Source organism: Phytoactinopolyspora alkaliphila (assembly GCF_010550695.1).
GTDB lineage: Bacteria > Actinomycetota > Actinomycetes > Jiangellales > Jiangellaceae > Phytoactinopolyspora > Phytoactinopolyspora alkaliphila.
The window spans coordinates 1-42,577 of record NZ_JAAGOB010000021.1; the positions used below are offsets into that span (position 1 = coordinate 1).

The following is a 42,577-nucleotide window of genomic DNA, read 5'->3' on the forward strand; positions in this document are numbered from 1 at the left end:
CAGAAATCGTGCTCCCACCGCGAATCAACCGCCAAAACTCACGCCGCACCTGCACCGGAATCCGCGGACGCCCCATCCTGCAACACCTCCGAAACACAGGGTGTTGCGTTCACCACATGAACCCGAGATGCCTGCAGGCCTAGTGAAGCACGGACAAGCATAGTTAACATGATCATTTGGGGTCGGCGCAGGGGAGCCACGGCTGAGCGCACTCACTCGTAGAGGACGTACTCGGGCAGCGGTCGCAGGGCGAGTACCTGCTCCGGGGTCATCAGCTCGCCGTGCCGCGCGTCCTCGTCGAAGAACAGTTTGAAACCTGCGGCGACATGTTCCGGCTTGGTGGGCATGAGGCGTTCCCACGTCTGCTCCTTGTCGCGCTGCGCGCCGATCCCGTCGACGCTCTTCACGAGCGCCACCCCGGGATGCTCGCCGAGGTCCGACTCGTCGTCGACGACGGACTCGTGCACCTGGTGGAAGACGACCACCTTCTCCGGCAGGTCGTGCTCGGCGACCAGATCGGAGACGTAGGCCGCCACCGCGTCGAGCTCCTCCCCCGTGGTGCTGCCATACGTCTGGCCCGGCACCTCGTCGTCGTTCACCGCCCACTCGGGATCCAGGGCGAGCCCGACGTCCGGCTCGAGCAGCCAGCGCTCCAGGTCCTTCACGTCGTCGAGGAAGCCCGATCGCCCGGGCTGAATGTTGAGGAGGAGCAGCGCGTCGTGCTTACGGGCAGCAGCCAGGTACTGCTCGATGACCTCGTACGGCTCGACAGTGCGGTACAGGCCGCTGTCCGTGGGCGAGTCGTGTGCGATCACAGTGATCAGCTCATATACGGGCAAGGCCGTGCGCCCATCCGACTCGAAGGCCGGGATCAGCTCGTCGAGCTCCGTCGCCGCGGCGTCCAGGTCCGAGGCGTCGAGCCGGCCGAAAGCCGGTGAGCGGCCACCGGAGAAACCCACCAGCCGGTGATCCGGGAACACAGAGGTCCCTCCACCGGGCAGCGTGGGCTCCGGGTCGGATGGCTCCGGTTCCGGTTCAGCTTCCCCCATCCCGTCCGGCTGCGCGTCGTCCGGCGCGGGCGCACTCGCCGCCGGATCGTCCGGTGCGCCGACGGGCGTGTCGGCGTCCTCGGAGGCGCCACCTGCGGAACAGGCCACGGTGGACATGGCGATCACGGTGATAGAGGACAGAAGAGTACGAAGACGCATTCGGTCACGAATGCCCACAACGGCCGACGTTGAAACCGCTGACCGCGGGCCGCCAAACTCAGGCGGCCCGCGCGCCACGTCACACGGTATGGCGGAGGGCATGGGATTCGAACCCATGAGGACGGAGAGGGCCCCGCCCTAGAACTTTTCAAGAGTTCCCCGTTCGGCCACTCCGGCAGCCCTCCCGGCACAGTAAGTGTGCCACGAACCAGCGGTCAGGATCGACCGTGCCCGGTCTCCACGGGCCGGTCAGGGTCCGACGACCACTGTGACCACGAGCCCGGGTACAGCGCAGCCTCGATGCCGGCGATCGCGAGCGCGGCGACCTCGTGAGCGGCGGTGACACTCGAACCGCAGTAGACACCCACCGGCTGGCGACCGTCGGCGCCGAGCTCGGCGAATCGCGCCCGAAGCTCCTCCACCGGGCGAAACGATCCATCGGCGGCGAGGTTCTGCGTGGTGGGCGCCGAGCGTGCCCCAGGAATGTGACCGGCTCGGGGATCGACCGGCTCCACCTCACCGCGGTACCGCTCCGCAGCCCGCGCATCGAGGAGCACTGCGTTCCCGGCGTACTGCGCAGCACCGTCGGCGTCGATCACCGGCAGTCGCCCCTCGGAGAGCCGGACGTTTCCAGGCCCTGGACGCACCTCCCCGGCCCGCAGCGGTAAGCCGGCCCGTTTCCACGAGCCCAGGCCTCCGTCGAGCAGCCGGACATGGAAGAAGCCCGCCCAGCGCAACAGCCACCACACGCGTGCCGCCGACGTACCGCCGACGTCGTCGTACGCGACGACGCCAACTCCTTCGCGCACCCCCCACCCACGCGCGGCACGCTCCAGATCTGCGACCACGGGCAGCGGGTGACGGCCATGCGCGGGCGACGGTGGGCCGGCCAGCTCCCGTTCCAGGTCGGCGTAAACCGCTCCCGGAATGTGCTCGCGGAGGTAGTGACGGTACCCGTCCGGGTCGCCCAGCTTCCACCGCACGTCAAGCAGGACCGGAGCGTCTGGTGTGGCCAGCGACGACGCCAGCTCGTCCGCCTCGATCAAGACGTCCACGAACGCTTGCCCCCTGCCCTGAGCTCAACCCGCGATTCACACTCCACCACGTTGACACGCTACCGTCTCGGGTGTGATGACAACCGCAGGCAGCGGTCCGCGCACTCTGGCCGTCGACTGCGGCGGTACAGGTCTGAAAGCGACCGTTCTCGATGCCGCCGGTGCTCCGTTGCATGAACGGGTACGGCTGCGCACGCCCTACCCCTGCCCGCCGGACGTCCTCGTCGACGCAGTGGTCTCGCTGGCGCGGATGACAGGGGAAGACTTCGACCGGGTATCGGTCGGGTTCCCGGGCATGGTCCGGCTCGGTGTCGTGCACGCCACGCCGCATTACGTGACCGAGGCCGGCCCGTTCACGGAAGTCCGCCCGGACCTTCTGCAGCTGTGGTCCGGGTTCGACATCCAGCTTGCCCTCGAGTCGGCGCTCGGCCGGCCGACGCGGGTGCTGAACGACGCCGAGATCGCCGGGCTCGCCGTCATCGAGAGCAAGGGCTTCGAAGTGGTTCTCACCCTGGGGACCGGGCTCGGCTGTGCGTTGTTCGACGACGGCCGCCTCCTGCCCAAGGTGGAGCTGTCCCAAGCGCCGTTCCGCAAAGGACAGTCCTACGACGAGCAGCTCGGCCACCACGCGCGCAAGCGCCTCGGCGACAAGCGCTGGTCGGCCAGAGTGGCGAAGGCGGTCAACGGCTTGCGGCCGGTCCTCGGCTGGGATCACTTGTACATGGGCGGTGGGGGTGCCAAGCACGTCAAGGCCGACCTCGGGCCCGACGTCACCATCGTCGGCAACGAGAACGGCCTCCTGGGCGGCATCCGCCTCTGGAACGACCGGGCAGCGCGCGGCCGCCGCGTGGAAGAGATCTAACCACCGTAGAGCCACGGTAGGTGACGTGCGGGGATGGTTCTGCGGGCGGCTGTGGTGAGGGCATCAAGAACGCTCTCCGGGCGTCGCGCTCCATGACGGTGAAGCATGCCATGGAGGGCTCTTAAAGTGCCCGGACAGCGTTCTTAACGCCCCTCACCACGCTCCACTATTCGCGTGTCCAGGTCTCGTGGGTGGCGATGAAAGCGGTGGAGGACGGCTTTTCACCATGTTCGTCGACGGAGACCCGGCCCAGGACGCGTGCCTCGTCGATCTCCACGGTGGCCTCGGTGCAGAAGCTCAGCAGGTTCGACAGCGTCCACGTCGCCGATCCCAGCTCCCAGCCGGTGACGTGGCCGGGCCGTGTGGTGAAGGGCTGGCTGATGGTGACGCCCACGCGGGTGCCGTCCTCCCCGGTCACCTTCGCACGTACGTGGTCGGCGGAGATCCGCCATTCCCGCACCTCGCACTCGATGGGCTCGGCGATCTCCGGCAACTCCGAGAGCTCCGGAAAGTACCTGCTGAATGTACCGGTCAGCCAGGTACCCAGGCTGGGCTCCGGTGTCAGCAGCCGAACTCGCGTGTCTCCTTCGGCCCACGCCAGGACAGCGACGCCCGGACCGCGCACACTCCAGTCGGCTTCCCACAGGGAGACGAAGCCAGCTATCGCCTCACCGCGGCGCAGGGTCACGTTCGGATTCGCCCCGATGAATTCGACCGGCATCGGATCAGCTTAGAGGTCTGGCGGGCTGAGCGCCGGACAACCGCGCCCCGCACGGCTCACCTCACCGCAATGCGGTACGCGTGCCGCGACGACGACGCATCCCGTCGTGAGGAAAGCGTGACCGATCCGCAATACGCACCGGCCTCTGTTTACGTGTTGGACACGTTCGTCACATCGCGACACGCTCTCGTAACCGATTCGTACGTGTTCACGAAACGTCGTCCCTCCACGCTCGTGGTGTCCGGTTGCCGCAACGTCGCGGCTTGAAGATGGCAGGACACGGGCGCGGCCGCCGGAGCAGAAGGCGCGCCTGGTCCAGCTGCTCGCGTTGGAGGGACGGCAGATGGATACGGGCGATACCGCCTGGATACTTGTATCCACGGCACTGGTCATGCTGATGACCCCGGGACTCGCGTTGTTCTACGGCGGCATGGTGCGCGCCAAGAGCGTCATCAACATGATGATGATGTGTTTCGGTGCGCTCGGGGTCGTGAGTATCTTGTGGATCCTGTACGGATACTCGATCGCCTACGGCGAAAGCCAGGGGGGCCTTCTGGGCAACCCCGGCGACTACTTCGGCCTCTCGGGCAACATGTCCGAGATCATGGACAACATCCCGTTGATGGCCGACGTCGGCTTCCAGGGCATGTTCGCCGTCATCACGGTCGCCCTGATCGCCGGCTCGATCGCAGACCGCGCCAACTTCTGGACCTGGCTGGTTTTCGCCGCGGTCTGGATGACGGTCGTGTACTCGCCGGTCGCCCACTGGGTGTGGGGCGAGGGCGGCTGGATCGGTGAACTCGGCGCCATCGACTTCGCCGGCGGCACGGCGGTCCACATCAATGCCGGTGCGGCGGGATTGGCACTGGCGCTGGTGCTCGGCCGTCGCCGGGACTTCGGCAAGGGTTCCCACCGGCCGCACAACCTTCCGCTGGTGATGATCGGCGCGGGTCTGCTGTGGTTCGGTTGGTTCGGCTTCAACGGCGGCTCCGCATACGCGGCCGACGCCGTCGCCGGCGTCGCCATCGTCAACACCATCGGTGCCACCGCCGCGGCCCTTCTCGCCTGGATCATCGTCGAGAAGCTGCGTGACGGTCACGCGACCTCACTCGGTGCGGCGTCCGGCGTCGTCGCCGGCCTGGTCGCGATCACTCCGGCGGCAGGCGCGGTCAACCCGGTGGGCTCGATCCTCATCGGCGCGGTCGCGGGTGTGCTCTGCTCGCTCACCGTCAGCCTGAAGTTCCGGCTTCGCTACGACGACTCGCTCGACGTCGTCGGTGTGCACCTCGTGGGCGGCCTGGTCGGTACGGTGGCGATCGGCTTCCTGGCCACCGAGACCGCTCCGGATGGAGCGCAGGGGCTCTTCTTCGGCGGCGGTGTCGACCTGCTCTGGCGGCAGGTGGTCAGCGTGGTGGCCGTCATGGCCTTCTCGTTCGTCCTCACCTACATCATCGGGGCGATTCTGCAGAAGACCATCGGGTTCCGCATCGACGACGACCACGAGGTGGTCGGCATCGACAAGGTCCACCACGGTGAGTCCAGCTACGAGATCGGGCCGGAGGACATCCCCCATGACGTGATGGCTCGCGTCGCGCAGGGCCCCGCCAAGCCCGTGAGCACGGCCACCCCGGCTGCGGCCCCGGCCAGCACCAAACGGCGCATCAGCACCGGCGAGGGAGAGGCCAGCCCGGCCACCGGCTGAACACGCTTCACCACCACTGGGTAGGCACAAGCAGCCGCGCCCCGGGATGCCTTCGAGGCCCGGGGCGCGGCTTTCGTTGTGACTGGCTGGTCACCGTGACCCGCTCGTCGTCATGACCTGCTCGTCGCCGGCGCCTCTCGGCAGTCGCCAATCATTCCAGCAGCGACGACGACGGCCAGCGCGAAGCCGTCGTAACCCTTGCTCCCCACGGTCTGGACCACGGTGGCGTCGACGCGCTCCTCCTGGGCCAGGTCGTCGAGGAAACGCCGCATTCCCTGCACCTGCGGGCTGGTGGACGATTCGTCGGCGAGCGCGCCCGCTCGTACGACGTTGTCCACGATGATCACGCTCCCCACCTGACTCAATCTGAGCGCCCAGGCGAAGTACTCCGGGGTGTCCTCCTTGTTGGCGTCGATGAAGACGAGGTCGAAGGGGCCCGCGTTCTCATCCGCCAGCTCGGGCAAGGTCCGCAGCGCCGGGCCGACGCGGACATCGACCATCGCCGCGAAGCCCGCCCGGGCCAGATTCTGCCGCGCCACCTCGGCATTCCGCTCGTCGTACTCCAGGGTTACCAGCCTGCCCTCCGGCGGCAACGCACGCGCGAGCCAGATGGTGCTGTATCCGCCTAACGTGCCGAGCTCCAGAATGTTGCGCGCACCCTGCATTTGCGCGAACAGTTGCAGCATCTTGCCCTGGTTCGGTGCCACGTTGATGGCCGGGAGGCCCGCGTCGTCGCTCGCCCGCAACGTGCTTTCCAGCACGTCGTCGGAGAGCTGAAGCCGCTGTGCCACATAGCGATCCACGTCGTCCCACTGCGTCGCCTGGTTCATCCGCCGTCCTCGGTCTGGCCCGATACGTTTCGCCATGCACGTTACCGGCCCCGGCGAGGCGTTCCGCGGAGCACACCGGCGAGGCTGAGCTGCCGCCTTGAAGCGGCGTGCAGAATGGGACCATGCGTGTTGCCCTGGTGCAGATGGCCGCCGGCGTCGATCCGGACGAGAATGTGGCGACGATGCGGCGGCTCACCTCCGGGGTACGGGCCGATTTGATCGTCTTCCCCGAGGCCGCGATGCACGATTTCGGCAAGCCGGACATGCCCCTCGGGCCGGTTGCGCAGCCACTCGACGGACCGTTCGTCGACGCGGCGTCGAGGATCGCGGCGAGCGCCTCGGCCACGGTCATTGCCGGGATGTTCGAACGCTCCACAGATCCCGACCGGCCCTTCAACACCCTTGTGGCGGTCGCGCCCGACGGCTCGATCGCCGCCACGTACCGCAAGGCACACCTCTACGACTCGTTCGGTTACCGGGAATCCGACCGGCTGCTCGCCGGTGACGCGGTCCCGGCCACGGTGGACCTCGGCGGGCTCCGCTTCGGCCTGCTGACCTGTTACGACCTGCGCTTCCCTGAGCATTCGCGAGCCCTGGTCCAGGCCGGAGCGGACGCCCTAGTGATGCCCGCGGCCTGGGTCCGTGGCCCGTTGAAGGAAGACCACTGGGTCACGCTGGCACGGGCACGGGCCATCGAGAACACCGTCTACGTAGCGGCGGCCGCCCAATGCGGGCGGGCATACTGCGGGCGCAGCATGCTGGTCGACCCCCTGGGCGTCGCTGTGGCCGCCAGCGGCGACGAGGAGGGCGTGATTCACGGCCGGATCGAGCCGGCGGGCATCGCCGCGGCCCGGGAACGGAATCCGGCGCTTCAGCACCAGCGCGTCTGGCCCGGGTTCGGCCACCATGGTTGAGCCGGTCCACGGGCCGGTCCACGGGGCCGTGGTCCTGGCCGGCGGAGCCGGGCGTCGTCTGGGCGGCGTGGACAAGGCAGCGCTCGTGATCGGCGGACGGGCTCTCCTGGACACGGTGCTCGACGCATGCGGGGACGCGGAGCTCGTCGTCGTCGGGCCTCCACGTCCCACAGCAAGACCGGTGCGCTGGACGCTCGAGGATCCGCCCGGTGGCGGACCGCTGGCCGGCCTCGCTGCTGGCGTAGCTGTGTTATCCGACGCCGTGTCCACGGTAGCCGTGCTGGCTGTGGACCTGCCGTCGGTGACCCCCCAGACCGTCACTCGTCTGCGGCATGCGCTGGTGTCCGGAGTAGACGACGCCGTCCTCCTCACCGACGCCGGCGGCCACCCGCAGCCGCTGCTTGCCGTCTACCGCGCGCCGGTCCTCCGGGAAGCCCTGCGGGCCGTGGGCGAGCCCCGCGACCAGCCGATGAAGGCACTGCTGGCCCGGTTGCGGATGTCGACGCTCCCCGGCGCGCAGGCGGCCAAGGACATCGACACCGCCGAAGACCTGCGACAGATCAGCTCCAACTAACCTCGAGGAAGGACCACTGGATGACCATGGACGCATTCGTCGCCGCCCTGTGCGAGCGGCTGAACGTGCCGATCGACGACGTCGATGTCAACGCCATCCTCGACCTGGCCAAGGATGCCGCACACAACGTCGAACGCCCGGCAGCGCCAGTCACCACGTTCATCGCGGGCTACGCGGCCGCACTCCAGGGTGGTGGGTCGGCCGCCGTCGACGCCGCGGCCGACGCCGCGGCCGAGCTCGCGGCACAGTGGCCGGACATGGCCGGCGTACCGGACCCGGCGGCCACCACCCCCACTCTCGACAGCGCGGCCGTGGACACCGGGGAGGCGGCCGGCCCGTCTCCGACCTCCGGGGCGGCTGGCACACCGGACACCTCGGAGAGCTGATGCACGCCGTCGTGATCACTGAGCCGGGTGGCCCAGACGTGCTGCGGTGGAGCGTGGTTCCGGACCCGGAGTGCGGTCCTGACGAGGTGGTCCTCGATGTCGCCGCCGCAGCCGTCAACCGCGCGGATCTGCTCCAGCGGCAAGGGCACTACCCGCCGCCACCCGGCACTCCGGCGTGGCCCGGCTTGGAATGCAGCGGCACCGTGCGCGCGGTCGGGGCAGCGGTCTCCGGCTGGTCGGTAGGCGATCGAGTGTGCGCGCTGCTGTCCGGCGGCGGCTACGCCGAACAGGTAGCGGTGCCCGCGGGACAGGTGCTGCCGGTTCCGGCCGGCGTCGACCTGGAGACCGCAGCCGGCCTGCCCGAGGTGATGTGCACGGTCTGGTCCAACGTGGTCATGGCCGGACGGCTGTCCCGCGGCGACGTGCTTTTGGTGCACGGCGGCGGCAGCGGCATCGGCACCGCCGCGATCCAGATCGGGGTGGCACTGGACGCCACCGTCGCCGTGACCGCCGGATCGCAGGCCAAGCTCGACCGGTGCCGGGATCTGGGAGCGTCGATCCTGGTGAACTATCGCGAAGAGGACTTCGCCGAGGTGGTGCGCACGGCCACGGACGGCCACGGCGCCGACGTCGTCCTGGACATCATCGGCGCGAAGTACCTCTCGGCGAATCTGGATGTGCTGGCCACCGCGGGCCGCCTGATCGTGATCGGGCTCCAAGGCGGCCGCAAGGCCGAGCTGGATCTGCGCACCTTGATGGGCAAGCGCGCTTCGCTCATCGGCACGACGCTGCGTGCCCGGCCGGTTGAGGAGAAGGCTGAGATCGTCGCCGATGTCTGTGAGCATCTGTGGCCGCTGATCTCGTCCGGTGCGGTCAAGCCGATCATCGACCGGGTGATCCCGATGCGTGACGCCGCGGAAGCGCATCGCGTCGTCGAGCACGGCGACCACGTCGGCAAGGTCCTCTTGACGCGCTGACTCGCGCGCATGCCAGGGGTTGTGGTCGTAGATCCGGGCGATTTGTCCGATTTCAACGACCACAAACCCTGGCATGCGCCGAACAGGGGGCGAGAAAGGGCGCGGAGACACGCGATGAGGCAGCCGAAAGCGGCACGTGGGCACGCCAGGCTCACGTCAGCCGCCGCCCCACCGTGAGCATCTCACGTACATCTACGTCAAGATGGGGGGATGACGGAGTCGAATGAGAACGCCGAACAGGGCGATGTCCAGGGCGAGGAGAGCCCTCGGGTGGTTGTTGTCGGGCCGGGCGGCATGGCCGTCGAAGCCGGGCAAGACGAGGATCAGAACGAGCCGAGCTCGCTGACCGACCTCGTCGAACAACCGGCGAAGGTGATGCGGATCGGTAGCATGATCAAGCAGCTGCTGGATGAGGTCAAAGCCGCGCCCCTCGACGAGGCGAGCCGACGCCGGCTCGGTGACATCCATCGGAAGTCGCTGGACGAGCTCGAGGACGGCCTGGCGCCGGAACTCGTGGCCGAACTCGAACGGCTGGCCCTGCCCTTCGGCGACGACACCCCCTCGGAGTCCGAGCTCAGGGTCGCCCAGGCTCAGCTGGTCGGCTGGCTGGAGGGACTCTTCCACGGCATCCAGACCACCCTGTTCGCCCAGCAGATGGCCGCTCGCGCACAGCTTGAGCAGATGCGCCGGGCGCTTCCGCCAGGTGCGCAGCTCGGCCAGGCTCCGGGAGCCGGTCCGCCTGGTGAAGGAGAACAGCGCAGCGGCATGTACCTGTGACGCCAAAGCCGCGCCCTCCCCAGGGAGGACGCGGCTTTGCCGTGCTGCGTCGCCGAATGCTCAGCCGGTGTTGACCGCGGCGGCGTGCTCCTCAACGAGGGCGCCGAGCCGTGGGAGCGCCTCTTCGACATGCTTCTTCGCTTGCGGGCGCAGCTTCGCGTAGACCTTCTTCACGCTGTCCCGCCTCGATCCGGCAGCGCGGTCGTCGGTCACACCGAGCAACGCGTCCGCGACATCGGAGGAGTTGGCCGTCAGGTGCTCGGTGAACGAGCCCGTGCCCGAGGCCTTATAACTCGCGTAGTACGGCTCCATGCGGCCGACGAAGTTGTCGAGCATACTGTCCACGGCGTCGGAGACGAAGCTCGAGTTGATCTTCTTGATCAGAGCGTAACCGCTCTTCACCGCGAGGCCCGAGACGCCGCTCTTGTCGGACACCTCAGAGTCGACGAGCTTCGTGACGTCCTCAACCACCTTCGGCCGACGATTCGGAGCGAGCAGGATCTCCTGCAGGGTTTGTGCCATTGGGTATGCGTCCTTCGCACTTGAAAGTATGTTGTGACCACGTCGCCCCCGTGCGAGAGCAACTGTAGAACACTGCCGCGGCCACGTGCCCGGTCGGGTGCACCCACACATACGGGACTTACGGGCGGAAATACAAATCGAGCAGCGTGGCTACACCGTCCTCGTCGACGTCATCGCACACGGTATCGGCCGCCGCTTTGACGTCGTCGGGCGACTGTCCCATCGCCACTCCGAGGCCGGCCCACGCCAGCATCTCCACGTCGTTGTGCCCGTCGCCAACGGCGAGCGTCTCGTTCGCTGTGAAGCCGAGCAGCCCAGCGACGGTCATTAGGCCGGATGCCTTGGACACGCCTACCGGCATGATGTCCAACCAGGCCGTGAACCCGATCGCATAGTCCACGCTGGGCAGCCCGGACGTGCGGGCCAGTTCACGCAGTCTCTCTCGGTCACCGTTCGGCCAGCGAACGACGAGCCTGGTGACCGGGCCCTCCAGTAGTTCGTCGTGGCTGACGACGGTCATCCTGCCGTCGAGCTCTCCGACAGGGAACTCACCGGTTACCCGGTACCCGGCCCCCAATTCTTCCACCGCGAGCACGGCATCGGGGATCTCCTCGGCGAAGTAGCGCACAGGATCACTGGCGTCGAACGTGGTGATCTCGACAGGCCGACGGCTCGCCGCATCCACGACCACGGCCCCGTTCGAGCACACCGCGTAGCCGTCCGAGATCCCGAGCCAATCGAGAATCTTCGAGGTGGAATGCAGCGAACGCCCCGTCGCGACCACCACATGGGCGCCGGAGGCACGCACCCGGCCCACAGCGTCGACCACGGCCGGCCTCGGCGAGGTGTAGGCGTCCTCGTAAGTGACCAGGGTGCCGTCCACATCAAGCGCGACGGCGCGGGGCCGCCACCCGCTCCCTGGCGTCATCGCACCCTCTGCCACCACCAGACTCCCCTGTGTCAGACCGGTTCGAGGACGTCGCGACCGCCCACATACGGCCGCAGCGCCTGTGGGACCGCAACGGAACCATCCGGCCGCTGGTGGTTCTCCAGGATGGCCACCAGCCAGCGGGTGGTGCCGAGGGTGCCGTTGAGCGTGGCGACCTGCCGGGTGCCCGTCTCGGTGCGCTCACGCACGTTGAGTCGGCGCGCCTGGAACGTGGTGCAGTTGGACGTCGACGTCAGCTCCAGCCAGCGCGACTGGGACGGCAGCCAAGCCTCGCAGTCGAACTTGCGGGCAGCGCTAGAGCCGAGGTCACCTGCCGCCACGTCGATCACCCGGTACGGGAGCTCGACAGCGGCCAGCATCCGCTCCTCCCAGCCGAGCAACCGCTCGTGCTCATCCGCCGCATCCTCCTCACGGCAGTAGGAGAACATCTCCACCTTGTGGAACTGGTGCACCCGGATGATGCCGCGGGTGTCCTTGCCATGGGAGCCGGCCTCGCGGCGATAACAGGCCGACCAGCCCGCGTAGCGGAGTGGGCCACGGGAGAGGTCCAGGATCTCGTCGGCGTGATAGCCGGCCAGCGGCACCTCGCTGGTGCCCACGAGGTACAGGTCGTCCCGCTCCAGGCGATAGATCTCGTCGGCGTGGGCGCCGAGGAAGCCGGTGCCGGCCATCACCTCGGGCCGGACCAGCGTCGGCGTGATCATCGGGGTGAAGCCCGCCTCGACGGCAGTGTTCATCGCCAGGTTCAGCAGGCCCAGCTCCAGCTGCGCGCCGACGCCGGTCAGGAAGTAGAACCGCGAGCCGGAGACCTTCGCGCCGCGCTCGGTGTCGATAGCGCCCAGACCTTCCCCGAGCTCCAGATGGTCGCGGACCTTCTCCAGCGCCGGGATCTCGCCAACCTCCCGCAGCACGGTGTAGTCCTCTTCACCACCGACTGGGACACCGTCCAGCACGATGTTGGAGGGCACCGCGGCAAGCTGATCGAGGCGTTGTTGCGCGTCGTCGGCGGCGGCTTCTGCCGCCTTCACCGCGGCGGCGAGCTCTTTCGCCCTGGCCAGCAGCGCCTGTTTCTCCTCACCCGCGGCAGGAGGGATCTCCTTGCCGAGACTCTTCTGCTCCGCCCGCAGCCGCTCGAACTCGCTCAGGGACGCCCGGCGCGACCGGTCGGCGGCGAGCAGCTCGTCGACGACCTCCTCGCTCTCACCACGAGCCCGCTGCGAAGCGCGGAGGCGTTCGGGGTCTTCTCGGATCACACGGAGATCAAGCACGATACAGAGCGTATCCGGCCCGCCGGCGCTCCCGACAACCGATTACCGCTCGCCTCCGTCAGGCGTGGCGGAGCGAGTCCAGCCAGGCGGCGGCGTCCCGGAAGTCGTCGTTGCTCATGCCGCGGCCCACGGGTGGGCGGATACCGTCCGCGCGGGGATACGAGCCGAGGAAGCGGACGTCCCCGCAGACCCGGCGCAGGCCCATCAGGGCCTCGCCCACTCGCTCGTCGGTCAGGTGCCCCTCAGCGTCCATGACGAAGCAATACCTGCCCATGCCGTTGCCGGTGGGCCGGGACTCGATCCGGGTGAGGTTGACCCCCCGGGTGGAGAACTGCTCCAGGATCTCCAGCAAAGCGCCAGGGTGATCGTCTCGGATGTAGGCCACCAGGCTGGTCTTGTCCGAACCGGTTCCGCGCGGCGGCCTGCCCGGCTGCGTGACGAGGACAAACCTGGTAACGGCGTCCTTGTCGTCGCCGATGTCACCGGCCAACGGAGTAAGGCCGTAGTGATCAGCCGCGATGGGGGCGGCGATCGCGGCGTCGTAGACCTCACCGGCGGGGCCGGTCACGCCGCGTGCCACAGCCTCCGCGGCAGCAGCGGTGGATGATCCCAGAGATACCGTCGCCTCGGGCAGGGTCTTGTTCATCCAGGTGCGGCACTGTGCCTCGGCGACCGGATGGGTGATCACCCGCCGGATGCTCGCAAGCTCGACACCAGGTCGGGCCATCAGGGTGAACGTGACGGGGAGCAGCAGCTCAGCGGTGATCGTCACCGGCTCGCCACGGATCAGCTCGTCGAGAGTGGCGTTGACCGATCCTTCGACGGAGTTCTCCAGCGGCACGACGGATCCCGCCACTTCACCGGCCCGGACCGCGTCGATGGCGGCGTGAACCGTGGCGAAGGGTTCCAGCTCAGCGCCGAGCAGCAGGGGGAGGCGACGCGCGGCGGCCTCCGTGAAGGTCGCCTCGGGTCCGAGATAGCCGTAACGGCCGCTGGTGACAGGCACGGGGGAAACTCTAGTCCGATCCGGCGCGAGTGATGGCTACAACCACTAAGGCTGCGGGTCCCGGGCATCGTATCGCCAGAACCTGGGCTGGCGCCGGACCAGCAGCACGACGACGATCGCGCAGGACAGTCCACCGATGACTGCGGCCCAGCCTTCTCCGAACCACGCTGCCTCCGCGCCGACGGTCAGCTCACCCAGCCGCGGGCCGCCAGCGACGACGACGATGAACACACCCTGCAAGCGCCCGCGCATCTCATCCGGGGTGGCCGTCTGCAGGATCGTCTGCCGGAACACCGCGCTGACCGCGTCCGACGCACCGGCGAGCGCCAGCATCACCATGGCCGCGACGAGGGCGGGCAGCACCAGGGAACCAGGCTCGGCGCGACCGACGACGACGAGCACCACACCGAATCCCGCGATCGACAGACCCCAGGCGACAATCGCCCACACGATCATCCGGCCCTGCCATCGCGCCCGGGAGAACCCGCCGGAGAGGACGCCGGCCAGGACCGCACCGACGGCGAACGCGGCGGCCAGCGCGCCGGTGGTCGCCTCGCCTCCGCCGAGGTAGAGCACGCCGACGGCCGGGTACAGCACACGTGGGAACGCGAGGATCATGGCCACCAGGTCCAGCACGAAGGTCATCCGCACGTTCGGCCGGGTGGCGAGGTAACGCAGGCCTTCCAGCACCGAGGAAATGCCGACGACGCGGGAACGGCGGGTGCTCGGTGTCCCGGCTGCCGCGTCACCGCCGGTCTCGTCCGCCGCGACCGGCGGTATCGACGGCAGTCGTTTCAGAGCCCAGAGGGCCACCGTGAACAGCAGGGCGTCGATCGAGTAGGCGATCGCGTAACCGAAGACCGCCACCAGCGCCGCACCGGCGAGCGGACCGACTGTCAGGGCGATGTTCCAGGCGATGGTCTGCAACGCGTTCGCGGCCGGCACCAGGCGAGGTTCGATGAGCCGGGGGATGATCGCCGCCCTGGCCGGATTCTTCACGGCGGTCGCGGCGGACTGGATGGCCACCAGCGTGTACAGGACGGCGACGCTGTGCACGCCGAACCAGGCCTGAACGGCAAGGACGATGGTCACCACCCACAACACCCCCGCCGACGACAGTGCCACCAGGCGCCGGTCGTAGGCGTCGACCAACGCGCCCCCGTACAGGCCCAGGGCGATCAGCGGCACCAGAGCACAGAGGCCGAGAAGCCCGACACTGAACGTCGAGCCAGTGATGGCGTACACCTCGAGGCCCACCGCCACGACGGTGAGCTGCGAGCCGAGATTGGAGATCCCGAGGCCCCACCAGAGCCGGCGGAATGCGGGACTGTCCCGAAGCGGCGTGGTGTCGGCGAGGAGCCGACGACCACGCCGCCACGGTCTGGCTGCGTCGTTGGGCACCTCAGCGCAGAATGGCCGGCGTTTCCCAGTCCTTACCGAGAACGTGATGGGCCAGGAAAGCGTTCACGGTCTGGTACCAGACCTTCGCGTGCTGCGGCGCCAGTATCCAGTGATTCTCGTCCGGGAAGTAAAGGAACTTGTGCGGCATCTCACCGCTGTCGGACTCGGCCCGGGAGGCAATCTCGTACCAGAGGCGCAGCGCCTCGCCGATGGGCACCCTATAGTCCTTGTCACCGTGGATGACCAGCATCGGCGTCTCGATCGAGTCGACGCTGAGATGCGGCGAATGCGCGGCCGCCATCTCCGGGGTCATCTCCCGGGACCAGTACCAGGCGGCGTCGGTGGTGGGGCCGAACTGGTCGAGCGCCCAGAGGCTGGCGTGCGTGACGATGGCGTCGAACCGGTCGGTGTGACCAGCGACCCAGTTGGCCATGTAGCCGCCGAACGATCCGCCCATCGCACCGGTGCGGTTGTCGTCGATGTCCGGACGGGCGACGGCGACGTCGGTGATGGCCATCAGGTCGGTGAACGGCGCGTCACCCCACGCGCCCCAACCGCGGCGGATGAACTCGCGCCCGTATCCGGTGGAGAGCGCGGGGTCCGGCAGCAGGACCGCATACCCCTGGGCCACCATGATCCACGGGTTCCACCGCCACGACCACGTGTTCCACGACGCGAGCGGCCCGCCGTGAATCCACAACAGGAACGGTGCCGGGGTGGTGGCCGACGCGTCGTCCGGCAGCAGCAGCCAGCCGCGCACCCGGGTGCCATCGGAGCCGGTGGTCTCGATCTCTTCCATCCGTCCCGGTAGCTCGGGTGCGGGCACCGGTCCCGCGAGCGGCTCCGAGTGCTGGTCCGCGGCGTCCGCGGCCAGCCGCACCGGTGTCATCGGCTCCAGATAAGACGCCCGCAACGCATACACATACTGCCCATCAGGCGACACGACGACGTCGGAATAGGCGTAGTCGTCACTCGTCAGCCGGGTGATGGCGCCGTCGGCCACTTCGACGCGGAACACCGGCGCCCGGCCGTTCTCGTCGGCGACGACGATCAGAGCCGAGCCGTCGGGCGTCCACCGCGGTGTGCTGGCCGGCCAGCGATCCCAGTCGGTGGCCAGCTCACGCAGTGTCCCGTCGGCCACGCTCACCAGGGCCAGCACCCGGTCACCCGGGTCGTGCGGAGTGGTGAGCCGCTCTCGGATGACGGCCACCGTAGCGCCGTCGGGGCTGAGCTGTGGGCCGCCGTACTCGTAGTCCGCGTGGTCGGCGAGCATCCGCCGCTCGCCGGACGCCACGTCGATAGCGAGCAGGGCCTGCCGGTAGCCTCCGCGCTCGGGGACGTTCCACGTGGTCACGATGGTGCTGCCGTCCGGGCTGATGTCGTAGCCGGCCCGCTCCAGGGCCCGGCCGGCGTCCGGAGCGAGGTCCCGGAGCTCGATGTGGGGATCTGCAAGTGGCTCCGCGCCGGGCTCGAGACTGCCGGCGAACAGCCGCGGCGAATCCGGGCCGAGATCGGAGTCCCAGAAGCGCACGGGGTAACTCTCGTGCAGGATGGCGGAGACCTTCTTCTCCTTGCGCTCTTTGCGCTTGGCCTCCTCGGACTCGACATCGGTGGAGGACGGGAAGGTCGACGACGACACCACGACGGTGCCGCTGTCCCGGCCCACGAGAACCCCGCCGATCCCGCCGGGCCGCTTGGCCACGACCCTGGCCTCACCGCCGTCAGCCGGAAGCTCCCACAGCATGGGCACCTCGTCGCTCTCGCTCGCGGCGGGATCGGGCCGCGCGGACCCGAACAGCAACGACCCGTCCGGGAGGAAGGCCGCGCCGCTCTCACCCTTCGCGCTTCGGGTGAGCCTGCGCGCCGGGCGCTCACCGGTGGTGTCGACTTCCCACAATGCGGTGACGTACTTGGTCTTCTCCGAGTTCAGCGTCGCTACCGCCGTGACCAGGCGGCGCCCGTCGGGCGAGAGCACCAGGCCGCTGGCGCGCGGCAGCTCAATGTACGCGTCCAGATCGTGGAACGGCGTCGGGGGCTGCGGGATCTCCGCATCGATGTCGGTCATTTCACTTACCTATCACACGTTGCGTCCTGCGATCCGTGGCCCGGGAGGCACAGCCCGCAGGACACGACACGGTGGTCACGACGGAGGCGGTGCGGTGCTGGAACGCGTCACCAATCGCGTCGGCATGGTCACGACCGACCCGTCCGCCTCGGAGTCGCCGCCCTGGAGCCGGGCCAGAAGTGACAGCGCCGCTATCCGGCCTTGTTCTCGCACCGGCTGCGCCACCGTGGTCAGCCCCAGAACCCAGGACAGGTCATGATCGTCGACGCCGACGACCGAGAGGTCCTCAGGCACCCGGAGGCCATCTTGCCTGGCGGCATAGACAATCCCCATGGCGACTTCGTCGGAGACGGCGAAGACCGCCGTAGGGAGCGTGCCCCGCCGTTTGAGTTCGGCAAATGCTTCCGCGCCGGCCTCGGCGAAGAACGCGGCCCGGGCCACCAGGGCCGGGTCGGGCTCGATGCCCGCCTGCCGTAACACGTCCTCGTAGCCACGCTGACGGTCCGGCGCCACCGGGAAGCCGAGATGGTGGGCGGGATCGCCTCCGACGAAGGCGATCCGCCGGTGGCCGAGCTCGACCAGGTGCCTGGTGGCTGTCCGGCCCGCTTCGACGTCGTCGATACGGACCGTCGGAATACCCGTCATGACCGGACCGAGGGCGATCACCGGCCTCTGCATGGTCGCCAGCGCGGTGACCTCGTCAGGTGTCAGCGGAAGACTCAGCACCATGAGCGCGTCCACTCGCTTGCGCAACAGCTGTGTATCCACCACCCGGCGTCGTTCGGTCTCGACGTCGGCCAGCCCATATCTGAGGATGTCGTAGCCGGCGGCGGAGAGCACCTCCTGAGCGCCCTCCGCGACCGCCGTGAAATACCAGCCCCGCGCCACCGGCGAGACCACGCCCACCGCACCGGTGCGGCCGGTGGGCAACCCGGCGGCGCTGGGCGAGGCCACGTAGCCCATTTCGGCCGCGACAGCCTGCACCGCCGCCCTGGTGGTCGCGGAGACGCCCGGCAGCCCGCGCAGCGCCCGCGACACCGTGGCCACCGAGACGCCCGCCCTCGCGGCGACATCGACGATCCCCGTCATGGCATCGAGTCCGTCACACGACCCGTCTCATCCCTTCACACTGCCCGCGAGCAGCCCCCGGACGAAGTACCGCTGCAAGCTGAGGAACACGATCAGCGGGACGATCATCGCGATGAACGCACCTGCCGACAGCAGCTGCCAGTCGGTACCGCGCGTGCCCGAGAGCTCGGCCAGGCGCACGGTGATCGGCACCACGTTCGGCGATCCGCCCGCGAAGGTCAGCGCCACCAGAAGGTCGTTCCACACCCAGAGGAACTGGAAGATGCTGAACGCGGCGATGGCCGGCACGAGCAGCGGCATCAGCACCCGGAAGAAGATCTTCACGTGTCCGGCACCGTCCACCCGCGCCGCCTCCACCAGCGAGGACGGCACCTCCTTCATGAAGTTGTGCAGCAGGAAGATCGCCAGCGGCAGCGCGAAGATCGAGTGCGAGATCCACACGGTCCAGAACGAGTTGTTCAGATCCCAGCGCACGTACTGTTGCAGCAGCGGGATCAGCGTCACCTGCAGCGGAACGATCTGCAGGGCGAAGACGGCGACGAACAGCAGGCCGCGGCCGCGGAACTCGATCCAGGCGAACGCGTACGCCGCCAGCAAGGCGATGGAGACGGGGATGATCACCGCGGGCAGCGTGATCACGATCGAGTTGACGAAGAACGTGGAGAAGGACGTGCCGCTGCCGAACAGCACCTCCTCGTAGTTCTCCAGCGTCACCTGGGGGTCGCGGAAGAACGTCCACCACCCGGTGGTCTTGATCTGCCGCTCCGGCCGGAACGACGAGATGAGGAGCCCGAAAGTGGGAATCGTCCACAGGATCGCGAGGATGATCGCGACACCGGACGCCCACGGCGAGGAGAGCTTGGACTTGGCCTCGACCGCCCGGCGCTCGGCCTTGGTCAGCTTGCGCGGCTTCGTCGCCAGTCGAGTGTCACCAGTGGGTACCGGCGGGGTCGGCGTGGTCGTCATCGGATGTCCTCCGCGAGCCGGAGCTGGCGAACCTGGTACACGACCACCGGGATCACCAGCACGAACAGGATCACTGCCAGGGATGCGCCCAGGCCGAAGTTGAACTGCCGGAAGCTCTGCGTGTAGAACTCGTTGGCCACCACGCTGGTCTCGAACTGGCCACCGGTCATGGTGCGGACGATGTCGAACACCTTCAGCGTGGTCATGGTCACGGTCACCAGAACCACGACTAATGCCGGCCGGATGCTGGGCACGGTGATGTAGCGGAACATCCTCGGCCCGGTGAGACCGTCCAGCCGCGCGGCCTCCACGATGTCGTCGGGAATCGCCTTAATGGCCGCCGACAGGATGGTCATCGCGAACCCGGTCTGGATCCAGATCATCACGATGAGCAGCCAGAACGTGTTCCAGGGGTTGCTGATGAGGAATTGGTTCGGATCCAGCCCAGCCCAGACCAGGAGCTGGTTGGCCAAGCCGATCTGTTCCACGCCCTGCTGGTCCGGCCGGAACTCGTAGACGAACTTCCAGATGATCGACGCGCCGACCAGGGAGATGGCCATCGGCAGGAAGATCAGCCCTTTGGCCAGGGCCTCGAACCGGGTCCGGTCCACCAGAACGGCGTAGAGCAGACCGATGAACGTCGACACGATCGGCACGACGATCACCCAGATCATGGTGTTGCGCAGGACGATCTGGAACTCGCTCTGGGTGAAGATGGTGACGTAGTTGTCCCAGCCGATGAAGTTCGCACCGTTGCGGTCGAAGAAGGACTCCCGGATGGTCCGCAGCATCGGGTAAAGCAGGCCGAAGGCCAGCATCAGGCCGGCCGGGCCGAGGAAGCCGAGCACCAAGGCCCAGTTTGGCACCTTGCTTGCCCGATCTACGGACAGCAGGATCAGCGCCATCACGGCCACGAAGATCGCGACGGCGAAGGCCATCAGGCCGAACTTGCCGATCGTGCTGCTCGACGCCTTGAACCAGTCCGGCCACGGCACCTCGAAGGTGGAGAACGGAGCAACGCCGAACGCCGAGAGCAGGAAGACGACGCCGCCCGCCGCCGCCACCGCACCCAACACGATGAGCACCAGCGTCCAACGTCCGGATCCGCCGGTCTGCGCGACCGCGGACCTTGACGAGCCTGGCGGGCTCGCCGTCATCACGTGCCGCCCGCCGTCAGGCTGGACGTCGTCGTTGCTGTTGTGGTCGGACAAGGCGAGCCCTCCTCTGGCATTCATCCGGAGGGGGATACGGGGCCGGCCTGGTGGCCGGCCCCGGTCCCCGATGCGACTCGGTCAGGACGACCGAGCGGCCTGGCTCACGGCCAGGACGACTCGATCGCGTCCAGGACCGCCTGGTTGTCCTTGTCGTTGGCGATCCAGTTGGTCATCTCGGTCCAGAACGTTCCCGCGCCGACCTCACCCGGCATCAGGTCAGAGGCGTCGAAGCGGAACACAGCCTCGGGGTCCTGGAACAGCTCGGCGGAGAGCTGGTCGATCGGCGACTCGAGGAGGCTGATGTCCAGTCCGGTGTTGGCGCTGAGCCAGCCCGGCCCTGAGACCTTGGCCTTCTCGTTGGCCCACTCCGGTGAGGACAGGAACTCCTGGACCGCCTGCACCTCGGGCCGGTCGTCAAACGCTGCGACGAACTCGGCGCCACCCAGCAGCGGGCGGCCGAACTCCTCGGTGATGGTCGGGAAGTAGAAGGCGAACACGTCGCCGTCCTCGGCAACCGTCGTGCCTTCCGGCCAGTTGGCCTGGTAGAACGACGCCTGCCGGTGCATGAAGCAGTTGCCGTCGATGATCGGCAGGCCGCCGTCCTGGAACGTGGTGGAGGCGATGCTCTGCACGCCACCCAGGCCGCCGTTGACGTAGTCCTCGTTCTTCAGGATCGAGCCCACTCGCTCGAGCACGTCCGCGACCTCAGGAGAGTTGAAGGGGATCTCGTGGGTGTACCACTGGTCGTAGACGTCCGGGCCGTGCTCGCGGAGCATGACGTCTTCCATCCAGTCCGTAGCCGGCCAGCCCGTGGCGTCGCCGGAGCCGATGCCCGCGCACCAGGGCTTGCCACCGTCGGCGACGATCTGGTCGGACAAGGCGATCATGTCGTCCCAGGTCTCCGGCACCTCGTAGCCGGCCTCGGAGAATGCCGACGGCGAGTACCAGACGAACGACTTGACGTTTGCCCCGAGCGGCGCCGCGTACAGCGTGCCGTCTACGGAGCCGTATCCGCGCCAGTCCTCGCCGAAGAACTCGTCGACATTGGCCTCGACGCCTGCCGGTGCCGGTACCACCGCGTCGGTGTCCCGGACGACGGTCTGCAAAAGACCGGGCTGCGGCATGTAGGCGATATCGGGAGCGCTGCCGCTCTGGACCCGGACGATCAGCTGCGCCTCGAACTCCTTCGAGAACTCACCGACGACGTCGATGCCGGTGCACTCCTCGAACGGCACCCACGAGTCGATGTGCGGCTGGTCCTCCGGCGTCACGATGGACGAGTAGACGGTCACCGTGGTTCCGTCGAGGTCGCCGTACGTTTCCGTGTATTTCTCGTAGTCGGCGCAGTCACCGTTGCCCTCGTCGTCGCCACCGGTGGCCGCACCACCGTCGTCGCCGTCGTCGCCACAGGCAGTCAGGACAAGAGACAGGCCGGCGAGACAGCCGACGACCGCCGCGCCCGTACGTTTTCTGTTCAGGGTCATGAGGTTCCTCCCCTCTCAGTCCGGCCGGGCGCGTGTTCGCCCTCATACCGGGTCGGCACGGATACGTGCCTGATGAAGGTCAACGAAAACGTTTACGTCAGCAAAACTCAAGGGACTAATGGCACCGAAGCGGTAACGATTTCGTCACATGGACGAAAGACAGAAAACCCTCCTGCACCGTCAAGCGGCGACCCCGGGATGCTCGGACGGCCGAGGACTTGTGCGGTCACCTCAGGTCCGTACCTCCGACTTTGTTCAGGTCGACGAGCACCATCGACTCTCCGGGAAGGCAGGCTGGAGGGGAGGTTGCCGACGTGTCGGCGTCAGACGCCGCAGGCGTTGCTCACGAGGGACGGGCTGTGGCGGAGGTATTCACAGTGCGGCTCCAGTGGGTACCGTGTGCGGTAGCACCATCGTGGACGTGAGTCACGAACCACGCGGCTGGTCAAGCAAGGGCCACACCCTCGCCCTCGCTTCATCGGCGGCACAACACGGCCAGGCTGGCGCGGCGACCCCGCGAAGCCGATGACGTGAAGGAGAGACATGACTGTCGACACGGCGGCTACCTCGACCGGTGACCCGGCCGCGAGGGAGCCGGAGCTCGTCCAGCTGCTCACGCCCGAGGGCCAACGGGTACCGCACGAGTACTACGACACCCTCATCGAGGACATCACCGCCGAGGACATCCGCGGCCTGTACCGCGACCTGGTGCTGTCCAGAAGAATCGACAGCGAAGCGGTGGCTCTCCAACGCCAGGGCGAGCTGGGCTTGTGGGCCAGCATGCTGGGGCAGGAAGCCGCCCAGGTCGGATCCGGGCGTGCGCTGCGACCGCAGGATCACGCGTTTCCCACATATCGCGAGCACGCCGTGGCCTGGTGCCGGGGCGTGGAGGCGACGCAACTGCTCGGCTTGTTCCGCGGCGTCGACCAAGGCAGCTGGGATCCTCGGGAGAACAACTTCCACCTCTACACGATCGTCATCGGTGCGCAGACGCTGCACGCCACCGGCTACGCCATGGGGGTTCAGCGGGACGGCGCCATCGGCACCGGCGACCCCGAGCGCGACACCGCGGTCATCGCCTACTTCGGCGACGGCGCCACCAGCCAGGGCGACGTCAACGAGGCATTCATCTGGGCCAGCGTCAACAACGCGCCCGTGGTGTTCTTCTGCCAGAACAACCAGTGGGCCATCTCTGAGCCGCTGGAACGCCAGACCCGCGTTCCCCTGTACCGCCGCGCGCACGGCTTCGGATTCCCCGGCCTCCGGGTGGACGGTAACGACGTCCTGGCCTGCCTGGCAGTGAGCCGCGAGGCCTTGCAGCGCGCCCGCGACGGTGAGGGCCCCTCGCTGATCGAGGCGTTCACGTACCGGATGGGCGCCCACACCACCACGGACGACCCCACCCGGTACCGGCTGGCGGCGGACCTCGAGCACTGGCGTCTGAAGGATCCGATCGAGCGGGTGAAGGCCTACCTCGTCCGCGGTGACCTGGTCGACCAGCAGTTCTTCGACGACCTCGATGCCGAGTCCGAGGAACTCGCCGGAAACCTGCGCACCGCCTGCCGGGCGCTGCCGGACCCGGAGCCCACGTCGATCTTCGAGCACGTCTACGTCGAGCCGCCTCCCACGCTGCTCGCCCAGCGCGACGAGATGGCCCAATACCTCGACTCCTTCGCCGAGCAGGAGGGCCCCCGATGACAGACACCACCCCGGCTTCGGCCGAGAAGCCCGCCTCGGCGCGCCTGACCGTCGTCAAGGCCATCAACGCCGGCCTCCGGCGCTCCATGGAGAACGACGACAAAGTCCTGGTCATGGGTGAGGACGTCGGCAAGCTCGGCGGCGTCTTCCGCGTCACCGACGGCCTGCAGAAAGACTTCGGCGAGGATCGGGTCATCGATACCCCGCTGGCCGAATCCGGCATCATCGGCACCGCCGTCGGGCTCGCACTGCGCGGCTACCGTCCGGTCTGCGAGATCCAGTTCGACGGCTTCGTCTTCCCGGGCTACGACCAGATCGTCACCCAGGTGGCGAAGATGCACTTTCGTTCCGGTGGCCGGTTGCGGCTGCCGATCGTCATCCGGATTCCCTACGGCGGCGGCATCGGAGCCGTCGAGCACCACAGCGAGAGCCCGGAGGCCTACTTCGCGCACACCCCCGGCCTCAAGGTCGTCTCGTGCTCCAACCCGGTCGACGCCTACTGGATGATCCAGCAGTCCATCACCACGGACGACCCCGTCGTCTTCTTCGAGCCGAAGCGTCGCTACTACGAGAAGGCCGAGTTCGATCTGGACGCCGAACCCGAGCTGCCGCTGCACTCCTCCCGCGTGGTCAACCAGGGCACCGACGCCACCGTCGCCACATACGGGCCGATGGTCAAGACCTGTATGGAAGCAGCTGCAGCAGCCGCGGAAGACGGCAGGTCGCTCGATGTCATCGACCTTCGGACACTCTCTCCGCTGGATCTCGAGCCCGTGTACCAATCGGTTCGGCGCACCGGCCGGCTGGTGGTGGTCCACGAGGCGCAGCGCACGCTGGGCATCGGGACCGAGGTCGCCGCCCGGGTGACCGAGGAGTGCTTCTACTCGCTGGAGTCCCCAGTTATCCGGGTGACCGGCTACGACACGCCCTACCCGCCGGCCCGGGTGGAGGACGATTACCTGCCCGACCTCGACCGAGTACTCGACGGCGTCGACCGCGCGCTGAGCTACTGAGAAGGGAACCACGAGCGTGAGCGTTTCGCAGTTCAACCTGCCGGATGTGGGCGAGGGCCTGACCGAGGCCGAGATCGTCTCGTGGAAGGTACAGCCAGGCGACCAGGTCAAGGTGAACGACGTCGTCGTCGAGATCGAGACCGCCAAGTCGCTCGTCGAGCTTCCCTGCCCGTTCGCCGGCGTGGTCGAGAGCCTTCTCGTGGACGAGGGCGCCACCGTCCCCGTCGGGACACCCATCATCTCGGTACGGACCGGGTCCGGCGCACCTGCCGGCGGTTCGCCCGACGCCACCGCTGAGAGCCCCACCACCGCCGAGAGCCCCGCCGACGCCGCGGCCGCGACCGCTGCCGAAAGCACCACGGACCCGGGCGGACCGGCCGCAGATCTCGTGCCTCCGCCGGAGTCCACCGACGACGACGCTCCGGCCGAGAACGGCCGCCAGCCCGTCCTAGTGGGTTACGGCCCGCGCACGTCTTCGCTGAAGCGCCGCACCCGCAAGTCACCCACCGCGCCGGGCGTTCCCGAGACCCCCTCCAATGGCACGCCAACCACGCCGGCAGTGGCACCCGGCCCGGCCGGGTCCGCGCCGGCCACCACGCCGGGCGAACGTCCCCGCGTCCTGGCCAAGCCCCCGGTCCGTAAGCTCGCCAAGGACCTCGGCGTCGACATCACCACCGTCGCTCCCACTGGTCAAGGCGGCGTCGTCACCCGGGACGACATCCACGCGGCCGCGAAGGCTCGTGAGGACGGCGCGCGCCCGCAGACGGAGGCGCAAGCAGGTGATCTCGGCTGGCAGGGCTTGCCACGGGAAGAGCGCATCGCCATCCGGTCTGTCCGGCGCAAGACCGCGGAGGCGATGGTCCGCTCGGCTTTCACCGCGCCACACGTGACGGAGTTTCTCACCGTCGACGTCACCCGGACGATGAAGCTCGCCGAGCGGTTGCGCGGCACCCGCGAGTTCCGCGACGTCAAGCTCACCCCGCTGGCGTTCGTGGCCCGCGCCATCTGCATCGCCGTTCCGCGTACACCCGAGGTCAACGCGCGCTGGGACGACGACGCCGGCGAGATCGTCCTGCAGCGGTATGTGAACCTGGGTATCGCGGCCGCGACACCACGAGGCCTGGTGGTGCCGAACATCAAGGATGCCCAGATGCTGTCGCTTCGCGAGATCGCCTCCGCGATCGGCGAACTGGCCGCGACGGCGAGGGAAGGAAAGACCCCGCCGGGAGACATGATGGGCGGCACGTTCTCCATCACCAATGTCGGCGTCTTCGGCGTCGACACCGGCACTCCCATCCTCAACCCGGGCGAGGCCGCCATCCTCGCGTTCGGCACCGTCCGCCAGCAGCCCTGGGTCCACAAGGGCAGGGTGAAGCCACGCTGGGTTACCACGCTGGGGCTGTCCTTCGATCACCGGCTGGTCGACGGTGAGCAGGGCTCGCGCTTCCTCGCGGATGTGGGTGCACTGCTCGAAGATCCCGGAAACGCCATCGCCTGGAGCTGAACGACGCACGGGCGCGTACCGCGGGCGAACCGCGGAACGCGCCCGTCGACGTGAGAGGCCCTGGCCGAACTTCTCCGGCCAGGGACACTGCTCAGTTCAGCACTGCTCAGGCCCGCACTCTCCGGCGCGCAAGCATCATCAGGCCAGCGCCCACGGCCGCAAGACCGGCCGCCACCAGCACACCGGGAGACACGCCGGTGTCCGGAAGCTCGTCGTCCTCGTCGTCGCCGTCCTCAGGCGGCGTCGTGGGTTCCGGTGTCCCGGTCGGTTCTGGGGTTTCCGTGGGCTCGGAGGTCTCGGTCGGCTCCGGAGTCTCCGTTGGTTCAGGCGTTTCGGTCGGCTCCGGAGTCTCCGTGGGCTCAGACGTAGGCTCGGGGGGCTCCGTGGGCTCCGGAGTCTCGGTCGGCTCCGGCTCCTCAGGCACGTCGGGCTTGGTCCAGGACAGCTCACCGGTCACCTCGAGCGTGGTGTTCTCCGAGGCCGCGAGGATCAGGGACTGGGTGGGGTGATTCGCGTAGTCCGATCCGACGAAGAGCCGGCCGAGGCTGAGCGTGACACTCGTGGCGAGATGAATCGATCCCGTGCCGTCCTCGGCGTCCTCGGGCACCTCCGCGTAGATCTGCGCGCCGTCGGTGACAGTGCCACCCACCGCGACGCCCTCGCCGTCGACCAGGCTGATCGTCTCGGGAAGGCTGCTGGTGAGGTCTGCCGACTCAGCCGTAGTGGACACCTCGAAGGGGCCGAGCACGGCGCCGGACTCGCCCGCCAGGGCGGCAGGGGTGAGCGCCAGCTCCGGCAACGGCTGGTCGCCGAGACCCTCGTTCTCCGCACCGGTCAGATAGGTGTAGAGAGCGCGCACGTCCTGGGCCGATTCCGCATTGCCCGGCGTCGGGTTTCCGCGCGCCAGCTCGGCTCCGTCGCTGAAATGCCAAATAGCTGCCTGGGTCGCCGCGATCGCTTCGCGCTCCGACAGCCCGGACCGGAACGTGTGGCCCACGGTGTCCTCGATGTCGGACAGGGCAACAGCCGGATAGGAGTGGTGGAGGATCCAGTTGATCCGGTCCCGGTTCTGGTGGAACAGGGAGTCCGGGTCCGGGTACGAGTCCCAGGGGACCTCGTCCATGTCCGGGTGGGCACGGTCGATTGCGACTTCGAGTTCGACGCAGTACGTCTTCAGCGACGCACCGTCCGGCATGGCCAGGGCGATCAGCGACGTATTCTGCCGGCCCCGGTCCTGCAAGGCCACCGGGATACCGCGGACGTCCTTCTCTGGATCAAGTGTGGCTCGCTTGTCGGCCTCGGCCGTGCGGAACTCGTCGTCGGCCTTCGGCATGGCGGTGGCTGAGGCGCTGAAACCCACCAGCGACACGGCCAGGAGGCCGGCGATCACGCCGGCCTGACGGACAGGGGATGTCATTCTGCTCCTTCATAGCGGCCCTGCCTGCCTCGAGGCAGACAGGGGTTTCGTGCGCCGGTCACCGAGCGCGAACGCCCTCGGAACCCCTGAAGCGCCACGTCTCGCCGAACGGCCTCAGAGATCGCGCGCGACATCTGAGGTCAAGATCAATCCCCCGCCGTGGCGGAGCATACCGAAAGACGTCAGATCTGTCACAACCAGGTCAAGTAGGGCGGTTCACACCCATTCGGCGAAACGAAAATCTGTAGACTGACCAGCAGAAATAGGGACACCGTGACAGACAGTGTCTAGGCAGCAACTGGTCGTTAGCATAGGGTCGGGTGCCGTGGCGGACTTCAAGGAAGCGACAACGGTCAAGCGCGCGGACTCCGGTAGATATGACGTCGACATCGACGGCTCGTGGTCGGTAGGAGACGTGCCCAACGGCGGGTACCTGCTCGCGCTGATTCTGAAAGCCGTGACCACCGAGTCACCGCATCCGCATCCATTGAGTACCAGTGCCCATTTCGTGGCGCCGCCCTCCGGGGGGCCCGCGACCATTCACACCGAGATCCTGCGATCCGGCAAGACCACGGCCACACTGCGCGCCACGCTCGTTCAGGACGACGTCTCCAGGGTCGAGGCGCTGATCACCACGAGCACCCTCGATCGGGAAGCGGACGTCGAGTGGGCCGGCCCCAACCCGGAGCCGGTCGCCCCAGTGGACGAATGCATCCCGGCGGTCGTGGATCTTCCCGACGGCACACACGTGGGCCTGCTCGAACACGTAGACCTGCGGCTCGACCCGCAGACACTCGGGTGGTTCTCCGGCCGGCCCGCCGGGCAGCTCTCCATGCGGGGGCACGTCAGGCTGGCGGACGGGACACAACCGGACCCGCTGGTGCTCGCCCTGGCCGTCGATTCCCTGCCTCCCACGGTGTTCGGCCTCGGCCGGCTGGGCTGGGCGCCCACAGTCGAGCTGTCCGTTCTCACCCGCAGCCTCCCGGCGCCGGGTTGGCTGACCGTCCACCTGCGGGGGCGCCTCGTCCGGGACGGGTGGTTCGACGAGGAAGCAGAGGTCTACGACGCCGACGGCGCTCTGGTGGCCCAGTCCCGCCAGCTGGCTCGCGTCCGCGTCGGGTAGGGCCGGCCCGCCGTCGAGCAGTCAGCGATCAGGCGGCGAACATCGCCCGAGCGGACAACGGGCGGGCGAGAAAGTCCATTGACTCGGAGCGACGCGCGCGAGAGCGTGGCGTCCCATGGACGCTGCCGACTTTTACACGGGCCTCGTCGCGGAACTTTACGGGCCGTTGAAGGCACATGCTCAGGTTGCGGAGCCATACGCCCGGTTCATCACCGAGCACGGGCAGCCGGCTTTGGAGCTGGGTTGCGGCGACGGCGAGCCAATGCTCGAGCTTCGGCGACTAGGGCTGGATGTTGAAGGGTTGGACTCGTCGTCAGATCTCCTCGACCGCTGCCGGCGCAGGGCCGCGACCGAAGGGCTCGACATCGTGGTTCATCACCAGCGGATGGAGGACGTCGACCTCCCGCGCCGCTACAGATCGATCTTCTTGGCGGGACCCACCTTCACCCTGCTCCCCGATGACGACACCTCGCTGCGAGCGCTCCAAGGCATACACCGGCACCTCCATGAGGAGGGCACGGCGATGATCCCGTTGTTCGTGCCGACACCGGTGTCGCCCGATGACCTGGGCCGCACAACAGAGACGACGAGCGCGGACGGAGCAACTCTCCGTGTCGCGTGCATCGCCCAGGATCGCGACGAGGTTCAGCGCACGCAGAAGACCATGCTCCGCTACGAACGTATTCGCGACGGTGAGCACACCGTGGTCGACCGGCTTTGGACACTCCACTGGCACACGCCGGCCGGATTCGCGTCATTGGCCGCCCAAGCAGGATTGAACGCGTCGGACGTGCGCATCGATCACGACGAGCCGTCCGATGCCGTCACCGAGTTCACGTTCTTCCTGCGGAAGGAATAACGTCTCCCCCGGCGATCACTCGCGGACCACCCAGAGGGCGGCGGCCGCCACGTCGGTGAGCTCCAGCTCGGTGGCCACGTCCACAGTTCCGATCAGCAGCGTCGCCGACCCGGCGTAGGGGCGCCGACGCAGCACCTCGATGCGCTGGTCGAGGGTGACGTCGTTGGCGGTGAAGTACCGCAGCAGCTCCGGCTCGTCGTCGGAAATCCGCGCGACGGTCCCGGACTCGCCCGCGCTCAGCTCCGACAGCCGCACGGCACGCGGGCGGAGCACGGTGCCGTCCGCCGCCGGTATCGGGTCGCCGTGAGGGTCGCGGACCGGGTGGCCCAGCCGCTCCGACATCCGCTCGAGCATCCGGTCGGATACGACGTGCTCCAGCTGCTCGGCCTCGTCGTGTACTTCGTCCCAGCTGTATCCGAGCTCAGCGACGAGATACGTCTCCACGAGACGATGCCGGCGCAGCATACGCAGTGCCAGGACTGTGCCCTCCTCGGTCAGGGCGACCGGGCCGTAGCGCTCATGGGTGACGAGGCCCTGATCGTTGAGTCGGCGGACCATCTCCGACACGGCCGGCGCACCCACCCCCAGCCGGGACCTCAGGTACGACGCTGTCACCGCGACGTCGTCCCACTCCTGCGCGGCGTAGATCACCTTGACGCAATCCTCGGCCGCGACCGATACCCTGCCCGGGCGCTCTTCGACCACATCAACAGCTTAAATGGTTGCGCGACCTCGACAGAGGTCGCGCAACCTCGCGGGTGGGGGGCACTGCGAAATACAGCTACATCAACGCCCAGCCACGCGCGCTTCAGGCCTCCTCGGTGAGCGGGTCGAGGCCAAGCGCGTCCATCATCGCGTAGAAGACCTCGGTATTGTCGAGGAACGCATTGAACCTGGCCGCGCCAGGGCCCGACGCGAAGACCGACACGTCTTCGACGGTGTGCACGCAGTTGGTCTGCGGATGCGGCAGATTTCCTACCTGCAGTTCTCCATCCGGATCGCGATTCGGGTTGTCGACCGCCTCGCCCGACTCCGGATCCACCAGCGCCGGCTGCTGGAAGACCGTGTTGTGCTGGAAGTCGTCGGTATGGTCTGGATGGTTGGACCAGCCGAAGAACAAGCTGACGTCGGGGTTGGGGTCGTCAGGAAAGCCGTCGCCGTCGTTGTCGACGTAGGTGGGGAACCCGGCGTCGCCGTAAACGCCGTTCGCCGCGCGTCCCTCTGCGTCGCGGCGGTCGTGCGTCCCGACGATGCTCATCGAATGGTTGTGGTCGGCGGTCACCACGATGAGCGTGTCGTCACGTCCCTCGGCCCACTTCTTCGCCACCCCGATCGCCTGGTCGAACTCGATCGTGTCGTAGGTAGCACGCGGACCGTCCAGAGGATGCTCCATCTTGTCGATCGACGCAGCCTCGACCATGAGAAAGAACCCATTGTCGTTCTGCCCGACAACCTCGAGTGCCGCCTCCGTCATCTCCATCAGCGTCGGCTGGTCGTCCCACTCGCCAAGCACCTCAGGCTGCTTGATCAGCTGACGGTCGATATAGACGTCCATGTTCCGCGGGTGGAACAGGCCCAGCAGTTTCTCGGGAGCGCCGGAGGCCATCGCCGCCTTCAGTTCGGCCCGGCTGCCCACGTGCGTGAAGCCGACTTCCCCGAACTCCTTGATCACGTCCCGAGCGTCATCGCGGTTGGAACCATCCTGTGTCTGCGGCCAGAAGAACGACGCGCCGCCGCCCATCCACACGTCCGGCATCTGCTCGGATCGGAGCGCCTGATCCATGATCTCCTGGTACTCGGATCGACGGCGCGTGTGAGCGAAGACCGCGGCAGGCGTGGCATCCTGAACGTCGGACGTGGCCACGACGCCGACCGACATTCCGCGCGTCCGCTTGAGCAGCTCCGCCATGGTCTCCACGTGCGGGTGATTGTTCGGGTCGGGGTCGTTACCCTCGTAAACTCCCATGGCGTTGACCGACGACTTGTGGCCTGTCATGTACGCGGACATCGAGTTGGCGGAGTCGGTGGCGATGGAGTCCACGCCGGACGTTCCCACCAGCCCGCGGTACTCCATCTGGTCGATCTCCAGCAGTCCGTGGTACTTACCCTCGGTCATGCCTTTCGATAGAAGGCGCGCGGCCGTGACCGCGGCCGTACCCATTCCGTCACCCAAGAAGAAGATCACGTTCTTCGCGCGCCGCTCTCCAGCGGATGCCGCGACGACATCGTGAGCGACCTCAACCCGTGCGGTACGCCCGCGGGAGCGTACGTTCACCCAAACCTTGTACTGACCGGGCTCACGATAGAAGACGCCCTGGTATGTGACCTCAAGGCTGTCCTCGACAGAACTCGTCCGGACCGGATCACCTGTCAGGATGGGCGCCGGCCCGTCCGGACCCTGTACCGAGATATCGATCCGCGCGGTACGAGGATCGACGCCGCTCGCCTCCACCCGCAGGTCGAACCGGGCACCTGCCAGAAACTTGGCTCGCTCGATCGGCAACACCCGGATGCTCGGCGCCTCCGGTCGCCGTGCGTTGGACGCCGCTGTTCGGGCGGTGTGCGCGTGCGGTTCCGCTTCCTCGAGCCCCACAGCGGACGTCCGCCGTGCCGGCACGCTGGCCCGCTGCGTGGTCGCGACTGCCGGCGACGCGCCAAGCCCGACGACAGCCGCTACGGCCGTACCGCCACTGCCTGCGAACAGCGCACGCCTGGACAGGCCCCGCCGCACCTTCCTGTCGGGTTCGTGCTCTTGCTGGGAACGGTTGCTCACGATATGCCCTCTCGTAGCGTCCTGGACGTCAGCTTCGAGCATGGGCAGCGCACTTAGTGGCGAGGTAAAGGGAGGAACGCCGGTTTCGGTACGAAAGGTGAACAGTCAGGCAGGAGAGACACCGGTCCTGCCTCGCCGGGACGTCCACACGCGAACGATCACGCCCCTGGGTGCCACCAGGTAGACGGCGAAGAACAGGACGCCTTGCGACAGCACCACTGCCCCACCCGGCGAGACGTCACCGTAGTACGAGTAGTACAAGCCAGCCACCGCGCACACCGCAGCCAGCAGCGGCGCCACGACCAGCATCCGCTCCATCCTGTTGGTGAGGAGAAAAGCGGTAGCCCCGGGGATGATCACCATGGCGACGGCAAGAATCACCCCGACTGCCTGCAGAGCCACCACCACGGTGAGCGCCAGAAGCGTCAGCAGGAGTATCTGTAGCTTCCGCGGGCTGATACCCAGCGCGTGGGCATGGTCCGGATCGAACGCGTAGAGCGTCAGGTCGCGATTCTTCAGCAGGAGCACGAAGCTGGTCAGCACACCGATCATCACGACTTGCCACAGATCCGTGTCTGTCACGCCGAGCACGTTGCCGAACAGGATGTGGTTGAAGTCGACCTGGCTGGGGGTGATGGAGATAAGGACTAGGCCGAGTGCGAACAAGGTGGTGAAAACTACGCCGATCGCCGCGTCCTCCTTCACCTTCGACGTGCTGCGCACCGTTCCGATCAACCACACCGCGAGACAGCCGAACGCGAACGCTCCGACCGCAAACGGCGCGCCGAGGACGTACGCCAGCACCACACCCGGGAGAACGGCATGGGAGACGGCGTCGCCCATGAGCGACCATCCGATCAGGACCAGCCAGCAAGACAGGATGGCGCCCACGACACTGGCGACCGCGGTCACCAGGAACGCCCGCTGCATCACATCGAACTGCCAGGGATCCACCAGAAACTCGATCATCCGCGTCACTCCTGGCCGGCGCCCGAAGGCGTGAACGCCAGGGCGAGATTCTCCGGACGCAAGACGTCCCGAGGCGAGGCGTGCATGATGACGCGCTTGTGCATCAGGGCGGCCTCGTCCGCGAGCTCATGCACAGCGGTCAGATCGTGGGTGGCGATGATGACCGTGTGTCCGGTAGCGGCACGTTCCCGGAGGACGTCCGTCATCGTCGCCTCCGAGCGCTTGTCCACCCCGGAGAACGGCTCGTCGAGGAGCAGCAACCGAGCCTCCTGGGCGATCCCGCGGGCGACGAAGACCCGCTTGCGCTGCCCGCCCGACAGCTCACCGATCTGGCGCTCCGCCAGCTCGGTCAGCTCGACCTGGTGCAACGCCTGCGCCACCGCCGTCCGGTCGGCCGGCCGGGACCGCCGCAGCGCCGACATCCTGCCGTACCTACCCATCGCCACCACGTCGCGGACCCGGAGCGGGAATGTCCAGTCGACAGTCTCGGCCTGCGGGACGTAGGCGACCTCGCCGCTACGCCTGCTGGTTGCCGGATCGGTGCCGAACAGCCGCACCTGCCCCGTCCGGGGACGAACCAGACCCATCACGGCCTTGAAAAGCGTCGACTTGCCGGACCCGTTCATCCCGATCAGTGCGCAGACGCGGCCGGTTTCCACCACCAGCGACGCCGAGTCCAGAGCGACGACGTCGCCGTATCGCACCGAGACGTCCATGACCTCCACGGCCGGCTCGCTCATGAATCCCCACTGTTCACATCGGTTCCGTCAGGCCGGACGAGTCCCGAGACGATCGCCTCCACGTCATGCCTGATCAGGTCGAGGTAGGTGGGTACCGGCCCATCCGGCTCGGACAGCGAGTCGACGTACAGGGCAGCGCCCACCTGCGCTCCGGACTCCGCGGCCACCTGGCGCTGGAGCCGGTCACTCACCGTGGACTCACAGAAGACGGCCGGGACCTCGTTGTCACGCACGAATGCGATCACATCTGTCACCCGGCGGGGAGTACCCTGCTCGTCGCTGTTCACCGGCCAGAGGTAGGCCTCGGTGAGTCCGGCGTCCCGAGCCAGGTAGGAGAACGCTCCCTCGCAGGTGACAAGTGCCCGTTGCCGGGCTGGCAAGGTAGCGACGCCTTCCACGAGGTCGGTGTGCACCTCGCGAAGCCTCTGCGCGTACTCGGCCGCATTCCGCTCGAACCGGTCCGCGTTGGCGGGGTCCAGCTCCGCGAACGCCGCAGCGATATTGTCCGCGTACACGATCACGTTCAGCGGAGACATCCATGCGTGCGGGTTGGCGTCTCCCGCGTAGTCGCCCGCCACGATCGGTATCGTCTCCACTCCCTCGCTGACGATCACGCGTGGGGCGTCGACGCGGTCCATGAAGCCGTCGAACCACGCTTCGAGGCCGAGCCCGTTCTCCAGGACCAAGTCCGCTCCATCCACGCGGCGGACATCACTCGGGGTCGGCTCGTAGCCGTGGATCTCTACACCCGGCTTGGTGATGGACTCGACGTTGATCAGCTCGCCTCCGACGTTCTGCGCGATATCGGCCAGCACGGTGAACGTGGTCATGACCTTCGGCCTGCCGTTCTCGTCGTCGAGCGACGCGGAGGCGGCACCACAGCCGGAGGCGGCGATGAGCGCGAGAGACACAAGTACGCTACGGCCAACCTTAGAGTTCGGATGCCCGAACTTTCTCATCGACACGCGCCGCTCCTCTCGTGCATCACAAGGCTACCCGGCGCCGCAGAACGCGAGCACCGGGGTCGCCGCGCCCACCTATCCCCAGACGCGACTCAGCCCTTGGCATGGGTTGTGGTCGTAAAGCCGCCCGAAATTTCCGATTCGAGCGACCCTAACCCATGCCAAGGGCTGAGAACGCCGCAGACGTTAGTTGAGGGCCAGCTCGGACGGCTGCTCGGACGGCGCATCCAGAACCACTCCGGCACCCACCGAATGCATGATCCGCATCGACTGGAGCGCACGGTCGAACGCCTCGAGGGCTTCATCCGTGCGGCCGAGATCCCGATACAGGTCACCCAGCTCACGCCAGGCGACCGCTGCCCGTCGGGATGCGCCCATCGCCTCGAGCATGGACGCCGCCAGGGCACCCTCACGGGCACTCTGATCGACGTCGCCCTCCGCGCGCAAGACTCGCGCCAGCACGAGCCGAGCCCGTGCCGACTCCATCCGAGGCTGGTCGCCGAGGTCTTGAAGCGCCGCCTTCGCTGCCTCGTGAGCCTCGTCGAGACGGCCGAGGGCGAGCAGCGCGTCCGCCCGGGTGCTCTCGAAGTGCCGGACATCGTCCACGCCGCCATGCATGGTGATCTCGTCGCGGACGCTCTCCAGGAGGTCGAGCGCGTCGTTGGCCCGAGGCTCGTCACCCTGCAACAACAGCCAGGCATAAGCCATGCGCAGACGAGCCAGGTTGCGGCGGTCATCACCTTCACCGAACAGGGCCAACGCCCGGTCGACGAGGTTCAGCGCCTGGGCGAGATCTCCCCTGGACTCGGCGATGACCGAAGCGTTCCAGTACGCGGCACCCCTGGTGTGCGGCGCCCCCATCTGGTCCGCGGCACGCACCAGCTCGGACGCGAGAGTCCGGGACCGTACGATGTCGCCTCGCCCGTGGTAGGCGCTGAGTACCGTGCAACCGAGCCGGACGTACTCGTCCGTGTGCTCCAAGCCCATCTCCGCGGCCGTGCGCATGGCTTCCTCGCCGATCTGGATCGCCATGTCGAGGTCGCCGGCGCTCTGATAGCAGCGCGACATCGCGAGGGCGATGTCCAGCCAGGGTTGGACCTCCGGGCTCTGCCGAGCTTCGTCCGCCAGCCCGCCCAGAAGACCGATGGCGCCTTCGAGGTCCCCCTTGCGCTCGAGCGCCTGCGCCTGCCCGAGGCGAGCGCGCCGGCTCTGCTCATCGTTGAGCCCGGGGTCACCGATGAGCGTGGTGAACTCGTTGTAGGCGGCTTCGGCATGGCCGTCGAGGAGGTCCTTCTCGGCGCGCCCGAGCGCGAGTCGCGCACGGGTGCGCACTGAGGCGTCGACTCCGTCGCGGAGATACTCGACATCGATGCGAAGCCGCTCGGCGATATGTGCGAGTGCCGCCGCGGCGGGCTGCCGCCGGCCGCTCTCCACGAGCGAGACATAGCTGGGGGATAACATTCCTTCGGCGATATCAGCCTGGGAAAGTCCCAGCTCCAACCTGCGTGTGCGTATGCGCTGACCGACAGGCGTGGGGGATGGCGCCTCGTCAAGTGTTGCCTGTGGCTCCTCTGTCATGACACTATTGCACTACAGGTAGTCATTTTTTGCTAGTCCTACTGACCGGGAGGTCGATCGCAGTGGCCCGTCTCAGGCGTGTGCTCGCCGTTTCGCTTGCTGCCCTGACCCTGACGGCTGCGGCAGCCACCGTCGCCGCCCCCGCTTCCGCCACGCCGATCTTTACACCTAGTTGGCCAGGCATGTGCTGCTAGCAGTAATATTAGGTCCGCACGAACGGCGTCCTGCGTCTCGCCCCCCGAACGCAGGTGCCGTTCGTGCCTTTTCGTGCCACTGCGAGCCGTCACACTCGGTGACTGATGGTCAGGAAATGTCGCTCTAAGCGACTATGCGCCGGTCATGACCAGCTTTCCGCAGTCAATGCGTGCCATTACCGCCAGCCCACTCCGCTGTGATCCGCAGGAATGTGTCATTCGCCTCCGGTTCCGCCACGGTCACACGGCAACCTTCTCCCGCGAATGGCCTGACGACTAGACCGGATTCCGCGCATTTCGCCGCGAATTCGTCCGTCCTCTCACCGAGAGCCAGCCAGACGAAGTTGGCTTGCGTATGTGGAATGCGCCAACCCTGGTCACGCAACGAGTCCACCACGCGTGCACGCTCGGCCACCAGCGTGTCCACCCTCGCGATGAGTTCAGGCTCTCGCTCCAGAGAGGCCACGGCCGCGGCCTGCGCCACCCCGGACACGCCGAACGGAACCGCGGTCTTGCGTAGCGCGTCGGCCACGACATCATGGGCGATAGCGAAGCCGACCCGCAGCCCGGCCAGGCCGTATGCCTTCGAGAACGTCCGCAGCACACACACGTTGGGATGCTCGCGGTACAGCTCGATACCGTCCACGGCATCAGGATCCCGGACGAACTCCCGGTAGGCCTCGTCAACCACGATCAGTACGTCCTTCGGCACCCGCTCCACGAACGCGCGGATCTCCTCGCGCCCGGCGGCCGGACCCGTCGGATTGTTCGGGCTGCAGACCAGGACCAGCCGGGTGCGCTCGGTCACGGCTTCGGCCATCGCGTCGAGGTCGTGCCGCGCGTCGGGCGTGAGCGGAACCCGAACCGACGTGGCGCCCGAGATCCCCACCACGATGGGGTAGGCCTCGAACGAGCGCCACGCGTAGACAATCTCGTCGCCCTCCGCGGCGCAGGCCTGAATGACCTGCTGGAGAACACCCACACTGCCGGTTCCGGTCGCCAGGTGCGCCGGCGGCACCTCGAGCCGATCGGCCAGGGCATCGACCAGCCGGCCGGCGAACATGTCCGGGTACCGGTTCAGCTCAGCCGCGGCATCGGCTACCGCCTCCATGACGCCGGGAAGCGGCGGGTACGGGTTCTCGTTGGAGGACACCTTGAAGGCACGAGCCGGCCCGCCCGCCGCAGGAGCCGCGGCCGGTCTGCCGGGTCGGTACGACGGGAGGCCGTCCAAGGCCGCCCGGAGCCGGACGCCCGCCCCGGTGGACGATCGCATGCTGCCGTCTTGTTCATTCGATGGCGTCATGCAGACGCACGATATACGCTCTGCCTCCGTGATCTCTTTCATCGTACGCATCATCGTCAACGGCCTGGCCCTGTGGGTGGCTACCGAGATCGTCGGGGGCGTGAACATCACCTCTGCGGACTCCACGAGCGACCGAGTCCTCACGCTTCTGGTGATCGCTCTGATCTTCGCGCTGGTCAACGCGTTCATCAAACCTGTGGTGCAGTTCTTCACACTGCCGCTGTTCATCGTGACACTCGGGCTGTTCACGTTCATCGTGAACGCTCTGATGCTGTGGCTCACCGGATGGATCGCCGAGCGTCTGGACATTCCGTTCGAGGTCAGCGACTTCTTCTGGGCCGCCGTCCTGGGCGCGCTCGTCGTGTCGTTCGTCAGCTGGATACTCAACCTTTTGCTGCCGAAGTAGGGGCCGATCGGCTGACCCAAGCTCTTCCGCTCGAGCGGTAGCATGCCGTATCTTGGTGGCCATTGCACGGCGATTGGCAGCGCATCTGGGTGCCTCGGGGGTCGTTGTGCTCCACTCTTTCCGCGCATATGAGCATGGTGGACAACGACATGACAATCGGCCACGCCCCCGTGCCGTCGCTCCTCACCGAGCGCCCGCCCGAGGAGAAGTTCGGCAACGACCTACCCCGCCAATCGCGCGCAGATACGCCTCTCCGCCAAGCACGGCCGGAGATCGCACCTGTCCGCTCCGCCGCGCCCGCACTGCATCAGCAGTACGAGGTCGTGTACGAGGACGCTCACGGATACCCACTCCTCGCGTTCTCCGATGGCCAATGGTGGGACATGGCCTCGGTCAGTCCCCGCCCGGTGTCGGTCCGATTCGCACTGCGCCGCGACCCGTCCTGGGCCGGAGCCGTCGTACAGACCGTCTGTCTGTGGATGCGCAGTCACCCGCACGATGAACGTTCTTTCGACCTGGCCACCGAGCTCGCACTCGCGGTGGGCGAACTGGCTCGGCAGCGGGATTGACCGGCAGTACCTTGGCATCTGACGCGATGCGTCCGTGTCCGAGACCGAGCGCATCGGCACCCGCCGGAACCGACAATCGAGCCCATCCATGACGTCCTTTCAAGTATGCCTGGTCTGTGCGGGCAACATCTGCCGTTCACCGATCGCAGAGGTGGTCTTCCGCCGCCGATTGGCCGACGCCGGCCTCGATCAGCTCGTCACGGTCGAGTCCGCCGGTACCGGCGGGTGGCACGAGGGGGAGCCCGCTGACCCGCGGGCGGTACGCACGCTGAGCGCCAACGGCTACGACGGTTCACAGCATTGCGCGCGCCAGTTTCAGCCGGCCTGGTTCGAGCGATACGACCTCGTCCTAGCCCTCGACAGCGCGAACGTCGCCGACCTCGAACGCATCGCGCCGGATGCCGAGGCGCGCCGCAAGATACGGATGCTCGGCAGCTACGTGCCTGGTCGCGACGGCGCAGCCATGGAACGGTACGACGTGCCCGACCCCTACTACGGCGGCGACGACGGCTTCGATCACGTGCTGCGTCTTGTTGAAGCGGCGGCTACCGGTTTCGTCGACGATATGCGTAGCCGGCTGGGGTCATGACCACGACGACCCCCGCCGAGGCGCTCACCGACATGTTGGGTGAGAAGGTCGATGACGTCTCGCCCGTGGGTGGCGGAGACATTTGCCACGCCTTCATGGTCCGTACCACGTCCGGCCGGACGTCGTTCGTCAAGAGGCTCGCCGGGGCCGCCGACGGCTTCTTCGCCTCCGAGGCCGAGGGCTTGCGCCGGTTAGCCGAGGTCCACGACGGCGTTCCGGTTCCTCACGTCTTGGCGGTGGACCGAGAGCACCTCGCGCTCGAGTGGATCGCCTCCGGCGCCCCATCCGTGCCTGCTGCCGAGCGATTCGGGCGCGCATTGGCGACGACCCACCGGCATGGCTGCGACGCATTCGGGGCACTCTCCGCACGCGGCTGGATCGGCACACTGGAGCTGCCCGTGGGCCCATGGCCGAGTTGGAACCGCATGTGGGCAGAGGGTCGCCTTGCGCCGTACCTGCGTTCAGCCCGGGATTCCGGCTCCATCAGCAAGCGCGACGCCGCCGACGTGGAGCGCGTCATCGACTCCATCGATACCGTTGCCGGACCGCCCGAGTCCGCGTCGCTTGTTCACGGTGACCTGTGGGCTGGAAACGTGCTGTGGGCCGAAGACGGGCAGAATCGGCTCGTCGACCCTGCCGCCCAAGGTGGTCACCGCGAGTCCGATCTCGCCATGCTGGCCCTGTTCGGATTTCCGTATCTGGACCGCGTCCTGGCCAGTTACCTCGAGACATGGCCACTGGCGGACGGATGGAAGGACCGCCAGCCATTGCACCAGTTGCACCCAGTGCTCGTGCACGCGGTCCTCTTCGGCGGCTCTTACGGTCATCAGGCGGGCCAGCTCGCTCGGCTGGTTGTCGGCAGGTTGCGCTCCTGACTGTCAACGCCGCGTCGTCCGACTCACGGAGGAGGCGCGTGTTCGTTTCTGGGAATGACCACGCACGGGCTGAACTACCGATAGTTTCGTCGACGGGACAGTCATGCCCACCACCTGTCAGGAGTACGAGTGATCACCGCACAAGGCTTACGCAAGCGCTATGGCGACAAGGTCGCCGTCGATGATCTGTCCTTCGATGTACGTCCCGGCGTCGTCACCGGCTTCCTGGGCCCCAACGGCGCCGGGAAGTCCACCACCATGCGCCTGATGCTTGACCTGGACCACGGCGCGGGCGAGACTCGCTTCGACGGCCGGCGGTTCGGCGAGATCCGCAATCCCATGCAGGAGATCGGCGCGGTCCTGGAGGCCAAGGCCTTTCATCCCACCCGTACGGCCCGCAACCACCTGCGCATGCTGGCCGCCGGGAGCAATGTGCCGAAGCGACGAGTCGACGAGGTGCTGGAGTTCGTGGGTCTCGCCGACGTGAAGAAGAAGAAGCCCAAGGGCTTCTCCCTCGGCATGGCGCAGCGCCTCGGGCTTGCCCAGGCACTTCTGGGAGAGCCCAGCACGCTGATTCTCGACGAGCCGGCCAACGGCCTGGATCCGCACGGCATCCACTGGCTCCGGGACGTCCTCAAGAGCCTGGCCGCGCAGGGCAAGACCATCTTCGTCTCCAGCCACCTACTGTCCGAGATGTCATTGATGGCCGACGAGCTGGTCGTCATCGGCCGTGGAAAGATGATCTTCAACGGTGACGTCGACACCTTCGTGCGTCAGTTCACACAGACCACGGTACTGGTGAAGTCTCCGTCGGCCGGTCAGTTCGCAGAGACCCTTCGTGGCATGGGCGCCACGGTGGACCCCGGACCTGAAGGCGGGCTTCTGGTCTCCGGTGCGGAGGCGTCCGTCATCGGTGAGCTCGCGCACCGCGACGGCATCGTGTTGCATGAGCTGGCGACCCAGAGCGCGTCGCTGGAAGACGCGTTCCTCAGCGCGACCGGAGCGTCCGAGGAGTACGTCGCACACGGGCTTCCCGGGCAGACGGCGACCCCGCTCACGGCGAACGATGACATGGCGGGAGAGCAGGCATGATCAACGCACTGAGATACGAATCAGTCCGGATCCGGACTCTGCGGTCCACGTACTGGCTGCTCGGACTCGGTCTGCTGCTGACCGCCGCCGTGGCATTCATCATCTCGTTCGCCGAGCGGGACAACCCCGTCACGGACTCACAAGTGGTCAGCGTCCTGACCGGAGGCGGCGAGTTCGCCGCATTCATCCCGATCTTCATGGCCATCGTCGGGATCTTCTCCACCGGACACGAATACCGCCATGGGACGATCCAGCCGACGCTCACCGCCATCCCCCAGCGCACCATTCTCCTCCTGTCGAAGCTGATCACCGTCCTCGTCACCACGGTGATCGTGGTAGCGCTCTCGGTGGGGATCAACCTCGTCATCGGGATGCTCTTCTGGGATGAGGCCCCCGACTTCGGGTCGTCGCCGCTGATCGACGTGCTGCCGGGATATCTCGTCCTGGTGATGATCTACGCGACGCTCGGGCTCGCATTGGCGCAGCTGTTCCGTGGCGTTCCATCTGCTCTGGTCGTGTTGATGGTGGTGCCGTTCCTGGTCGAGCCGCTCATCGGCGGGCTGTCGATGGTGGACGCACTGGACTGGCTGCAGCCGTTGCTGAAGTTCCTGCCTTTCTCGGCCGGGCAGCGCCTGATCGCCACCGAACCGTACGAACCCGGCGGTGGGCCGGACTTCGATTTCTACGGACAATGGGCGTCCGGTGGGGTGTTCGCCGCGTTCGCGGTGGTCCTGCTGCTGGTCGCCTGGGCACTGTTCAAGAAGCGCGACGCCTGACCACCATCCCCGCCGGCTCCCCCAAATGATCATGTAAACCATGTTTTCTCGTGCTTCACCAGGCTCGGGTTCATGTGGTGAACGCAACACCCTGTGTTTCGGAGGTGTTGCAGGATGGGGCGTCCGCGGATTCCGGTGCAGGTGCGGCGTGAGTTTTGGCGGTTGAT

Annotated in this window: 40 protein-coding genes and 1 tRNA gene; 18 read left to right on the forward strand and 23 right to left on the reverse strand. The window is 67.5% G+C overall.

What is annotated here, in order from left to right; all coding sequences use genetic code 11:
- Positions 1 to 212 precede the first annotated feature (212 nt).
- The 3 genes from G1H11_RS24300 to G1H11_RS24310 all read right to left on the reverse strand — a co-directional run bounded on the left by G1H11_RS24300 (position 213) and on the right by G1H11_RS24310 (position 2,263).
- Positions 213 to 1,166 carry a hypothetical protein gene (locus G1H11_RS24300; protein WP_163821220.1) on the reverse strand — a complete coding sequence of 318 codons (954 nt, stop codon included), beginning with the start codon at positions 1,164 to 1,166 and terminating at the stop codon, positions 213 to 215.
- Between the two features lie 131 nt (positions 1,167 to 1,297).
- Positions 1,298 to 1,393: transfer RNA gene (locus G1H11_RS24305), tRNA-Ser, on the reverse strand.
- Between the two features lie 30 nt (positions 1,394 to 1,423).
- Positions 1,424 to 2,263: a sulfurtransferase gene (locus G1H11_RS24310; protein WP_343074918.1), complete on the reverse strand. Its 840-nt coding sequence runs from the start codon at positions 2,261 to 2,263 to the stop codon at positions 1,424 to 1,426.
- A 76-nt stretch (positions 2,264 to 2,339) separates the two neighbouring features.
- On the opposite strand from G1H11_RS24310, the gene G1H11_RS24315 reads away from it, so the two are divergent.
- Positions 2,340 to 3,125: an ROK family protein gene (locus G1H11_RS24315; RefSeq protein ID WP_163821280.1), complete on the forward strand. Its 786-nt coding sequence runs from the start codon at positions 2,340 to 2,342 to the stop codon at positions 3,123 to 3,125.
- Between the two features lie 166 nt (positions 3,126 to 3,291).
- Here G1H11_RS24315 and G1H11_RS24320 read toward each other — a convergent pair whose 3' ends face one another.
- The gene (locus tag G1H11_RS24320) at positions 3,292 to 3,846 is read right to left on the reverse strand and encodes a hypothetical protein (protein ID WP_163821221.1); all 555 of its coding nucleotides are present in this window, start codon (positions 3,844 to 3,846) and stop codon (positions 3,292 to 3,294) included.
- A gap of 343 nt (positions 3,847 to 4,189) precedes the next feature.
- On the opposite strand from G1H11_RS24320, the gene G1H11_RS24325 reads away from it, so the two are divergent.
- On the forward strand, positions 4,190 to 5,548 hold the full coding sequence (locus G1H11_RS24325) for an ammonium transporter (RefSeq protein WP_163821223.1): 1,359 nt from the start codon (positions 4,190 to 4,192) through the stop codon (positions 5,546 to 5,548).
- 110 nt (positions 5,549 to 5,658) lie between these two features.
- Here G1H11_RS24325 and G1H11_RS24330 read toward each other — a convergent pair whose 3' ends face one another.
- Positions 5,659 to 6,378, reverse strand: a complete 720-nt coding sequence (locus tag G1H11_RS24330) for an O-methyltransferase (protein ID WP_163821225.1) — start codon at positions 6,376 to 6,378, stop codon at positions 5,659 to 5,661.
- Between the two features lie 122 nt (positions 6,379 to 6,500).
- Here G1H11_RS24330 and G1H11_RS24335 point away from each other — a divergent pair, with 122 nt between their 5' ends.
- From G1H11_RS24335 to G1H11_RS24350, 5 genes are all read left to right on the forward strand, one after another.
- Entirely contained in the window at positions 6,501 to 7,292 is a 792-nt protein-coding gene (locus G1H11_RS24335; RefSeq protein WP_163821226.1) for a carbon-nitrogen hydrolase family protein, read from the forward strand.
- Positions 7,285 to 7,866, forward strand: coding sequence for a molybdenum cofactor guanylyltransferase (gene mobA / locus G1H11_RS25370; RefSeq protein ID WP_216844106.1), 582 nt, complete (start codon positions 7,285 to 7,287; stop codon positions 7,864 to 7,866). Before G1H11_RS24335 ends, mobA begins: the two co-directional genes overlap by 8 nt.
- A gap of 20 nt (positions 7,867 to 7,886) precedes the next feature.
- Positions 7,887 to 8,252, forward strand: coding sequence for a DUF6457 domain-containing protein (locus tag G1H11_RS25375; protein WP_216844107.1), 366 nt, complete (start codon positions 7,887 to 7,889; stop codon positions 8,250 to 8,252).
- A complete protein-coding gene (locus G1H11_RS24345) occupies positions 8,252 to 9,229 on the forward strand; it encodes an NAD(P)H-quinone oxidoreductase (RefSeq protein ID WP_163821228.1) in 978 nt (325 codons plus the stop codon). Before G1H11_RS25375 ends, G1H11_RS24345 begins: the two co-directional genes overlap by 1 nt.
- 210 nt (positions 9,230 to 9,439) lie before the next feature.
- On the forward strand, positions 9,440 to 10,006 hold the full coding sequence (locus G1H11_RS24350; protein WP_163821230.1) for a bacterial proteasome activator family protein: 567 nt from the start codon (positions 9,440 to 9,442) through the stop codon (positions 10,004 to 10,006).
- A 60-nt stretch (positions 10,007 to 10,066) separates the two neighbouring features.
- Here G1H11_RS24350 and G1H11_RS24355 read toward each other — a convergent pair whose 3' ends face one another.
- From G1H11_RS24355 to G1H11_RS24400, 10 genes are all read right to left on the reverse strand, one after another.
- Positions 10,067 to 10,528, reverse strand: coding sequence for a DUF6918 family protein (locus G1H11_RS24355; protein ID WP_163821232.1), 462 nt, complete (start codon positions 10,526 to 10,528; stop codon positions 10,067 to 10,069).
- Positions 10,529 to 10,646: 118 nt separating this feature from the next.
- Positions 10,647 to 11,471, reverse strand: coding sequence for an HAD family hydrolase (locus G1H11_RS24360; protein WP_216844108.1), 825 nt, complete (start codon positions 11,469 to 11,471; stop codon positions 10,647 to 10,649).
- A gap of 17 nt (positions 11,472 to 11,488) precedes the next feature.
- Positions 11,489 to 12,745, reverse strand: a complete 1,257-nt coding sequence (serS, locus tag G1H11_RS24365; protein WP_163821234.1) for a serine--tRNA ligase — start codon at positions 12,743 to 12,745, stop codon at positions 11,489 to 11,491.
- A gap of 58 nt (positions 12,746 to 12,803) precedes the next feature.
- Positions 12,804 to 13,751, reverse strand: coding sequence for a prephenate dehydratase (gene pheA, locus G1H11_RS24370; protein ID WP_163821236.1), 948 nt, complete (start codon positions 13,749 to 13,751; stop codon positions 12,804 to 12,806).
- Between the two features lie 45 nt (positions 13,752 to 13,796).
- On the reverse strand, positions 13,797 to 15,152 hold the full coding sequence (locus tag G1H11_RS24375; RefSeq protein ID WP_163821237.1) for an MFS transporter: 1,356 nt from the start codon (positions 15,150 to 15,152) through the stop codon (positions 13,797 to 13,799).
- A 1-nt stretch (position 15,153) separates the two neighbouring features.
- Complete coding sequence (locus G1H11_RS24380) at positions 15,154 to 17,217, reverse strand: S9 family peptidase (RefSeq protein ID WP_163821239.1); 2,064 nt, start codon at positions 17,215 to 17,217, stop codon at positions 15,154 to 15,156.
- A gap of 75 nt (positions 17,218 to 17,292) precedes the next feature.
- Positions 17,293 to 18,306: a LacI family DNA-binding transcriptional regulator gene (locus tag G1H11_RS24385; RefSeq protein ID WP_163821241.1), complete on the reverse strand. Its 1,014-nt coding sequence runs from the start codon at positions 18,304 to 18,306 to the stop codon at positions 17,293 to 17,295.
- 27 nt (positions 18,307 to 18,333) lie between these two features.
- Positions 18,334 to 19,272: a carbohydrate ABC transporter permease gene (locus G1H11_RS24390; RefSeq protein ID WP_163821243.1), complete on the reverse strand. Its 939-nt coding sequence runs from the start codon at positions 19,270 to 19,272 to the stop codon at positions 18,334 to 18,336.
- Positions 19,269 to 20,210 carry an ABC transporter permease subunit gene (locus G1H11_RS24395; RefSeq protein WP_163821284.1) on the reverse strand — a complete coding sequence of 314 codons (942 nt, stop codon included), beginning with the start codon at positions 20,208 to 20,210 and terminating at the stop codon, positions 19,269 to 19,271. Before G1H11_RS24395 ends, G1H11_RS24390 begins: the two co-directional genes overlap by 4 nt.
- A gap of 377 nt (positions 20,211 to 20,587) precedes the next feature.
- Positions 20,588 to 21,970: an ABC transporter substrate-binding protein gene (locus tag G1H11_RS24400; RefSeq protein ID WP_163821245.1), complete on the reverse strand. Its 1,383-nt coding sequence runs from the start codon at positions 21,968 to 21,970 to the stop codon at positions 20,588 to 20,590.
- Positions 21,971 to 22,513: 543 nt separating this feature from the next.
- On the opposite strand from G1H11_RS24400, the gene pdhA reads away from it, so the two are divergent.
- The 3 genes from pdhA to G1H11_RS24415 are packed head-to-tail and all read left to right on the forward strand — an operon-like array spanning position 22,514 to position 26,185.
- The gene (pdhA, locus tag G1H11_RS24405) at positions 22,514 to 23,668 is read left to right on the forward strand and encodes a pyruvate dehydrogenase (acetyl-transferring) E1 component subunit alpha (RefSeq protein WP_163821246.1); all 1,155 of its coding nucleotides are present in this window, start codon (positions 22,514 to 22,516) and stop codon (positions 23,666 to 23,668) included.
- A complete protein-coding gene (locus G1H11_RS24410; protein WP_163821249.1) occupies positions 23,665 to 24,681 on the forward strand; it encodes an alpha-ketoacid dehydrogenase subunit beta in 1,017 nt (338 codons plus the stop codon). The genes pdhA and G1H11_RS24410 overlap by 4 nt, the downstream gene beginning before the upstream one ends.
- 16 nt (positions 24,682 to 24,697) lie before the next feature.
- Positions 24,698 to 26,185, forward strand: coding sequence for a 2-oxo acid dehydrogenase subunit E2 (locus G1H11_RS24415; protein WP_163821251.1), 1,488 nt, complete (start codon positions 24,698 to 24,700; stop codon positions 26,183 to 26,185).
- A 106-nt stretch (positions 26,186 to 26,291) separates the two neighbouring features.
- Here G1H11_RS24415 and G1H11_RS24420 read toward each other — a convergent pair whose 3' ends face one another.
- Positions 26,292 to 27,602: a thioester domain-containing protein gene (locus G1H11_RS24420; RefSeq protein ID WP_163821253.1), complete on the reverse strand. Its 1,311-nt coding sequence runs from the start codon at positions 27,600 to 27,602 to the stop codon at positions 26,292 to 26,294.
- 325 nt (positions 27,603 to 27,927) lie between these two features.
- Here G1H11_RS24420 and G1H11_RS24425 point away from each other — a divergent pair, with 325 nt between their 5' ends.
- Positions 27,928 to 28,725, forward strand: a complete 798-nt coding sequence (locus tag G1H11_RS24425) for an acyl-CoA thioesterase domain-containing protein (RefSeq protein WP_163821255.1) — start codon at positions 27,928 to 27,930, stop codon at positions 28,723 to 28,725.
- A 115-nt stretch (positions 28,726 to 28,840) separates the two neighbouring features.
- On the forward strand, positions 28,841 to 29,584 hold the full coding sequence (locus G1H11_RS24430; protein WP_163821257.1) for a class I SAM-dependent methyltransferase: 744 nt from the start codon (positions 28,841 to 28,843) through the stop codon (positions 29,582 to 29,584).
- 15 nt (positions 29,585 to 29,599) lie between these two features.
- Here G1H11_RS24430 and G1H11_RS24435 read toward each other — a convergent pair whose 3' ends face one another.
- The 7 genes from G1H11_RS24435 to hisC form a co-directional block, all read right to left on the reverse strand.
- Positions 29,600 to 30,289, reverse strand: a complete 690-nt coding sequence (locus G1H11_RS24435; RefSeq protein ID WP_163821259.1) for an iron dependent repressor, metal binding and dimerization domain protein — start codon at positions 30,287 to 30,289, stop codon at positions 29,600 to 29,602.
- A gap of 103 nt (positions 30,290 to 30,392) precedes the next feature.
- The gene (locus G1H11_RS24440) at positions 30,393 to 32,357 is read right to left on the reverse strand and encodes an alkaline phosphatase (protein ID WP_163821261.1); all 1,965 of its coding nucleotides are present in this window, start codon (positions 32,355 to 32,357) and stop codon (positions 30,393 to 30,395) included.
- 105 nt (positions 32,358 to 32,462) lie between these two features.
- Positions 32,463 to 33,326, reverse strand: a complete 864-nt coding sequence (locus tag G1H11_RS24445) for a metal ABC transporter permease (RefSeq protein WP_174257953.1) — start codon at positions 33,324 to 33,326, stop codon at positions 32,463 to 32,465.
- Positions 33,327 to 33,331: 5 nt separating this feature from the next.
- Positions 33,332 to 34,066, reverse strand: coding sequence for a metal ABC transporter ATP-binding protein (locus G1H11_RS24450; RefSeq protein WP_163821263.1), 735 nt, complete (start codon positions 34,064 to 34,066; stop codon positions 33,332 to 33,334).
- The gene (locus G1H11_RS24455; RefSeq protein WP_163821286.1) at positions 34,063 to 35,025 is read right to left on the reverse strand and encodes a metal ABC transporter solute-binding protein, Zn/Mn family; all 963 of its coding nucleotides are present in this window, start codon (positions 35,023 to 35,025) and stop codon (positions 34,063 to 34,065) included. Before G1H11_RS24455 ends, G1H11_RS24450 begins: the two co-directional genes overlap by 4 nt.
- A gap of 189 nt (positions 35,026 to 35,214) precedes the next feature.
- The gene (locus tag G1H11_RS24460) at positions 35,215 to 36,606 is read right to left on the reverse strand and encodes a helix-turn-helix domain-containing protein (RefSeq protein WP_163821265.1); all 1,392 of its coding nucleotides are present in this window, start codon (positions 36,604 to 36,606) and stop codon (positions 35,215 to 35,217) included.
- A gap of 357 nt (positions 36,607 to 36,963) precedes the next feature.
- Positions 36,964 to 38,073 (reverse strand): histidinol-phosphate transaminase, encoded by a 1,110-nt coding sequence (gene hisC, locus G1H11_RS24465; RefSeq protein ID WP_163821287.1) that lies wholly within the window; start codon positions 38,071 to 38,073, stop codon positions 36,964 to 36,966.
- A gap of 58 nt (positions 38,074 to 38,131) precedes the next feature.
- On the opposite strand from hisC, the gene G1H11_RS24470 reads away from it, so the two are divergent.
- The 6 genes from G1H11_RS24470 (at position 38,132) to G1H11_RS24495 (ending at position 42,410) form a co-directional block, all read left to right on the forward strand.
- A complete protein-coding gene (locus G1H11_RS24470; protein WP_163821267.1) occupies positions 38,132 to 38,509 on the forward strand; it encodes a phage holin family protein in 378 nt (125 codons plus the stop codon).
- Positions 38,510 to 38,658: 149 nt separating this feature from the next.
- Entirely contained in the window at positions 38,659 to 39,078 is a 420-nt protein-coding gene (locus G1H11_RS24475; RefSeq protein ID WP_163821269.1) for a hypothetical protein, read from the forward strand.
- 88 nt (positions 39,079 to 39,166) lie between these two features.
- Positions 39,167 to 39,667: a low molecular weight protein-tyrosine-phosphatase gene (locus tag G1H11_RS24480; protein WP_163821270.1), complete on the forward strand. Its 501-nt coding sequence runs from the start codon at positions 39,167 to 39,169 to the stop codon at positions 39,665 to 39,667.
- Positions 39,664 to 40,542, forward strand: coding sequence for a fructosamine kinase family protein (locus G1H11_RS24485; protein ID WP_163821272.1), 879 nt, complete (start codon positions 39,664 to 39,666; stop codon positions 40,540 to 40,542). Before G1H11_RS24480 ends, G1H11_RS24485 begins: the two co-directional genes overlap by 4 nt.
- A 129-nt stretch (positions 40,543 to 40,671) precedes the next feature.
- The gene (locus tag G1H11_RS24490; RefSeq protein WP_163821274.1) at positions 40,672 to 41,634 is read left to right on the forward strand and encodes an ATP-binding cassette domain-containing protein; all 963 of its coding nucleotides are present in this window, start codon (positions 40,672 to 40,674) and stop codon (positions 41,632 to 41,634) included.
- Entirely contained in the window at positions 41,631 to 42,410 is a 780-nt protein-coding gene (locus tag G1H11_RS24495) for an ABC transporter permease (protein WP_163821276.1), read from the forward strand. Before G1H11_RS24490 ends, G1H11_RS24495 begins: the two co-directional genes overlap by 4 nt.
- Positions 42,411 to 42,577 lie beyond the last annotated feature (167 nt).

Excerpts from the sequence above, each read along its gene's own strand:
- G1H11_RS24300 (WP_163821220.1), bottom strand. The coding sequence starts at position 1,166 with ATGTCCACCGTGGCCTGTTCCGCAGGTGGCGCCTCCGAGGACGCCGAC.
- G1H11_RS24315 (WP_163821280.1), top strand. The coding sequence starts at position 2,340 with ATGACAACCGCAGGCAGCGGTCCGCGCACTCTGGCCGTCGACTGCGGC.
- G1H11_RS24320 (WP_163821221.1), bottom strand. The coding sequence starts at position 3,846 with ATGCCGGTCGAATTCATCGGGGCGAATCCGAACGTGACCCTGCGCCGC.
- G1H11_RS24325 (WP_163821223.1), top strand. The coding sequence starts at position 4,190 with ATGGATACGGGCGATACCGCCTGGATACTTGTATCCACGGCACTGGTC.
- G1H11_RS24330 (WP_163821225.1), bottom strand. The coding sequence starts at position 6,378 with ATGAACCAGGCGACGCAGTGGGACGACGTGGATCGCTATGTGGCACAG.
- G1H11_RS24335 (WP_163821226.1), top strand. The coding sequence starts at position 6,501 with ATGCGTGTTGCCCTGGTGCAGATGGCCGCCGGCGTCGATCCGGACGAG.
- mobA (WP_216844106.1), top strand. The coding sequence starts at position 7,285 with ATGGTTGAGCCGGTCCACGGGCCGGTCCACGGGGCCGTGGTCCTGGCC.
- G1H11_RS25375 (WP_216844107.1), top strand. The coding sequence starts at position 7,887 with ATGACCATGGACGCATTCGTCGCCGCCCTGTGCGAGCGGCTGAACGTG.
- G1H11_RS24345 (WP_163821228.1), top strand. The coding sequence starts at position 8,252 with ATGCACGCCGTCGTGATCACTGAGCCGGGTGGCCCAGACGTGCTGCGG.
- G1H11_RS24350 (WP_163821230.1), top strand. The coding sequence starts at position 9,440 with ATGACGGAGTCGAATGAGAACGCCGAACAGGGCGATGTCCAGGGCGAG.
- G1H11_RS24355 (WP_163821232.1), bottom strand. The coding sequence starts at position 10,528 with ATGGCACAAACCCTGCAGGAGATCCTGCTCGCTCCGAATCGTCGGCCG.
- G1H11_RS24380 (WP_163821239.1), bottom strand. The coding sequence starts at position 17,217 with ATGACCGACATCGATGCGGAGATCCCGCAGCCCCCGACGCCGTTCCAC.
- G1H11_RS24385 (WP_163821241.1), bottom strand. The coding sequence starts at position 18,306 with ATGACGGGGATCGTCGATGTCGCCGCGAGGGCGGGCGTCTCGGTGGCC.
- G1H11_RS24390 (WP_163821243.1), bottom strand. The coding sequence starts at position 19,272 with ATGACGACCACGCCGACCCCGCCGGTACCCACTGGTGACACTCGACTG.
- G1H11_RS24395 (WP_163821284.1), bottom strand. The coding sequence starts at position 20,210 with ATGGCCTTCGCCGTCGCGATCTTCGTGGCCGTGATGGCGCTGATCCTG.
- G1H11_RS24400 (WP_163821245.1), bottom strand. The coding sequence starts at position 21,970 with ATGACCCTGAACAGAAAACGTACGGGCGCGGCGGTCGTCGGCTGTCTC.
- pdhA (WP_163821246.1), top strand. The coding sequence starts at position 22,514 with ATGACTGTCGACACGGCGGCTACCTCGACCGGTGACCCGGCCGCGAGG.
- G1H11_RS24410 (WP_163821249.1), top strand. The coding sequence starts at position 23,665 with ATGACAGACACCACCCCGGCTTCGGCCGAGAAGCCCGCCTCGGCGCGC.
- G1H11_RS24420 (WP_163821253.1), bottom strand. The coding sequence starts at position 27,602 with ATGACATCCCCTGTCCGTCAGGCCGGCGTGATCGCCGGCCTCCTGGCC.
- G1H11_RS24430 (WP_163821257.1), top strand. The coding sequence starts at position 28,841 with ATGGACGCTGCCGACTTTTACACGGGCCTCGTCGCGGAACTTTACGGG.
- G1H11_RS24445 (WP_174257953.1), bottom strand. The coding sequence starts at position 33,326 with ATGATCGAGTTTCTGGTGGATCCCTGGCAGTTCGATGTGATGCAGCGG.
- G1H11_RS24450 (WP_163821263.1), bottom strand. The coding sequence starts at position 34,066 with ATGAGCGAGCCGGCCGTGGAGGTCATGGACGTCTCGGTGCGATACGGC.
- G1H11_RS24455 (WP_163821286.1), bottom strand. The coding sequence starts at position 35,025 with ATGAGAAAGTTCGGGCATCCGAACTCTAAGGTTGGCCGTAGCGTACTT.
- G1H11_RS24460 (WP_163821265.1), bottom strand. The coding sequence starts at position 36,606 with ATGACAGAGGAGCCACAGGCAACACTTGACGAGGCGCCATCCCCCACG.
- hisC (WP_163821287.1), bottom strand. The coding sequence starts at position 38,073 with ATGCGATCGTCCACCGGGGCGGGCGTCCGGCTCCGGGCGGCCTTGGAC.
- G1H11_RS24475 (WP_163821269.1), top strand. The coding sequence starts at position 38,659 with ATGACAATCGGCCACGCCCCCGTGCCGTCGCTCCTCACCGAGCGCCCG.
- G1H11_RS24480 (WP_163821270.1), top strand. The coding sequence starts at position 39,167 with ATGACGTCCTTTCAAGTATGCCTGGTCTGTGCGGGCAACATCTGCCGT.
- G1H11_RS24485 (WP_163821272.1), top strand. The coding sequence starts at position 39,664 with ATGACCACGACGACCCCCGCCGAGGCGCTCACCGACATGTTGGGTGAG.
- G1H11_RS24495 (WP_163821276.1), top strand. The coding sequence starts at position 41,631 with ATGATCAACGCACTGAGATACGAATCAGTCCGGATCCGGACTCTGCGG.